Genomic DNA, 57,671 nt, shown 5'->3' with positions numbered 1-57,671 from the left:
ACGGTGGCCTTGGCCATGTACGACCAGTTGTCGTGCGGCAGGCGTACGCCCTTGGGGCGTCCGGTGGTGCCCGAGGTGTAGATCAGGGTGGCCAGCTGGTCGGCCGTGATGGCGGCGACGCGTTCCTTGATCGAGTCGGGGTTCTTCGCCAGGTGCTCGGCGCCGCGGGCCTCCAGATCGGCAAGGGTGAGCACCCAGCCCTCGGGGTCGCCCTCGGCGGGTCCGGCGCCCTCGGGGTCGATGACGACGACGTGGGCGAGGTTCGGCAGCTCGGCGCGGCACTCCCGGGCCTTGGCCAGCTGGCGGGCGTCCTCGGCGATCAGGACCCGGCTCTCGGAGTCGGAGAGGATGAACGCCGACTCCTCGGCGTTGGTCGACGGGTAGATCGTCGTGGTGGCGGCGCCCGCGCACATCACACCGAGGTCGGCGAGGATCCATTCCATTCGCGTGCCGGCGGCGAGCGCGACCCGCTCCTCCGGCTGCACACCCAGACCGATCAGCCCGGCCGCGATGGCGTACACCCGCTCGGCGGCCTGTGCCCAGCTCAGCGACTTCCACTCATCCGGTCCCTCACCGGCGGCCGCAGGGACGGGGTAGCGGTAGGCCTCCCCGTCCGGGGTGGCCGCGACGCGGTCGATGAAGAGGTTCGCCACGGAGGGCGGTCGGTTCTCGATCAAGGTCTGTGTGTCGCTCACGACATCCTCCGGGCCTGCGGCAGTGCTTCACGACCGGCTGTTGATTGCTGCTTGTTCCTACGTGTGTTCCCACGCACCCTGTGCGCTTGGTCCTGCGTTGCTTGGTCCTGCGGTGCTTGCCCTGTTGCTTAACTGGCGAGTAACTAAGAGGTCGTGATCAGGGTAGAGCGCGCGCGTCCGCCGCGTAAGGGGCAAGGGGCCGCCGCTTCATAACAAACGGGCCCCTGTGTCGCACCAAATGCTGCGACACAGGGGCCTGTTGGCCTACCACCGGGCAGGGGCGGACGGAGCCGGGGCGGGAGTTGCTTCTCGGTCTTGCAACGGAAGCTACTTCTTGGCCTTGCCGTCCCCGCCCGACTCGTCCGTCGACAGCACGGCGATGAAGGCCTCCTGCGGCACCTCAACGTTGCCGACCATCTTCATCCGCTTCTTGCCTTCCTTCTGCTTCTCCAGCAGCTTCCGCTTACGGGAGATGTCACCGCCGTAGCACTTGGCGAGGACGTCCTTGCGGATGGCGCGGACGGTCTCACGGGCGATGACACGGGAGCCGATGGCGGCCTGGATCGGCACCTCGAAGTTCTGCCGCGGGATCAGCTCGCGCAGCTTGGCGACAAGCCGCACGCCGTACGCGTACGCCTTGTCCTTGTGCGTGACCGCCGAGAACGCGTCGACCTTGTCGCCGTGCAGCAGGATGTCGACCTTGACGAGCTGGGCGGACTGCTCGCCGGTGGGCTCGTAGTCGAGAGAGGCGTAACCCCGCGTCTTGGACTTCAGCTGGTCGAAGAAGTCGAAGACGATCTCGGCGAGCGGCAGGGTGTAGCGGATCTCGACCCGGTCCTCGGAGAGGTAGTCCATGCCGAGCAGGGTGCCGCGCCGGTTCTGGCAGAGCTCCATGATCGCGCCGATGAACTCGCTGGGAGCGAGGATGGTGGCGCGCACGACGGGCTCGTGCACCTTGTCGATCTTGCCCTCGGGAAATTCGCTCGGGTTGGTGACAATGTGCTCGCTGCCGTCCTCCATGTCCACGCGGTAGACCACGTTGGGGGCGGTGGCGATGAGTTCGAGACCGAACTCACGCTCCAGCCGCTCTCGGATCACATCGAGGTGGAGCAGGCCGAGGAAGCCGACGCGGAAACCGAAGCCGAGCGCGGCGGAGGTCTCCGGCTCGTACACCAGGGCGGCGTCGTTGAGCTGGAGCTTGTCGAGCGCCTCGCGCAGGTCCGGGTAGTCCGAGCCGTCCAGCGGGTACAGGCCCGAGAACACCATCGGCTTGGGGTCCTTGTAGCCGCCCAGTGCCTCGGTCGCGCCCTTGCTCTGGGAGGTGATGGTGTCACCGACCTTGGACTGCCGGACGTCCTTCACACCGGTGATGATGTAGCCCACTTCGCCCACACCGAGCCCGTCGGCCGGGGTCATCTCCGGAGAGGAGACCCCGATCTCCAGCAGCTCGTGAGTGGCGCCGGTGGACATCATCCTGATGCGCTCGCGCTTGTTGAGCTGACCGTCGACGACACGGACATACGTGACGACGCCACGGTACGAGTCGTAGACCGAGTCGAAGATCATCGCGCGGGCGGGGGCGTCGGCCTTGCCGATCGGGGCCGGGACGTCCTTGACCACCCGGTCGAGCAGCGTGTCCACGCCGACACCGGTCTTCGCGGAGACCTTGAGCACGTCCTCCGGCTGGCAGCCGATGAGGTTGGCCAGCTCCTCGGAGAACTTCTCGGGCTGCGCGGCCGGCAGGTCGATCTTGTTGAGCACCGGGACGATGGTGAGGTCGTTCTCCATCGCCAGGTAGAGGTTGGCCAGCGTCTGGGCCTCGATGCCCTGCGCGGCGTCGACCAGAAGGACCGTGCCCTCGCAAGCGGCGAGCGAGCGGGAGACCTCGTAGGTGAAGTCCACGTGGCCCGGGGTGTCGATCATGTTGAGGACGTGGGTGCGCCCCTGGTCCTCGCCCGTGCTGGGCGCCCAGGGCAGACGTACCGCCTGGGACTTGATGGTGATGCCGCGCTCGCGCTCGATGTCCATCCGGTCGAGGTACTGAGCGCGCATCTGCCGCTGGTCGACCACGCCCGTCAGCTGAAGCATCCGGTCGGCAAGGGTCGACTTGCCGTGGTCGATGTGCGCGATGATGCAGAAGTTGCGGATCAGCGCCGGGTCGGTACGGCTCGGCTCGGGCACGTTGGTAGGAGTCGCGGGCACGCAGGGTCCTGATTCTTGAGACGCCGAACGCCGTGTCTCGGGTCGATGTCGGTTCGGTCGGATCGATACGTAGCCTCCATCGTCCCATGGTTGCGGGGCGAGGAGCGGTTTGGGCCGGTCGGAGGGGGACTGGTACCGTTGACAGCTGTGTCTCGCGACTCTCTCGGGCCGCGGGGCGCACATCAAAGATCCAACGAACCTGAAAAGGCTCTTTCGTGGCGAACATCAAGTCCCAGATCAAGCGGAACAAGACGAACGAGAAGGCGCGCCTGCGCAACAAGGCCGTCAAGTCCTCGCTCAAGACCGCTATCCGCAAGGCCCGTGAGGCTGCCGTCGCCGGTGACGTCGAGAAGGCCACCGCGGCCGCTCGCGACGCCTCCCGCGCGCTCGACAAGGCCGTCTCGAAGGGTGTCATCCACAAGAACGCCGCCGCCAACAAGAAGTCGGCGCTGGCGTCCAAGGTTGCCTCCCTCCAGGGCTGAGCTTTCTGATGTAACCGCCGGAACGGACCAGCGGGCCCTCTCTCCCGCCCCTGCCCGGCCCCCGCGCCGCACACCGAACCTGCGTTCGCCACGCGGGTGCGGCGCACCAAGCGTGAACCGAAGGCCCCGACCCCGCTCTCCCCGGAGCGAGACACGGGGCCTTCGGCGTTCCCTGCTCAGCCTGTCTCGGGGATCACCGCATGCCCTTGAGGCCCCCTTGAAGCTATGGGGCAGATTGAGGACCGAGCGATCGCCGGAAGAAACCCGGCACCCTCACGCGCCCGGCTACCGCCCCGACCGCCCTGACCGCGCCGCCCGCGCCACCGCGACCACGGCCTTCTCCAACGCGTACTCCGGATCGTCGCCGCCCCCCTTGACGCCCGCATCCGCATCCGCGACCGCCCGCAGCGCCACGGCCACCCCGTCCGGCGTCCACCCACGCATCTGCTGGCGCACCCGGTCGATCTTCCACGGTGGCATGCCCAGCTCACGGGCGAGGTCCGCGGGCCGCCCCCCACGTGCCGAGGACAGCTTTCCGATCGCCCGTACGCCCTGCGCGAGCGCACTGGTGATCAGCACGGGCGCCACCCCGGTCGACAGCGACCAGCGCAACGCCTCGAGCGCCTCCGCAGCCCGCCCCTCCACCGCGCGGTCGGCGACCGTGAAACTCGATGCCTCTGCACGGCCCGTGTAGTAACGGGCGACGACCGCCTCGTCGATCGTGCCCTCGACATCCGCGACGAGCTGTGAGGCCGCACTCGCCAGCTCCCGCAGATCACTGCCGATGGAGTCGACCAGCGCCTGGCACGCCTCGGGCGTCGCCGAGCGCCCCAGCGCGCGGAACTCCGACCGTACGAACGAGAGCCGCTCGGCCGGCTTGGTCGTCTTCGGACACGTGACCTCCCGCGCCCCGGCCTTGCGCGCCGCGTCCAGCAGCCCCTTGCCCTTGGCGCCGCCCGCATGCAGCAGAACGAGGGTGATCTCCTCGACCGGATCGCCGAGGTACGCCTTGACGTCCTTGATCGTGTCGGCGGAGAGATCCTGCGCATTGCGCACAATCACCACCTTGCGCTCGGCGAAGAGCGACGGGCTCGTCAGTTCGGCGAGAGTGCCGGGCTGGAGCTGGTCGGAGGTGAGGTCGCGGACATCCGTGTCGGGGTCGGAGGCACGGGCCGCCGCCACCACCTGTTGCACGGCGCGGTCGAGGAGCAGGTCCTCCTGGCCCACAGCGAGCGTAAGGGGGGCGAGCGGATCGTCGGTGGAATTCTTTCTGGTGGCCATCGCCGTCCAGCATCCCACGCACCACCGACAACCCCGTCGCCGGAGCAACGGCGCACACCCCGTACACCGTGCGGAAGAATGGGCAGGTGAGCGATGTGAGACATGTACTGGTGCTGCCCGACCGCGACGCCGCCGAGGAGGTGGCCGGAGAGCTCGCCGACCGTTTCGGGGTCACCGAGGAGCCTCAGCTCGTACGCGATGCGCTGGCCGGCGAGGACGATGCCGAGGACGCCCAGTGGCTCGTGGTCGTGGAGGACCCGTCGGGGCGGCTGAACGCCTCCGCGCTGGATGCGTTCGCCTCGGAGTACGAGGGGTGGCTCGAAGCGCCCTGAACGGGCGCCGCCGGCTCAGCTCTTGGGGACGATCTGGATGTCCATGTCGATGGAGATGCTGGAGCCGACGGCCGCGATGCCGCGGGCCAGCATGGTCTGCCAGGTGAGGGTGAAGTCCTGGCGGTGCAGTTCCGTGGTGGCCCGGCAGGCGGCGCGAATCTCGCCCTCCAAGCCATTGCCCAGGCCGAGGTACTGGGTGTCCAGCGTGACCGTACGGCTGACGCCGTGCAGTGTGAGCGCGCCTGTCACACCCCAGCGGGTGCCGCCGCGGTGGACGAAGCGGTCGCTGTAGAACTCCAGCGTCGGATAGCGGCCCACATCGAGGAAGTCGCTGGAGCGCAGGTGGTCGTCGCGCATCTGGACGTTCGTGTCGATCGACGAGGCGTCGATGATCACGTGCATGGCCGAGTTCTCCATGCGGTCGGCGATCCGGACAGCACCGGCGAAGGTGTTGAACCGGCCGTGGATACGCGCCATGCCGATGTGCCGGGCTGTGAAACCGATCTGCGAGTGCATCGGCTCGACCTCCCACTCGCCCGGGTCGGGCAGCAGTGGGAGCGCGGACAGTTGCAGGGTCACATCGCCGAGGCTCGCGTGGCCGCCCTCGACGACTGTGGCCGCACCGTGAAACGGGGTGAACCCCTCAGCCGTGACGGCCAGTCGGTACTCGCCGGCCGGGACCGTGGCGAGGACACTGCCGTACGGGTCCGTCTCACCACCGAGGACCTTGCGGCCCGCGCTGTCCGTCACAACGAACTCGGCCTGCGGCACGATCTCGTTGACGGGGTCGAGCACGCGGCAGCTGAGCACTCCGGCGGTGCGCGGCACCTCAATTCCGGTGAGGGCGTTGCCGCGCGCGGCACCCGTCGTCGCTCCCTTGCTTCGCATACTTCCCAGCCAACGGTCGAACATCCGTACCTATCCCCTGGAGTGCCTTCACCTTGGGGCCTGGCGGCTGGACGTCGTCGTCGGAGCAGCGGCCCACCGACGAGCATGCATTCGATCACTATTGTGACGTTCGAGGCAAACAGAGCAGCTCGCAGCGGCTTGGGCTGAGGTGTTACCGAAGGTCCGAATTGGTCGTCGCTCCATTTGCGCGCGTGCCTGATTCGGCACAGCGGCACCGGTATTCCGCATCATCGGGACGCGGTGTTGCGCGACCTCCGCTTCACTCCGTACGCGGTCAAGGCGTGGCCCGAGAAGAACGAGCCGGCCGGGCGGGAGCTGATGGCCGACGGTGCCTGGCCGGACCGAGGAGCGACGGTTGTACGGCTGCACGGTGGCACGGGCCTGAGTCGACGCGAGGGTGCTCATGACCGGCCCACCGCCCGCAATGCCGGCCCGGCACCCGTGACGGCGATCGCGCCGTCGGTGTCCGTACGCAGCACCTCGGCGCCGCCGGCTCTGAGCTCATCGACGGTGCGCGGGGCGGGGTGACCGTACGGGTTGTCCCTGCCCACGCTCACCAGGGCGAGTCTCGGGTGCGCGCTGCGCAGCAGAGCGGGGTCCTGGTGAGCGGAGCCGTGATGGGCGACCTTGAGAACGTCCACCGGCGGCAGCGCGGGATACCTGCGCAACAGCCCCTGCTGGGCCGGAGGTTCGAGATCGCCCAGGAGCAACAGGGTGGGCCCGCCGGTCCTGACGTACAGGGTGACACTGGCGTCATTCGGCTCCTGCGGTACGGGCCCGGCCGCCGGGACCGCCGATACACCGCCCGCCCCCGTGGCGCCCGCCGGCCAGAGGACCCGCCAGTCGAGCGGCCCGGTCCGGCGACGTTCACCGGGGACGGCCCGCACCAGGGGGACGCCCGACGCGGCGGCCGTTCTCCGTACGAACGCGACCTGGTCCGGCGGTTCGTCCAGGCTCGTCGTCTGGATCGCCCCCACCGCTCTGCCCCGCAGCACACCGGGCAGGCCCCGTACGTGATCCGCGTGGAAGTGCGTAAGGATCAGGAGCGGCACCTCGGTGATACCGAGGTCGCGCAGGCACCGGTCGGCGAGCCGGGGGTCGGGACCGGTGTCGACGACTACGCCCGTGCCGTCCCCCGCGGCCAGCACCAGGGCGTCACCCTGCCCCACGTCGCACATTGCGAACGCCCAGTCCGGCGGCGGCCATCCGGTCAGCACCCGGGTGAGCGGCGCCGGGCGCAGCACCGCGAGGATCAGCAGCAGCGCGGCTGCCGAACAGACCCAGGCGTGACGCACGATGCGACGGGCGAACAGCACCACCAGAGCCGTCAGCGCGGCGAGCAGCAGCGCGCCCTTCCCGCCGTCGGGCCAGTCGATCTCCGCCCCGGGCAGGGCCGCCCCGGCGCGGGCCACCGAGGCGATCCACCCGGTCGGCCAACCCGCGATCCGGGCGAGCAGCTCTGCCACGGGCATGGCCACCGGCGCCAGGGCAAGCGTGGCGAACCCGAGGACCGTGGCCGGCGCCACCGCGAACTCGGCCGCAAGGTTGCACGGGATCGCCACCAGGCTGACCCGGGAGGCGAGCAGCACGACGACCGGCGCGCACACCGCCTGCGCCGCGGCGGCCGCGGCCAGTGCCTCGGCGAGCCGGGGCGGGATCCGGCGCCGTTGCAGCGCGTCGCTCCACTTCGGGGCGATGGTGAGCAGGGCGCCGGTGGCCAGGACGGAGAGGACGAAGCCGTAACTGCGCGCCATCCACGGGTCGTACAGCACCAGCAGCAGAACCGCGGCGGCCAGCGCGGGAATCAGCGATCTGCGGCGACCCGTGCCGATGGCGAGCAGGGTGATCAGTCCGCAGGCCGCGGACCGCAGCACGCTCGGCTCGGGTCGGCAGACGATGACGAAGGCGAGTGTGAGCCCGCCGCCGAGCAATGCCGTCATTCTGAGCGAGATCCCCAACCGGGGCGCCAGACCGCGGCGTTCGACGTGCGACGCTGTGCCCGGCGGTCCGATCAGGAGGACGAGCAGAATCGCCAGGTTGGCACCGGAGACCGCCATCAGGTGGGTGAGGTCGACCGTCTGGAAGGCATCGTGCAGTTCGGGCGTGACCCGTGAGGTGTCGCCGACCACCAGGCCCGGCAGAAGCGCCCGCGCATCGGGGTCCAGCCGCTCGGTCGCCTGCCGCAGACCGCCACGCAGAGCACCCGCCGTGCGCTGGAGAAGGGAAGGTGGCCCGGTGATGCGGGGCGGGCCTTTGCCATCGGGCCGCAGTACGGCGGCATTGCGTTCCCCTTCGCGCAGCGGTGGTGTCAGTCGGCCGCCGATGTGCAGTCGCGTGGAGGGGAGCAAGTGCTGCCACCGAGCCATCGGTCCGCCGGGCGAGACGATCAGCAGCACGGGCGTTCGCAGCCGGGTGACCGCACCGTCGGGCCCGGTCAGCCGCGTGATCTCGGCGTCCATGAGGAGCGAGGTGGGCGTGCTGTGGTTGCCTCGCACCCGGGGCTGGGTCTGCCGGGCGTCGGACGTCACCGTCACCTCCGCCTCGACCCTCGCGAATCGCTGGGCAAGCTCATGGACCGGCCCCTGCCGTACGTCCGCGCTTTGCAACCCGGCCGACGCAGCCCCGGCCGCCGCGCAGAGCAGCGCCGCAGCAGTGGCAGTCGCGGTGGTGTGCGGCCGCGGGTTGCGTACCGCGCTCCCGTCGCCTGCGGCCCCTCTCCCGGCATCGGCCGACAGCCTGCGCATCGCGCGGATCGCCGATACTCCCGGCATCGCCAGGAGCACCATGGCTGCGGCGATGCAGAGCATCACGCCCGTCGTCGTCCACCTTCCCGGCGCACTCAGCGCGAGCGCCGCTCCGGCCCAGGCCGCCATGGCCGGCGGGACCAGTCGGAGGTCGACCGGGCCCTCCTGCCGAGGGTTGGAGGCACCCAGCCGCCGGCCCGACGCCGCATGGACGTCCGGGTGGTTCATGGCCCCACCAGCGGTTGGAGGTCGGCGAACCGGCGGTCACCGATCCCGTTGACCTCGCGGAGCTCATCGACGGAACGGAAACCGCCGTGCTGTGTGCGGTAGTCGACGATGTGCTGGGCGAGAACGGGGCCGACACCGGGCAAGGTGTCGAGCTGTTCCACGGTCGCGCGGTTGAGGCTGACCGGTCCGGTTGTGGGGCTGCCGCTGCCGCCCGTAGCGGCTTCTCCCGTACCGCTGGTGGCAGGAAGACCGGGCGGGGCACCCACCACGATCTGCTCCCCGTCCATGAGCACCCGCGCCCGGTTGAGCCCGGCGAGGTCGACCCCTGGCCGGGCTCCGCCCGCCGCACGCAGCGCATCGGCAACCCTTGCGCCGGACGGCAGCTGGTGGATCCCTGGCCTTCGCACCTTCCCGCTCACATCGACGACGATGCGCCCGCCCGGCCCCGTCGTGGGCGGCGGCCCCGGTGACGGCTCCGGCACTCCGGCGCCATCCGGCGCCGGGGCCGATGTCCGGGCATGCGCAGCCTCGTTGACCGGATCAGGAGCGCGTACGGAGTGGGGGCGCGCGGACCAGAAATGCGCCGCGGCGAAGACCGCCGCCGCGATCAGGACAACGGCCAGCGCGGCGAGGGACTTTGACTCCAGACCACATCTGAGCTGCAGCCACACCGGAATCCGCTCCCGCAACGCTGAAACCGGCCTCTCCCACCGCCCCGGCATCCCCGAGACCGAGACCGGGGCCGGGCCCGGGGGCGGGGGCAGGGTCGGCGCAGGAGCCGGAGACGGACCGGGACTTGGCGTCGGGGGCGGGCTCGGCGTAGTGGGCAGGCTCGGGGCCGAGACCGGAGTGGGAGCCGAGGCCACCCGCAGTACAGGCCGCGTGCCCCGTCCGCCGTACGCACCCCCCATGAGAGCGTCCGCCCGACGGCGCGAAGCCGCCGCTACGACGTCTGCACGCCCACGCGACGGCCGCCGCCATCCGGGGCCGAGGCCGGGACCGCTACGAGTGCGCCCGTCCGAGGCCGGGGCGCGACCGGGGCCGCTGCCGCTTCCGCTGGTTGCACGATGTGATCGGGGAGCCATGCCTCACGACGGTAGGCACATCCGCCCGAACCCGCTGAGCAGGCCCAACTTCTGTGGACGACCAGCCAGTTGTGGATAACTCGACCACCCCGAGAGGTGACACCGGCGAACCGGTTCTCAGCGCGGCGAAACCACTGCCCCGAGCAGACCGGGCCCGGTGTGCGCACCGATCACCGCGCCCACCTCGCTGACATGCAGATCGGCCAGACCCGGCACCCGCTCACGCAGCCGCTCGGCGAGCCGCTCGGCCCGCTCGGGTGCCGCCAGGTGATGCACGGCGATGTCCACCCGGTTGCTGCCCGCCCGTTCCGCGACGATCTCCTCCAGACGTGCGATCGCCTTCGAGGCCGTCCGTACCTTCTCCAGCAGTTCGATACGGCCGCCGTCCAGCTGGAGCAGCGGCTTCACGGCGAGCGCCGATCCCAGCAGAGCCTGCGCGGCACCGATACGACCACCGCGGCGCAGATAGTCCAGCGTGTCGACATAGAAGTACGCAGAGGTGCCCGCTGCCCGCTTCTCCGCGGCTGCGACGGCCTCGTCCAGGCTTCCGCCCGCCTCTGCCGTCTCCGCCGCCGCCAAGGCGCAGAATCCGAGGGCCATGGTGACCATCCCGGTATCCACCACCCGTACCGGAACCTGTGCGTCCTTCGCCGCGAGCAGAGCGGCGTCGTACGTACCCGAGATCTCGGCAGAAAGGTGCAGCGAGACGATGCCGGTGGCTCCGGCCTCGGCCGCCGCCCGGTACGCGGCGGCGAAGACCTCCGGGCCGGGCCGGGAAGTCGTCACGGGGCGGCGCTTCTGGAGCGCCACCGCGAGGGAACGGGTCGAGATCTCGGTGCCGTCCTCCAGAGCCTGATCGCCGAGGACGACGGTAAGCGGCACCGCGGTGATGCCATGCCGCTCCATCGCCTCGGGCGGCAGGTAGGCCGTGGAATCGGTGATGATCGCGACATGGCGGGACATGAGCGGGAGGTTACCTGGCAAGCCCGCAGCTCGGCAGTCCGACCCCGGCCGAATGATCGCTTCCGTTCGCTTCGGACCGCATCCTGTCATTGCCGGTCGTCGAACACGGGTCACCGCCGGTCATCGAACGCCTCAGTTCGTCGTTTCGGGCCGAGCTGCCTTCTGCCACGGGTATTCGGTCTGCAGTCGCGGGTCCGGAGCCGTGATCGCCTGCGCCACATCATCGGCCGGCCCACGCTCCTGCCGACTCCCCTGCCCTTGCACCTGTCCCTGGTCGCGCCCGCCGCCCTGCGGCTCTTCCTGCCGGCGGACCGGCTCCTCCGGCTCCACCGTCCAGTGCCGCAGCGCCCCGGCCTCCACATCGATCTGCGCATTCAGCGCGTCCAGATCGCCGTCGGTGAAGTGCCGCGCCCGGTCGCGCGCGGCCCATCGCAGCGAATCAGCAGAGTCCGTGATCCGCGCCGTACGCTGCTTCAGTCCCGGCAACAGCGAGGCGACCGTCGCCCGGTCGGGCTCGCGCTCCAGCCTCTTCAGCTCGTCGTCCAGCTCGCGCCCGTGCACACTCAGCCGCTGGAAGAGGCCCAGTGACTCCGAGAGCGAGGCGTCCTCGGCGGCTCCCGACTGCAACGCCTCCTGCGTGGCCCGCATGGATGTGCGCAGCGCGAGCCGCAGCTGTGCCAGCTCTCCGCCCACGCCCGCCTGGCCGTAGCTCTTCGCCCGCAGCGTGGTGTCCTCAACGGTGCGGCGCGCCTGGGTGATCGTACGGTCCACACCCCGCTTCGCCGCGCCGATGGCCTTTACGCCCGCGTACACGCCCAAGGCCACGAAGGCGAAAAAGAGCAACCCCAGAATCAGGATCACGGCTTCCATGAGCGCCCCTCGAATGTCGTTTCGGCTGCCGGCTGCCAGCCCCCTCCACCGTAAACGGAAAGGGCAGGCCGAGGGTTCCTTCAAAACCCCCAACCTGCCCGTAGGGGAACGCCCCCACACCGCCGTACAGCGGACAGCAACTACGCGACGACCGCCCCGCGGGAACGATGAGCACCCTCACGCGGGACGATCAGCGGCGTCACGCGGGAACGATGTTTACCAGCTTCGGCGCGCGCACGATCACCTTGCGGATCCCCGCACCGTCCAGCGCCGCGACCACGGCAGGGTCGGCCAGGGCCAGTGCTTCCAGCTCCTCGTCCGCAATCGACGGGGAGATCTCCAGACGCGCCTTGACCTTGCCCTTGACCTGCACGACGCAGGTCACGGTCTCGTCCACGACATACGCCGGGTCGGCGACCGGGAAGTCCTGGTGCACGACCGACTCGGTGTGGCCCAGCCGGCGCCACAGCTCCTCGGCGATGTGCGGCGCCAGCGGCGCCACCAGCAGCACCAGTGACTCGGCGACACTCCGGGACAGCGGGCCGCCCGCCTTGGTCAGGTGGTTGTTCAGCTCGGTGACCTTGGCGATGGCCGTGTTGAAGCGCATCCCGGCCATGTCCTGGCCGACCCCGTCGATCGCCTTGTGCAGCGCCCGCAGAGTCTCCTCCCCCGGCTCCGTGTCGACGACGGTGACCTCACCGGTCTCCTCGTCCACGACGTTGCGCCACAGCCGCTGCAGCAGCCGGTACTGACCGACGACCGCACGCGTGTCCCACGGCCGCGACACGTCCAGAGGCCCCATCGCCATCTCGTACAGGCGCAGCGTGTCCGCTCCGTACTCGGCGCAGATCTCGTCCGGTGTGACGGCGTTCTTCAGGGACTTGCCCATCTTGCCCAGGACGCGGCTGACCTTCTCGCCCTGGTGGTAGAAGTTTCCGTCCCGCTCCTCGACCTCGGCCGCCGGGACCGCGATGCCGCGGCTGTCCCGGTAGACGAACGCCTGGATCATGCCCTGGTTGTACAGCTTGTGGAACGGCTCGGCGGACGAGATGTGCCCCAGGTCGTGCAGCACCTTGGACCAGAAGCGGGCGTACAGCAGGTGCAGTACGGCATGCTCCTGGCCGCCGATGTACAGGTCGACACCCCCGGTCGGCTGCCCCTCGCGCGGGCCCATCCAGTACTGCTCGATCGCGGGGTCGACCAGCTTCTGGTCGTTCCTCGGGTCCAGGTAACGCAGCTCGTACCAGCAGGAGCCCGCCCAGTTGGGCATGGTGTTGGTCTCACGGCGGTACTTCTTCGGGCCGTTGCCGTCGCCCAGGTCCAGGGTGACGTTGACCCAGTCGGCGTTCCGGGACAGCGGGGTCTCGGGCTGGGTGTCGGCGTCCTCGGGGTCGAAGGTGCGCGGCGAGTAGTCGTCGACCTCCGGCAGTTCCAGGGGCAGCATCGACTCGGGCAGCGCGTGGGCGACGCCGTCCTCGTCGTAGACGATCGGGAAGGGCTCGCCCCAGTAACGCTGGCGGCTGAACAGCCAGTCGCGCAGCCGGAAGTTGACGGTGCCCTCGCCGACGCCGTGCGCCTTCAGCCACTCGGTGATCCTCGCCTTGGCGTCGACGACGCCCAGACCGTTCAGCGCGATCTCGTCATTGGCGGAGTTGACCAGCTTCGCTTCGTACGAATCGAAGGCGTCGTCCCACGTCGAGGGATCCGTGCCGCGGTCGTCCGACGGCTCGACGACACAGCGCATCGGCAGCTCGAAGGCGCGCGCGAAGGCGAAGTCGCGCGCGTCGTGCGCCGGTACGGCCATGATCGCGCCGGTCCCGTACCCCATCAGGACGTAGTCGGCGATGAAGACGGGGACCTTCTCGCCGCTGACCGGGTTGGTCGCATACGCACCGGTGAAGACGCCGGTCTTGTCCTTGGCCTCGGCCTGCCGCTCCACATCGGACTTCGCGGCGGCCAGCTTGCGGTACGCGGCAACGGCCTCGGCCGGGGTGGCGTGTCCGCCGGTCCACACCGGGTGGGTGCCCTCCGGCCAGGCAGCCGGAACGATCCGCTCCACCAGCTCGTGCTCGGGCGCCAGCACCATGTAGGTGGCCCCGAACAGGGTGTCCTGGCGGGTGGTGAAGACGGTGATGTCGCCCGCGCCGTCGACCGGGAAGTCGACGCGCGCGCCTTCGGAACGCCCGATCCAGTTGCGCTGCTGCAGCTTGATCGCCTCGGGCCAGTCCAGGCCGTCCAGGTCGTTGAGCAGCCGATCGGCGTAGGCGGTGATGCGCATGTTCCACTGGCGCAGCTTGGCCTTGAAGACGGGGAAGTTGCCGCGCTCGGAGCGGCCGTCGGCCGTCACCTCTTCATTGGCCAGTACGGTGCCCAGGCCCGGCGACCAGTTGACCGGCGCGTCGGAGGCGTATGCCAGGCGGTACTCGCCCAGGACGTCCGCGCGCTCGACTGCGCTCAGCGCACTCCAGTCACGGCCGTCCGGGGTGGGACGCGAGCCGCTCTCGAACTGTGCGACCAGCTCGGCGATCGGGCGGGCCCGGTCGGCCTCGGTGTCGTACCAGGAGTTGAAGATCTGCAGGAAGATCCACTGCGTCCACTTGTAGTACTCCGACTCGATCGTGGCGAACGAGCGGCGCTTGTCATGGCCCAGGCCCAGCCGGCGCAGCTGGGCGGTCATGTTCTCGATGTTGGCCTCGGTGGAGACCCGCGGGTGTGTGCCGGTCTGCACGGCGTACTGCTCCGCGGGCAGGCCGAAGGCGTCGAAGCCCAGGGTGTGCAGCACGTTGTGCCCGGTCATCCGCTGGTGGCGGGCGAAGACATCGGTGGCGATGTAGCCCAGCGGGTGTCCGACGTGCAGGCCCGCACCCGAGGGGTACGGGAACATGTCCATGATGAACTTCTTCGGCTTGGCGGCCAGTTCCGGACTGCCCGCCAGATCACCGGTCGGATTCGGCGCCTCGTACGTGCCCTCGGCGTCCCAGAAGTCCTGCCAGCGTGCCTCGATGTCGGCGGCCATCGCCGCCGTATAGCGGTGCGGCGCAGCCGTCTCGGCTGCGGAATTCGTCTCGCTCATGATCCTCAAAGCTCCATCGATCGTCATCTGCCGGCGCCCACGTCTACGGACACGCGTCTACGGAAACGAAAAATCCCCTCGCACAGGAGGGGACGCCGCGCCGATTCCGACCAGGCATTCTCACCGGTCGGGACTGATCAGCGCGGCTCGCTAAGCAGAAGGCGTACGGCACGCATGGCGTCAGGGTACCGCACGGGCCCGGCGCCGGCCCGGCCCCGTGCGGTCCGAGGGTGAAGCGGCGGGAGCGACCGCACGACGGAAACGTCCGGGAAACGAAGGTCACTCTGCGTACCGGCCCCCCACCGGGCCGACCGATCAACGCCCGTACTGGCCGGTATGGGGCGACTCGACATGCCGTGCCGGGCCATGCGCACCTACGTATATGAGAAGCGGGTCACCCTGTGAGGATGACCCGCTTCTCATTTCTTCACTGTGGAGCTAAGGAGAATTGAACTCCTGACCTCCTGCATGCCATGCAGGCGCTCTACCAACTGAGCTATAGCCCCGTGCGGTGCGCCGCCCGGTTCCCCGTGGCGACATCGAGAACATTACCGGTGACCCCGCCGCTCCACCAAATCGTTTCCAATCCGCGCGGATTTGACCGATTTTGCGGCATCCAGTGCCGCGACGGGGTTGGACCTTGCCGGTCGCGGCACCAGGTCAAGTGACGGTGGGGTTCACGCAGTGGCGAAGGAGTAGAAGCGCTTCAGCGTGCAGTGCTCCTCCAGCAGCCGCCCGTAGATCGGTTCCCCCTCCAGCTCCCGATAGGTCTCGATCGGGTCGCCCTTTATGATCAGCGCCCGCGCGCACTCCTCGCACCAGTACTGGTACTCGGGATTGATCGGATCCATGTCCCTGACGATGGGCGTACCACTGCCGCACCAGTCGCACTTCCGCCTGTGTGCACCCATGCGTCAGCTCCGGCTTTGACCGCGGGTGGTGCACACGCAGGAGACTCCGCCGCTCCCGCCGAGCACTCGGACCGCATGGAACGGATCAGCGGCAGGACGACCGGCGCGGGCGCGGCGTTCGGGGACAAGGAGCAGGCCCGGGACCTCGTGGCGGCTCGCAGGCATCGCGCGCTCCCTCCCGTTCGGTCCGTCGCCCCCTCCGGCGGTCCGATTCTGCCATGACCCCGCAAGGGGGTCAGCTCGCCGGACATCCGGCCGGTCACCGACGCCACAAAAGACCCGCCGACGCACCTGCGATCGCGGCCACCGCCAGTGCGAGAGCGCATGCCCACAGGGCATGCGCCGATGCCTGCACCCCTGGCGTATCAAGGCGGTTGAGATAAAGCGTGCCGAATGTCGCGACGCCGGTCAGCTGTCCGAGTTGGGTGACGGTCACCAACACACCGCTCGCATCAGCCGCATTCTCCGGACGTACGTTCGCCAACACCCCTGTAAGAGTGGGACTGAAGCCCAGCGCCAATGGCGAACCCGCCCGGAACCAAAGCCCCTTGGAGCCTCGCGTGCCACCGGCGCCAGGTCAGCCCGATCGCACCGAACGCCAGCGCGGTCGGTGCGAACATCAGCCCCGCGCGCAGCGCCGAGTAGCCCAGACCGCCCTGGACGTGCAGCGTCATCGCGAAGAGGAAGCCCGCGTTGACCGCCTGCAATCCGGCTCCGGAGGCACCGAGTTCGCTCCGGATCGTCGGGGCGGCGACGTTGACGATGAAGATGTCGAGCAGCGCCGGCGTCCCCGAAGAAGCACGAACGGGTATACGCAATGCGCTGTGGATGCTGCGGCGACGCCGGGAAGCCTGACCGGACGCACGGTCAGGGCGGTCGGGCAGCCAGAAGCAACCGAGGGCCAGGCAATCCGGAAGAACGCGAAGATCCCGCCCCCTGGTGGGGACGGGATCTTGATTGTGGAGCTAAGGAGAATTGAACTCCTGACCTCCTGCATGCCATGCAGGCGCTCTACCAACTGAGCTATAGCCCCGCTGTTCGCTGTGTTTCCCTGCGTTTCTGCGCTGCGAACAAGAAGAACTTTAGCCTGTGACCAGCCAGAAAGTGAAATCCGGCCGACGCCGCCCGGAGGTGGCCTCCGAGCGCCGTCCGGCCCGCCCCACAGGCAGGCCCTGGCACTCCTTGGCCCTGGCGCTTCTACGTGTCGTCGCCGAGCACCGGCTCCGGCAGCGTGCCGGCATTGTGCTCCAGCAGGCGCCAGCCCCGCGCGCCCTCGCCCAGCACCGACCAGCAGCAGTTGGAGAGCCCGCCGAGTCCTTCCCAGTGGTGCGCCTCCAGGCCCAGCAGCCGACCGATGGTGGTGCGGATGGTGCCGCCGTGGCTGACCACGACGAGCGTGCCGCTGTCGGGCAGTTTGTCGGCGTGTCCGAGTACGACCGGGGCGGCCCGGTCGGCAACCTCGGTCTCCAGTTCACCGCCGCCGCGGCGCACGGGCTCGCCGCGCTTCCATGCGGCGTACTGCTCGCCGTACAGCCCGACGATCTCCTCGTGGGTGAGGCCCTGCCAGGCGCCCGCGTAGGTTTCACGCAGTCCCGCGTCGTGCGCCACTTCGAGGCCGGTGATCGCGGCGAGCTCGGCGGCCGTGGCCGCCGCCCGCTGCAGATCGGAGGCGACGATCGCATCCGGCTTCAGCGGGGCGAGCAGCCGGGCGGCCCGCTGGGCCTGCCCGACGCCGGCCTCGGTGAGCGCGATGTCCGTGGAGCCCTGGAAACGGCGCTCCAGATTCCATGCCGTCTGGCCGTGTCGCCAGAGGACGATCCTGCGGCCCCTGCCGCTTCCGCTGCTGTTCAGCTCTGCTCACCTTCCGTACTGCCGGTGAGCTGAGCGTGCTCCGCGGCCTTGCCTCGGGTCTTGACGGCGTCCTCGGGGAGCGCGATCTCGGGGCAGTCCTTCCAGAGGCGCTCCAGCGCGTAGAAGACCCGCTCCTCGCTGTGCTGGACGTGGATGACGATGTCGACGTAGTCGAGGAGGATCCAGCGCGCGTCGCGGTCGCCCTCACGGCGTACCGGCTTGGCGCCGAGCTCCTTCTGGAGCCGCTCCTCGATCTCGTCGACGATCGACTTGACCTGGCGGTCGTTGGGGGCTGAAGCCAGCAGGAAGGCGTCTGTGATCGACAGCACGTCGCTGACGTCGTACGCAATGATGTCGTGCGCGAGCCGGTCGGCGGCCGCCTGAGCGGCGGCGTTGATGAGCTCGATGGAGCGGTCCGTGGCGGTCACAAGCAGGCTTTCGTCGGCGGTCAGATCAACCCCTAGGGTCTCACGGACCGCCGACAGCCCACACAGCGAACGATCGCAGATCGAATCGACATCATCCTGGCGGTGCGGTCCCGGTCATTTGATCTCGTAGTCCTGGCCGAGCACGACGGACACATCCGCGTTCGCGGCGGGCTTGCCCTGCTTCAGCGCGCTCGTCGGCAGGCCAAGGGTCTTGGCGACCTGCGTCGCCTTGTCCTTGTCCGCCGCGGTCTTGTAGACGACCTCCGACAGGGCCGCGGTCTCGGCCGTTCCGCCGCCGACGAAGGCATAGCCGCCGTTGTGCAGCTTGATCCGGGCGGACTCCGTGCCGTCCTCGTCGCCGGTGGCGTTCTTGATCCCGACCCGCACCGCCGCACCGGCGTCCGGAGCCTTCGCCGTGCCGCCCAGGATGTCCTTGACAAAGCTCTCGGTGGCCGCGTCGGTGAGGGTACCGTCGGCCTGCACCGGCAGCAGTGCCGTCTTGTAGTCGCCGACCTTGGCGTGCTCGGCGAGCTTCGCCAGCGAGGCACCGAGGTCCTTCTCGGGGAGCGACGGGTCGAGGATCTGCCCCAACGTCTGCACGGTGACCGTGGCGGCCTTCGGGTCGTTCGAGATCTTCCGCAGAACGCCCCGCATGACCTCCCCGAACCGCATGAGCTGCTTCGCCTCTGCCTCACCGGGTGCCCGGTAGGTGGCGTACGCGACGGCCGTCCGGCCGCTGAGGGTCTGCGCCTCGCCCTTCTTCACCAGAGGGGAAGCGCCCTTCTTCGTGTCGGGCACTTCGGTGTCGGTATCGACCTCGATGTTGCCGACCAGGTCGACGAGAGTCTCCAGATAGGGGGTGTCGATCCGCCACGTGCCGCTGATCTTGGTGCCGAGCAGTGCGTCGATGGAATCCCGGGTGCCGGTGGTGCCGTCGTCCTCGACGGACTTGCCGAGGGTGGTCGTGCCGCCCTCGTCGTCGGAGAGCGCGAGCGAGTTGGGGAGCAGGACCGTGGTCCCCTGTTTGGCCGTCACATTGTCGACGAGCAGCGCCGTGGAGGTGCCGCCCTTCTTGGTGTCGTGCAGATGGACCACGATGACGTCACGCCGCTGCGGACCCGTCGATGCAGCGCTGTCCTTCTCCGAGCCGGAGAGGCCGGGGAACTTATCAGCGGACCAGAGGTAGCCGACACCGCCGACCACGACCAGGACCACCACAACTATCAGCGCGACCGTACGGTTGCGGCCGCGACGCCGTGCCTCTTCGCGCCGCTCGCTACGGCTCTCGGTGAACTTCAGCCAGTCGATGACGTCTTCGGAGTCGTCGTCGGGCTCCTCGATGAAGGAGAACTGCTCGGTCCGGTAGTCGTGGTCGGCTCGGCGCTGCCCGGGGACGGCCGGTTCCGGACCGTCCCCGAAGCCGGGCTCGGGTTCGGGCTCGGGTTCCTGCCGGGGCGGCGCGGGTGCGGGCGGCGACGGCTGCGCGGAAGCCTGCTGCGGGATGTTCCATTGCTGGGTGGTGTCGACCGCGGCGGGCTGTTGGGTGGTGTCGTAGCCATAGCTGTCATAGCCACCGTATGCCTGTTGCTGGGGCTGCTGGCCACCGTATGCCTCTTGCTGCGGGTGCTGCTGGGAGGCGTACGGGTCGTACGGCTGCTGCACGGACTGCGGTTGCTGAGGCTGGGCGTACGGGTCGTATCCGTACGCCTGGTCGGCCTGATACGACTGCTGCTGAGGTGCATACGGGTCGTACGCCTGCTGCCCGGCCTGCTGATACACCGGCTGCCCGTACTCGTCGTAGCCGATGATCTGCGGCTGCTGGTAGTACGGGTCGTACGGGTTTTGTCGGTCGTTCACCGGTGCCCCTCTGCGTGGCTCATTCGCCGCGGTACAGCTGGCGCTTGTCGATGTAGCGGACCACACCGTCCGGCACCAAGTACCAGACCGGCTCGCCCTTCGCGACCCTCTCACGGCAGTCCGTGGACGAGATCGCGAGCGCGGGCACCTCCACGAGGGAGACCCCGCCCTCCGGCAGCCCGGGGTCCGTGAGCAGATGCCCCGGCCGCGTCACACCGATGAAGTGGGAGAGCGAGAACAGTTCGTCGGCATCCCGCCAGGTGAGGATCTGGGAGAGTGCGTCGGCGCCGGTGATGAAGAAAAGGTCCGCGTCGCCATGGATCGCGCGCAGGTCCCGCAGCGTATCGATGGTGTATGTCGGCCCGCTGCGGTCGATGTCGCTCCGGCTGACCGAGAACTGCGGGTTGGACGCCGTCGCGATGACCGTCATCAGATAGCGGTCCTCGGCCGGGGAGACGTGCTTGTGACTCTTCTGCCACGGCTGCCCGGTCGGAACGAAGATCACCTCGTCGAGGTGGAACTGGGCGGCCACTTCGCTGGCCGCCACCAGGTGTCCATGATGAATCGGGTCAAACGTCCCGCCCATCACGCCGATTCGGCGCTTTCCGCGGCCGGTAGGCACTTCCTGCTCTCCCATGCGTGCAGAGCCTACTGGCACAGCTGTACGCCTCCGCCTCAGCGGTCGCGGTTGAAGCGAGTGGTGATCCACAGCAGGAGCAGCAGCCCGACGAGGGCACCGCCCCCGGTGACAAACGGGCTGAGGCTTTCGTGGTTGCCACCGTGCTCGCCGCCCTCGGCGGCGAGAGTGACCAGCTGGTGTGCAGTGCTCGTGAGGCTCATCTTCGGCAGGACCTATCGATCGGGAGTCGGAAGGAAGACGTCGCGCACATCGTATGCGGGCGCCCCGGGCACGCTCACGCCGACTCAGTCGTTGTTGTCGTCGTTGCGGTATCCGCGCAGCAGGAACCAGCCGAGCAGGACAGCTCCGACGAGGGAGGCGAGCAGCACGAGGCGGAGTGTGTTGCCAGGCCCCTGATCCTCGGATGCAGTGGCGAGCAGAGCAACGGTATGCGGCATGTCGGGCGTCTCCTCAGTTGTCCACAGCCCCCCGCACACCGTAGCCCCAGCACCTACGCTGGGATTTGTCAGGGGGCGAGCGACGTCTCGTACGAACAGGGGGCCCATTCATGACCGAACGCAGCCACGAGAGCCACGAGAGCGTGCCGAGCAGGCAGCGCAGGCGTTTCGCAGGGATCTCGTCACGGGCCTATGAACACCCGGCGGACCGCTCGGCCCTGGTGGCCCTGCGCAAGCTGAGCGGTTTCGACACCGTGTTCAGGACACTGAGCGGTCTGCTGCCCGAGCGCAGCCTGCGACTGCTCTTCCTCTCCGACTCCGTCCGGGTCAGTGACGCACAGTTCGCGCATCTCAACGCCATGCTGAGGGATGCCTGTTACATCCTGGACCTGGAGAAGGTCCCGCCGATGTACATCAACCAGGACCCGCAGCCCAATGCCATGTGCATCGGTCTCGACGAGCCGATCATCGTGGTGACGACGGGGCTGGTGGAGCTGCTCGACGAGGAGGAGATGCGGGCCGTCATCGGCCACGAGGTGGGACACGCCCTCTCCGGCCACGCCGTGTACCGCACGATTCTGCTGTTCCTCACCAATATCGCGTTGAAGGTCGCCTGGATCCCGCTCGGCAATGTCGCGATCATGGCGATCGTGACGGCACTGCGCGAGTGGTTCCGCAAGTCGGAGCTGTCGGCAGACCGGGCGGGGTTGTTGGTCGGGCAGGATCTGCAGGCATCGATGCGCGGCCTGATGAAGATCGCGGGCGGCAATCATCTGCACGAGATGAATGTGGACGCCTTCCTCGCCCAGGCCGACGAGTACGAGAAGGGCGGCGATCTGCGCGACTCGGTGCTCAAGATCCTCAATCTGCTGCCCCGCTCGCACCCCTTCACCACGGTGCGCGCGGCCGAGCTGAAGAAGTGGTCCGAGACCCGCGACTACCAGCGGATCATGGACGGCCACTACCCGCGGCGCGACGAGGACAAGGACACCTCGGTGACGGACTCCTTCCGGGAGTCCGCGGCGCACTACGCGGACACGGTGCGCACCAGCAAGGATCCGCTGATGAAGCTGGTCGGCGACATAGCGGGGGGAGCTGGGGACCTGGGCGGCAAGCTCCGCGACAAGTTCACCGGTCAAGGCGGCGGGGGCTCAGCCGGCAAGGGCGGCGCTACGGACGGCCCTGCGGGGCGCCAGGAGTCTCGGAACTCTGATGAGTCGGGGACTGCCGGGAGCTGACCGTCAGTGTCCCGCAGACCGCCGCCGTGGGCCGGTCCGTCGCGTACGGGTCGGTGCCCGCGGGGCTGCGGGAGACGGCGTGCTGCCCGGCGAGCAGCGGTCGCAGCGCACCCGCGGTGTCTGCCGGGCACACCTGCGGCCCCGCCTGTACATAGCTGGTGCGCAGCTCCAGCCGGTGCAGCCGCAGGTCTTCCCGGTCGAAGCGGAAGTGCAGCTCGCGCCGTACGGTGAAGAGCGAGGCTCCGCCTGCCCGTTGGGGCCCTGGGGCCGCCGGGCGGAGCGTGTATGTGAAGGTGTGGTCCGACACCACCTCCAGGGTGTCGGACCCCGCCTCCGTGTAACTCAGGGTGCCCCGGACCCGTATGTCCGGAGCAGCCAGTGCCACCTTCGTCGGGTCGAAGCGCACCAGCCAGCCGGTCGCGGCATGCTGTCCGTCGTCGTCCGGCCGGCTCATGCTGCGGTCGAACTGGGCCATCTGGTCAGGGGCGAGCAGTTGTTGCACCGGCCGCACCGCGTCTCCGGTGAGGACGTCGGGGTCGAGCGAAGACGCCACCAGGTAGTCCCTGACCGTTGTCAGGGCCGTCGCCACCTGGCTGTCCGAGAAGTTGTCCGTCCCTCGGATCGCAGGCAGGTCGATGCCTGCGGCGCCTGATTCGAAGTGTGCTGCGGGGCTCTTCGCGAGGAGGTCGGCGGCGGTTCCGCCGGGTACCGCACCCTGAGGGGCCAGGGGTACGACGATCGATCTCAGAGGTTCGGCCCTTCTGCCGACGGGCGCCTGGTAGGGGTGACGGAAACCCATGTACACGGCTGCTCCGAAGGCCAGGGCGATCAGGAGCACCAGGGCGATGGCGGCTTTGGAGCCGGCACGGAAGCCCCGGGCCGGGAGGCTGCGTACGGCACGGGCGTGGTCCCCCATGCGTTCCTGGGCAGAGAATTCCTTCAGCCGGGCAGCACGCACGAACGACTCGTCGAAGACGAGTGAGCGGTATTCGTCCTCACCGCCGCCCGGCGCGCTCTCGGGCGGACCTTCTGGTGGTTCTCCGCGGTCTGCCATGACTTCTCCCGACTCCACGTCACCGACCGGGGCCGAAACGCTTCGCTCTGCTTCGGCCGAATGGCTTCGGACACGGCCGACCCGTCATTCGCATCACGTCGCATGACTGCGCATGTACGGACGAGTGAGAAGCCCCCTCGGAGAGAGGGGTCACATCTTCAGGGTAGGTCGATTACGACCGGGGTAAACGCCCAGCCGCGAGAGAGCCGTCCAAGAGTTGCCCCGGACCCCGGCCGGCCTCAGCTCGGGCGCGGCCCCACTGAGACCGTGGGGCGGGTATAGCCGGCCGAGGCCGACGGGATGGCGCTGGGGACGGGGCCGGGGGAGCTGTCCACGCCGGTGGTGGCGGGCGGCGGGGCGGGGTCCTGGCGGTTGCCCGAGGTGTTGCGGTAGACGGCGCTGAAGGCCAGCGCGACCATCCCGATACCCATCAGCACGGCGAGCAGCCAGGCCACAGGCCGGTGCCAGCGCGCAGCACCCCGATAGGGGCGCAGGACACCGCCGTGGCGACCGTAGGGGCCGCTGCCGTACGCGTCGTCCTCGGGGTCCAGCGGGTCGCTGCAGGCGCTCCCCCGGCCGTATGCGCCGCGCGGTCCGCGCCCCTCGTCATGGAGCTCGTCGTCCGGCGGACCGCCGCCCGACCGCGCCCGGGACGCCTCGGCCTCGGCGCGCGCCTCCGCAGCCGCCAGAAGTCGCTCCACGGCGGTGGGTTCATGGATCTCGGCGGCCCGTACGAAATCCTCGTCGAATACCGCGGAGGCGAAGTCCTCGTCCGCGCCCCCGCGGTCGTCGTCGGGCTCCCAGCCCTCCGGGAACGGCCTGCCCCCCACGTCGTCCGGCACAGCTCCAGACTAGCCCCGCCGGGTGGTTCTGGGCAGGGAGCCCGCAACATTCACCGACCGGACAGTCACCGCACGTGGCCGTCGCCCGTGACGATGTACTTCGTCGAGGTCAGCTCCGGCAGGCCCATCGGGCCCCTGGCGTGCAGCTTCTGCGTGGAGATGCCGATCTCGGCGCCAAAGCCGAACTGACCGCCGTCGGTGAAACGCGTCGACGCGTTCACGGCCACCGTCGTGGAGTCGACCAACTGGGTGAAGCGGCGGGCCGCGGCCTGGGAGGTGGTCACGATCGCCTCGGTGTGGCCGGAGGACCAGAGACGGATGTGAGCGACGGCAGCGTCCAGCGACTCCACGACGGCCGCGGCGATGTCGTACGAGAGGTACTCGGTCTCCCAGTCCTCCGGCGTCGCCGCCACCACGGTGGCCCTGGACCCCTCGGCGTATCGGAGGGCCCGCTCGTCGGCGTGCACGGTCACCCCGGCGTCGGCCAGCGCGTCCAGTGCCCGTGGCAGGAAGTCCGCGGCGATGTCCTTGTGGACCAGGAGCGTCTCGGCCGCGTTGCAGACGCTCGGGCGCTGCGCCTTGGAGTTGATCAGGATGTCGACGGCCATGTCGAGGTCGGTCTGCGCGTCCACGTACACATGGCAGTTGCCGGTGCCGGTCTCGATGACCGGAACGGTGGACTCCTCGACCACTGTGCGGATCAGCGAGGCGCCGCCGCGCGGGATGAGGACGTCGACGAGGCCGCGGGCCCGCATCAGTTCCCGTACCGAGTCGCGGCTCTCGCCCGGCACCAGCTGCACCGCGTCGGCCGGAAGGCCGGAGCCGCCGATCGCGTCGCGCAGCACCCGTACGAGCGCGACATTGGAGGCGTACGCGGAGGACGAGCCGCGCAGCAGGACGGCGTTCCCCGACTTCAGGCAGAGGGCCGCGGCGTCGACCGTCACATTGGGCCGGGCCTCGTAGATGATCCCGACCACTCCGAGCGGCACCCGTACCTGTCGCAGGTCGATGCCGTTGGGCAGGGTCGAGCCGCGGACGACCTCGCCCACCGGGTCGGGCAGCGCCGCGACGTCCCGCACATCGGCGGCGATGGCGCGGATCCGGTCCGGGGTGAGGGTGAGCCGGTCGACGATCGACTCGCTGGTCCCGGCCTCGCGGGCGCGGGCGACGTCCTCGGCATTGGCCGCGACGATCTCGCCCGTTCGCACTTCCAGCGCGTCCGCGATCGCCAGCAGCGCGTCGTCCTTCGCTGCGCGCGGCAGCGGTGCGATGTCGGAGGCGGCAGAGCGTGCTCGGTAGGCGGCCTGGGCGACCGGGGACATGTTGTCGTACGGCGAGAGCGTGGTCATGCCCGCAGAGTAGTGCGCACACTGCGGGCATTCGTCACGTATCCCGTGATGCGAGACAACTGGCCCGGGGCCGCCGCCGCGCTCAGTACGGGTGCACGCCGACCGGGGCGGCCGGGGGCGGCCCGTATCCCTCGGCGACGCGCTGGTGGTACGTCTCGCGGTCGATGACTTCCAGGCCGACGATCTCCCAGGGCGGAAGCCCGGCGGTGGAGCGGTGTTCCCCCCACAGCCGCAGTGCGACGGCCGCCGCATCGTGCAGATCGCGGGCCTCTTCCCAGTAGCGGATCTCCGCGTGGTCGTTGGCGTACCGGCTGGTCAGCAGGAAGGGATGGTCGTGTGCGAGCTGTTCGAGACCGCGTCTGACCTCCTTCAGTGGAATCGCGACACCCGAGACACTGAGCGTGATGTGCCAGAGTCTCGACGGGGTGCGCTCCTCCTTCGCCACCGTCGGCTCGGGCCCGGTGGTCCGGTCGTCCCTGCGGTCCATGGACCGGCTCCCGTCGAAGCCGACACCTGCTCCGACGCTGGTCAGGGCCCGGCCACCCGTTCCTCGGGGCGGCGCCCCCGGGCGCGCTCGTCTCACCGGCGGCCTCCTGTGAATGCGATTGCTGTGCTGTACCCCGCTGTGTCCCCGCTACAAAGTTGACCAGTCCTCGGCCGACGATGGGGCGGTTTTCCTGAAGGTCTCTGCCGCGAGGCTGGACTTTCAGCCGTTTCAGGGGGTCTGTCAGGGGTTCAGGACGACGAGATCGTCCCTGTGTACGACCTCGCGTTCATATGCAGGACCGAGTTCCCGTGCCAGGTCGCGGGTGGATCGGCCGAGCAGTTGCGGGATCTCCTTGGAGTCGAAGTTGACGAGTCCGCGGGCCACGGGTTGGCCTTCGAGGTCGCGCAGTTCCACCGGGTCGCCCGCGGTGAACTCCCCCTCGATCGCCGCGATTCCGGCGGGCAACAGCGAGCTGTGCCGCTCGACGACCGCCTGTACGGCCCCGTCGTCGAGGGTCAGCGAGCCCTGCGGGGTGGAGGCGTGGGCGAGCCAGAGCAGCCGGTCCGCCGAGCGGCGTCCGGTGCGGTGGAAGTACGTACCGGTGTCGCGTCCGGCCAGGGCGTCGGCGGCCCGGCTCGCCGAGGTGAGGACGACCGGGACTCCGGCGGCCGTGGCGATCCGGGCGGCCTCGACCTTGGTGACCATGCCACCGGTGCCGACGCCCGCCTTCCCCGCGCTGCCGATGGTGACACCCGCGAGATCCTCGGGGCCGGCCACTTCGGCGACCCGTGAGGTGCCCGGGGTGCTGGGGTCGCCGTCGTAGAGGCCGTCCACGTCCGAGAGGAGGACCAGCAGATCGGCACGGACAAGATGGGCGACGAGCGCGGCGAGCCGGTCGTTGTCACCGAACCGGATCTCGTCGGTGGCGACGGTGTCGTTCTCGTTGACGATCGGGAGCGCACCCATGTCCAGGAGCTGGTCGAGGGTGCGGTAGGCGTTGCGGTAGTGGGCGCGGCGGCTGGTGTCGTTGCTGGTGAGCAGCACCTGGCCGACGCGTACGCCGTAACGCGCGAAGGAGGCGGTGTAGCGGGCGACGAGCAGTCCCTGCCCGACGCTGGCCGCGGCCTGCTGTCTGGCCAGGTCCTTGGGCCGGCGGTGCAGCCCGAGCGGGGCGAGCCCGGCCGCGATGGCGCCGCTGGAGACGAGGACGATCTCGCGCTCCCCGCCGCTCCTCACCCTGGCGAGTACATCGACGAGCGCGTCCACACGGTCGGCGTCGAGGCCGCCCGCCGCGGTGGTGAGGGATGAGGAACCGACCTTGACGACGATTCTGCGGGCCTCTGTGACGCCCTGCCTGGCTCTTGCCACGTGCTGTTCCCGTTCCGAGGCGGCGGAGTCTTCAGCCAGTCAGGCTACGCGAGCGGCCGGTCGGGACGCCCTTCTGTTTCGAAGCGTGGGATACGCGGACCGCCGCGCATCCCACGCCCCGTTCAGCGTGCTCGCAGCTGCTCCCGGAAGGAAACGCAGTCCTCGTAGCGGGGCAGGAGCCCCTGCTGCTCGGCCTCGGCGAGGGTCGGCGCCTGATCGTCCTTGGGGGAAAGCAGCGGTGCGACGTCCTCGGGCCAGGCGATGGCCAGATCGGGATCGAGCGGATTGAGACCGTGCTCCCGCTCGGGCGCGTACCCCTCGGAACAGAGGTAGACCACGGTCGCGTCGTCGGTCAGGGCGAAGAAGCCGTGGCCAAGGCCCTCCGAGAGATAGACCGCATGATGGTTCCGGTCGTCGAGACGGACGATCTCCCACCGCTTGTAGGTCGGGGAGCCGACCCTGACGTCGACGACGACGTCCAGGACGGCACCGCGTACGCACTTGACGTACTTGGCCTGGCTGGGCGGCACATCCGCGAAGTGGAGGCCGCGCAGGGTCCCTCGACGGGAAACGGAGCAGTTCGCCTGGACCAGGCTGAGGTCATGGCCGGTGGCCTCACGGAAATCCCCGTCACGGAACCACTCGTGGAAGCTGCCGCGGTCGTCGGGGAAGACCTTCGGTTCGTGGACCCAGGCGCCTTCGATGGACAGAGGTCGCATGCTGTTCTGCTTTCTCACTGCAAGGCGATGCCGGTTGTTGTGGAGTGGCTGCGGGGCGGTGGGACTACTTGACCAAGGCCCGCTTGATACGGCCCGCCACGCGCCGCGCCCAAGACCTCTTCGGTGCGGGACCGGCGGACCTCTTGGATGCCCCGGCTGCCTTGACCGCCGTGGTCATGGACACCGTTCCTTCGGCGGCGACGCCGAGGGCAACCGGAAGCTCGGCCCAACGGGGCTTGCCCCGTTTGGCGGACGGCAGGCCGAGCTCGATGCTCCAGGACCGCCCGGTGCTCAGACCTTCCGGAAGCTGTGCGGAGAGCGTGGCTCCGGCGGGGCCCGGTGCGAGAGTCGCGACGGTTTCGGCCTGACCGCCACCGGACACGGCCTTGAAGCGGAGTGCAGCGCTCTCGGTACCGGCATCGCGGTTCGTCGCGATGGGTACGGGCAGCTCGATCTTGCCATCCTCCAGGACCGCGTCCTGCGGGGTGAGGCTCTTGAGGTCACGGTCGAACCGGCTGGTGGCAAGGTCCACGTCGAGAGAGAGGTTGCCGTGCGGCTCGGTCCAGTACGGCAGGACCAGCCGCCTGGGCTCACCGCTCAGGGCACCGCGTCGGCCGCTCTCGATTTCCTCGGCACGGGCCGATCCGAGGCGCGCCTCCTTGGTCCATCCGCACGAGCTGATCCGGATCAGTACGTCCCAGATGCCGTCGCCCAGCGGTGCACCGTTGGCTGCGGTCTCCGGGTCGATCGTCGCCTCGGCCCGAAGTACCAGCCGGAACGTGGTCCCGTCGTCGGAGGGGATCCGCTCCCGGGTGAAGTCGACCGGCTGGAAGAACGCCGCGGCGGTGGTTCGTTCCCGTACGACCAGATCGACCTTGGAGCCGTCGACGGTCGCGAGAGTGCTGACGCCGAGCCCCGCAATGGCGTCCAGGGTGTCCTGTGCCAGGGGCGGGTTCAGCAGGGCCTTGTCGCCCTCGGTCCGGAAAGTCATCGGTTCGCCGTCAGCCTGGTACTCGGCGGTGAAGGCCGCCCTGAGCGCCCCGCCGTCCCATTTCAGGGATTCCAGGAAGCCCGTGGGCTTGATCCCGGATTCCCAGCGGGCCAGTTCTTCGATCTCGGCAAGGCGGTCGTCCACGACGAGCGCGGCGACGATCTGCTGGGTGGGCTGCATCTTCTCCGCGACACCGGGACCGAATCGCTCGGTGACGACACCCCGGATCTCGGTGAACAACTCCTGACGGTAATCCTCCGGCAGCTGCAACAGACGCTTGCCACGAAGGCGCTCGACCATCTCGTTGCGTAGCCAGCGACGGTACATGCTGTCACGGAGCGGGCCCGGATCCGTGTGCTTTTCAACGATGTCGAGGGCTTCCCGGAGGTTCTTGTAATAGCCGACCGGGTCGAAGCGCTGGAAACCGGCGTTCGAGGCGTCCTCACGTTTGATGTGGTAGTAGCACAGGTAGTCGCTGAGGACCGAGATATTGGAGGCGAGCAGGTAGGTCTCGACTACGAAGACATGGTCCTCCAGGCGCCGACGACCCTCTCGGAAGCGGATGCCGTTGCTCTCCAGGAATTCCTTGCGGAACATCTTGTGCGGCGTGAGGCTGTCCATGAGCGGGGCATTGGAGACGCGGGCGCGCGGACGGTTCGTCCGGAAGAGTTCCACCGGTACCGGACGGCCTTTTCCGGCCATTTTGCCGATGATGACGTCGGCATCGTTCTCGACGCCGTAGTTGTACATGCGCTCCAGCGCCTCGTCGCCCAGCCAGTCGTCGTTGTCGACGTACATGATGAACTCGCCCCGGGCTGCGGCAGTGCCGACGTTACGGGGCTTCCCCGACCAGCCCGAGGATTCCTGGTGGATGACATGCATGTGGGGGTACGCGGCGGCAATCTCGTCCAGCCGCGCCGGGGTGGCATCGGTGGAGCCGTCGTCGACGAAGATGGCCTCGTACTCGTCGTCCGGCAGGCTCTGCCGCAGCAAAGAGGAGATGCAGTCCTCGATGTACTCGCCCGGGTTGTACACCGGAATGACGACACTGACCTTGACGGACATGCAGTTAGCCCCAAAAAGAGAGGAAAGGCCCCGGCGTCTCATCACCCTGGGAACATGTGCGCATCAGGCTATCCCGAAGCGCCATCGGAACGGCCCGACATGATCTCGGGTCGTTCCTCCCTGCCCGGCGCCCGCGGCTCATCCGGTCAGCGACTCGATCCGGCGGCGCAGCGGCGCGTAGGCCGAGCGCGGACGGCGCAGGTTACGGGCACGGACCAGCGAGGGCCAGAAAGCGGCTCCGAGCAGCGCCTCGGGCTGTACGGCGTTCTTGCGTACCAGCACCTCGTCGGGGACGGCCTGCGGGTCGGGCAGGACGTATTCCTCGATGATCTCGTCGTACGCGTTCTTCAGCACCGCGCTGTCCGGGTCGGCGCCGAAGACCAGGACGATGCCCGTGGGCTGGGTGTCGACCTCAACCACGGTCAGGTCGGGGCGGAAGCGCCGCAGCACGGTCGCCACCTTGTAGACGTCTCCCGTCCAGGCGTCGGTGTGCCGGTCGCGGGCCGCCTCGTCGACATCGCGCGGCAGCATGTCGTCCAGCACGATCACGCTCGACCAGCGGGCGTGCTTCTCGACGTTCATGAAGTCGCGCAGGGCGTACTCGAAGAGGTGCATGCCGTCGATGAAGGCGAGCTCCAGCTTCGGGTCCCCGCCGAGCACATTGAGCGGATCGCGGCGGGCGAGGGCGCGGAACGGGTTGCGGCCGTTGCGCAGGTGCAGCAGCGGGTCCTTGCGGGCGAAGAAGCCGTCGCTCGTCGCCTTGACCAGGTGGACGTCGCAGCTGATGTCCGTCACCACCCGGAAGGCGGGATCGACGGCGACGGAGGGCACCCGCGAGAGTGCCAGGCTCCTGCCGTCGTTGACTCCGATTTCCAAATAGTTCCGAGGACGGTAGACGCGGTGCAAATGACGCAGAAAGTCATGGCGGTTCACGTGGAGCAGCCCTTCGGAGGAAACCAACTGGTCTGGTGCCCGGCGAAGTTACCGCATGACCGCCCTGCGATGTAAGCGTTCCCCCCTATATAAACCCTCCTTGTTCACATCTTTGGAATTCGACGGGATTTGACTATCAGTACGATCATTCGATGATCATGACCGCTCTACTGCAAGGAGTGCCGGAATTGCCTCTTCCAGCGCCGCCCGCCAGTCCCGGATCGGTTCGATCCCTGCCGCCGCCCAGCGGTCGTGTCCCAGCACGCTGAAAGCAGGCCGGGGCGCCGGCCGCACGAAGGCCTCGCTGGTCGTGGGGCGGACGCGCGCCGGGTCGGTGCCGAGCAGCCGGAAGATCTCCCGGGTGAAGCCGAACCAGGTCGTCCCGCCGCCGCTGGTGCCGTGATAGACGCCCGCGGGTGCGGTTCCCGCCAGGGCGGCCTGTCCGAGCCGGACCAGCCGGTCGGCCAGATCGACGGTCCAGGTGGGCTGTCCGCGCTGGTCGTCCACCACGTCGAGGGTGTCCTTGACGCCTTCCAGCTTGATCATCGTACGGACGAAGTTGCCGCCGCCCGCGCCGTACAGCCAGGCGGTACGGACCACGTAACCGGTGTCCGGCAGGATGTCCAGCACGGCCTGCTCGCCGGCCAGTTTGGTGCGGCCGTAGGCGCTGCGCGGCCCGGTGGGGTCGTCCTCGGCGTACGGCTTCCCGCCGTCCCCGGCGAAGACGTAGTCGGTCGAGACCTGGAGGAGGACGGCTCCGTGTTCGCGGCAGGCCGCGGCGAGGACCTCGGGGCCCGTGCCGTTGACCCGCAGTGCGGCGTCCTCCTGGGACTCGGCGTCATCGACGGCGGTCCAGGCGGCGCAGTTCACCACGACGGCGGGACGGTACTTCTCGAAGCCGGCACGCACCGACCCGGGGTTGGCGATGTCCATGGCCGCGCGGTCCGCGGCGACCGCGGTGACGTCCTCACCGGCGAGCCGGGCCAGGACGTCCTGGCCCAGCATCCCGGCGGCCCCGGTGACCAGCCAGACGGCGCTCACAGCGCGGCCCGGCCCTTCAGCGGCTCCCACCAGGCGCGGTTGTCGCGATACCACTGCACGGTCTCGGCGAGGCCGGTGCGGAAGTCCTTGCGGGGCTCGTAGCCGAGCTCCTCACGGATCTTGGTGCAGTCGACCGAGTAGCGGCGGTCGTGGCCCTTGCGGTCCTCGACATAGGTGACGCTGGTGTCCCAGTCGGCGCCGCAGGCGTCCAGCAGCAGGCCGGTGAGCTCCTTGTTGGAGAGTTCGGTGCCACCGCCGATGTTGTAGATCTCGCCGGCCCGGCCCTTCGTACGGACCAGTTCGATGCCCTGGACGTGGTCGTCGATGTGCAGCCAGTCGCGGACGTTGGCGCCGTCGCCGTACAGCGGAACCTTCCTGCCGTCCAGCAGGTTGGTGACGAAGAGCGGGATGACCTTCTCGGGGAAGTGGTGGTGCCCGTAGTTGTTGGAGCAGCGGGTCACCCTCACGTCGAGGCCGTGGGTGCGGTGGTACGAGAGCGCGATCAGGTCGCTGGACGCCTTGGCCGCGGAGTACGGCGAGTTGGGCGCGAGCGGGTCGGCCTCGGGCCAGGAACCCTTGTCGATCGAGCCGTAGACCTCGTCGGTCGAGATGTGCACAAAGGTCTTGATCCCGGCCTGGTGCGCGGCGTGGATCAGGGTGTGGGTGCCCACGACGTTCGTACGGACGAATTCGGCGCCGCCGTCGATGGAGCGGTCCACGTGGGACTCGGCGGCGAAGTGCACCACCTGGTCGTGCTCGGCCATCAGCTCGGAGACCAGCTCGGGGTCGCAGATGTCGCCCTGCACGAAGCTGAAACCGGGGTGGTCGCGCACCTCGTCGAGGTTGGCCGGGTTGCCCGCGTAAGTGAGCTTGTCAAGCACGGTGACGGCGATGTCGCCGGGGCCCTCGGGGCCGAGCACCGTGCGGACATAGTGCGAGCCGATGAAGCCGGCGCCGCCGGTCACCAGAATGTTGGTGGTCATGAAGAGATCTGCACCTTGCTGTGGTCGCCGAGTACGAGTCGGTGGGCGGACGGGGAACGGGGCGCGGGGGTCACTTCGACGTCACGGCCGATGAGCGAGGCCTCCACGCGGCGTACACCGGCGATGGATGCGCCCCGCAGAACGATGGAGTATTCGATCTCGCTGTCCTCGATCCGGCAGTCCTCCGAGACCGATGTGAACGGACCGACGTACGCGCCGCTGATCACCGACCGGGCGCCGATGATCGCGGGCCCGACGATGCGGCTGCCGCTGACCTTGGCGCCCGCCTCGATCCGCACCCGGCCGATGATCTCGCTCGCCTCGTCGACCTCGGCCTCGTCGCAGGACGGCTCGACGGTCTCCAGGACGGTCCGGTTGACCTCCAGCATGTCGGTGACATTGCCGGTGTCCTTCCAGTACCCGCGGATCGTGGTGGAACGGACGTCGCGCTTCTGGTCGATCAGCCACTGGATGGCGTGCGTGATCTCCAGCTCGCCGCGCCAGGAGGGCTCGATCGAGCGGACGGCCTCGTGGATGGCGGGGGTGAAGAGGTAGACGCCGACGAGCGCCAGATCGCTCTTGGGCTCCTTCGGCTTCTCCTCCAGGGCCGCCACCCGGCCTTCGGCGTCGAGCTCCGCGACACCGAAGGCGGTCGGATCGGGCACCTGGGTCAGCAGGATCTGCGCATCGGGCCTGTCCGTGCGGAACTCCTCCACCAGACCGGTGATCCCGCCGACGATGAAGTTGTCACCGAGGTACATGACGAAATCGTCGTCCCCCAGGAAGTCACGGGCGATCAGCACCGCATGGGCGAGGCCGAGCGGCTCGTCCTGCGGGATGTACGTGACGTCGATGCCGAGCCGGGAACCGTCGCCGACCGCCTCGCGGATCTCCTGAGCGGTGTCGCCCACGATGATGCCGACTTCGGTGATGCCCGCTTCCGCGATGGCTTCGAGGCCGTAGAACAGCACGGGCTTGTTCGCCACGGGCACCAGTTGCTTGGCCGAGGTGTGTGTGATGGGACGCAGGCGGGTGCCGGCCCCTCCGGACAGTACGAGAGCCTTCACGTGACCAGTCCTCATGGTTGAGATATCGGTCTTGTCGCGGCTGCGACCTGCGGTGCGACTTTACTGAGAATTGCTGTGCAATTCGTAGTGCGTCGCGCGATCGAGATGCGAACTCACGTACGGACTTCGGCCGGGGTGGACCTGCTCAGGCCGCTTTGATCCTCGACTTCCAGCGTCGTACGTCCCGCCGTATACGCCGGACGACGCGCCGTGACAGTGACGGATTACGGGCTATGACCTCGGGCTTCTCGATGCGCTTGCTGTCATGCCAGTCGGGCACGGTGACCTCGAAATCGGATTCCGAAAGACCACTCGAACGGTCCCGGAAGTACGGGTACGCGAGGAAGCGCTTGTCTCCCTTTCGCGAGTCGACCACATCCGGAACCGTCTTCGCCTGCTGATACTTCAGCGTGGCCATCAGCACGTCGGCCCGGCCTGCCGCGACAGCGGCGAGCCGCAGCCTCTCGGCGACCTTGATCAGGCGCGCCACCCTGTCGTTCCAGTACATGTCCATGAGCGGCGCCGCAAGCTCCATCTTGTGGCGTCGCACCTCCTCCGAGTCCCGGAGGAAGTTGGGACCGAACTGCTGCAGCGTCCCGACCGTGAAGGGCCTGATCATCAGGAAGTCCCGCTTCGGTCCGGCCGGTTCGAGCCGGTGAATGAGCGCCATCATGGCCCGCATGGAATCGAAGCGCCATACGTAGGTACCGCTCTTGGTCACATGCTTTCCGTCGTCCCGGCCGACCAGGTAATAGCAGGTGTAATTGGAGATGACGGAGACTCCGGCACCCCGGAGATACGCCTCCATGGTGAAGAGCGCATCCTCACCGGTCTTGAGTTCCTCATCGAATCTCAGACCAAGTCGCTCCAGCATTTCACGCCGGAAAAGTTTCTGTGCGCTCAGCGTGTAAATGACCTTGGAATTGTATACGTTGACCCGTTCCTTGGTGCCTGTCCACATCGACTTGGGCGCTCCGCGATTGACCCCGACCACCTTGCCGAGCACCACATCGGTGTGCGCCCGGTCGGCCATGGCCACCATCCGCTCCAGGGCCTCGTCACCGAAGTAGTCGTCCGCATCGAGGAAGAACACATAGCGTCCCCTCGCCATACCGAGACCCACATTGCGCGGCCCGCTGGGACCGCCGGAATTCTTCTGCCTGACCACCCTCGTCGGAACCGCGGATCGGGCCGCGAACTCCTCCAGGTATTCACCGGTGCCATCGGTCGAACCGTCATCGACCGCAACGATTTCGATCCGGTCGGCACCGATGGTCTGCTTCTCCACCGATTCGAGACAGCGGATGAGATAGGGCATCGCCTCATATGCGCCGATGACCACGGTTACGTCAGGAGTTGGCATCTCGTTCACATCAACAGAAGACAGTCACCCCAGAGCGTTGGTTGCCCAACACCGCGCACCCGAGGAGTGACCATCATCACAAAGGCCCGGCACAACCCTTTCAGGGCTATGCCGGGCCGGATGAATCGTGTAAGCGAGCCAGGCCGACTCTCAGCCGCTCACGGGCTCGCCCAGGGACTTCGCCACTCCGGCGTTCCTTGCCTCGGACTTGGCCGCGAGCGCCTTCACCGCCGCGTCGAACTGCATGAGGGATGTGGGCTCGTCCGGGCCGAGAAGGTACTGCTTCAGCTCTCGCCTGGCCTCGGCAAGCGTGTCCGCACCGGGATCATTCACCGCGTCGAGCAGTGCGTCCAGCTCGGTCGCCGCGTTGGAGAGGATCACCGCGGCGCGTACCGCGGTGTTCTGCCGTCGGAACTCGTCCACGCCCAGAGCGGCCGAGTCGGTGACCGCGTACGGCTTGCCGCTCGCGATGAAGTCGGACACCACACTGGAGATGTCCGAGACCATGGCGTCCGACTCGTTGAAGCAGTCGTACAGCCGCATCTGGGAACCGGTGACAACCCTGTGCTCCCACCAGCCCTGTGCACGCCAGGCGGCAGCGTTCCACTCGTCCTTGAGCTTCGCGGTCTCGGCCTCGCGCGCCGGGTCGGCCAGCGAGTCCCGGGACAGTTCCGCCTCGTCCCGGGCAGTGCGGCCGCCGCCGGCGAGTTCGGCCAGGCGTGCCTCGATACGGGCCAGCTCCGCCCGGGCCTCGGCCTGCTGGCCCCGCAGAGCAGCCGATTCCTTGGCCCAGCGGGGGTCGGTGGCGCGCTGGGCGGCGGCCTGCTCGATCAACGCGGTGATGCGCAGGTGCACGGCCTTGGCCGCGGCGCTGCGGGTGCCGGTGAAGGGGTGCGGCTTGTAGAGCAGCCGGACCGGCTTCTCCGAGTCCAGCAGTCGCTTGACGATGTTCTCGCCGGCCAGCAGCAGCGAAGTGTTGCCCGGGTTGTCGTCCCAGCCCTCCCAGGTGGGGGCGTAGAGGATTGTCGGGATCGGGTTCTTCGGCGCACCGGACCACGGCTGGATGGCGGCCAGCTGCGGGCGGCCGACCTCGACGATGTCCTCGTCGCGCACACCGACATCGGCCAGCGCGTAACGGTCGCGCCCGGCCCGGCCCGCGGTCCACACCTCGTCGTAGACCTTGCTGTACGGGTTGACGCTGGCGAGCTTGTCGCTGTCGCCGTGGCCGATGAAGACATGCTTCATCGTCGGAACCCTGAGCAAATGGATGTTCTTGCCGACATTGGCCGCATAGAACGCGACCCGTACCGAGGAGAGGTCCAGATTCATCAGGTGCACGCCGCCGGGCACACAGAGCACGGGCACCGACGTCGTGGCGAGCTGCGGGACGATGTTCCGCTCACGCAGGACGATCAGCGGCCGCCCGCCGAGCTGGGCCATCGTCTCCAGCCACATGTTCACCTGGTAGGCCGAGTCCTTGGAGCCGGAGAAGTACAGCATCACGGTCGGCCGGTACTCGGCGAGCCACTCGCCCACCGCATTGAGGACCTTGGTATCCGGCGGTACGAGCCGGCTCGGCCGGACGTACGGCAGAAGTGCTGCCAGGTAGCCGACCGCGAGGACGAGCGTGAGACCGAGGCCGGCGTAGGCGATGACGTTCTTACCGGTCTGGACCGCAACCAGCACACCCACCATCGAGAAGATGTCCAGGTGCAGCATCTTCTCCGCGGGCCGGCTCATCAGGATGTGCGGCGGGGCATTTCCGATCCGCACCGACCTGAGGTCGATGTTGCGGGTGACCACCGGAAGCTTGCGGCGCAGCCGGATGAGGGTGACCATCGCGCTCTGCGGCGCCTGGAGTCCGTAGAAGGCCAGCAGACAGGCGACCGTCACGTAGAAGAGCGTCTGCTCGCCGTATCCCATACGGGAGAGCAGCAGGATGAGCAGCAGCTGGCGGACCAGGAATCGGATCGACAGCCCGGCACGGACGGCGGCGAGCCGGTTGATCAGGTAGCTGCCACAGTGGTGCAGATACCGGTCCGCGAGATAAGTGGCCGCGGTGGCCGCGGCGAAGAACCAGAGATTGGGGATTGCCGCCGCGAGCATGATGCACGGGAACCCCACAGCCACCAGGAGCGCCGCGGCCAGCTCCGAAGCACTGCCCACCCGAGCCAAACGAATGGCTTTCGAAATCACGAAGTACCGCTCCCGAGGGTGCCGACTGTCTGCCTTACAAGGAAAGTGTGAAGGCTGAGCTTCACGAATTCGGACCCCTGCAGTTTGCGCTTGGCGCCTGCAGGGGTCCGATTAAGTCGATTGTCAAGCAGTATTACACATCGGCCTGTCGGTCCAGGACAGCGGCCAGCGCCTGTTCGAAGCCCGATGCCTCTGAGGCGCTACGGGTCGGGTCCTGCTGGCGCACGTCGATGACATGGCCGGTCATCTCGGAGAGCAGGACGTCGAGGGAGGTCCGGGCGACCGCCTCGGAGGAGAGCAGCGTGCCGGCGGGCTCGTCACCGAACGCCTTGGTACGCATCGGGGTGGCGGTGCGCTCGGGGTTCACGCAGTTCACCCGTACTCCGTCGCCCGCCCACTCGTCCGAGAGCGCCTGAGTGAGGTTCACCATGGCGGCCTTGGTCGACGAGTAGAGGCTGTACTCCGCGCGGCCCCGGGTGTAGCTGCTGGAGGTGTAGAGCAGCAGCTGGCCCTTGGTCTCGGCGAGGTACTTGTACGAGGCCCGGGCGATCTGCACGGGCGCCAGGTAGTTGACGTTCAGCGCTTCCTGGATGGTCGTGTTGTCCGTCTCGGCCAGCTTGCCGATGCGGAGCACACCCGCGGTGTTGATCACGTAGTCGACGCGGCCGGTTTCCGCGTACGCCTTGGAGAGCGCTTCGTCGACGTGCTCCGGGTTCTCCACGTGCGTACCGGTGGTGGAACGGCCCAGGGCGTAGACGGTTGCGCCGTAGGACTCGGCGAGCGTGGCGATGTCCGCGCCGATGCCGTACGAGCCGCCGAAGACGACGAGGGTCTTGCCGGTGAGCAGCTCGCGGTAGGCGGCGTCGTCGGTCGGCTGCGGCACGGCCGTGGAGGCCAGCTGGAAGAGCTTGTCCGCGATGAAGACGTCGACCGGCTGGGTGACCTTCATGTTGTACTCGTCGCCCGCGACGACGTAGATCGGCACGTCGGGGAGGTACTTCAGGACGACCGAGCAGTCGTCGGTGGCCTGGAAGTTCGGGTCGCCCGCGGCAACCTCGTAGGCCCGGCGGATCGTGGAGAGCTTGAAGGCCTGCGGCGTCTGGCCGCGGCGCAGCCGGGAGCGGTCGGGCACGTCGGTGATGAACTCGCCGTCGCCGCCGTGGGTGCGGGTCACGATGATCGTGTCCGCGGACGGGATGGCTACGTCGACCGCCTGGTAGCGGTCCAGGGCGTCGACGCAGTCCTTGATGACACGCTGTGAGAGCAGAGGGCGCACGGCGTCATGGAAGAGGACGTTGCGGTCCTCGCCCTCGGCCAGGCCCTCGCCGAGGGCCGCGATGGCGCGTTCGGTGGTCTCGTTACGGGTGGAACCGCCCTCGATCACCTTGGTGACCTTGGTGAGTCCGGCCTTGGCGACGATCTTCTCCACGTCGGGCACGTAGCCCGGAGCCATCAGCACAATGACGTCGTCGATGCAGTCGGCCTGCTGGAAGATCGACAGCGTGTGCTCGATGACTGCCTTGCCCGCGATCTTCAGCAGTTGCTTAGGAATGGACAGACCCACGCGCTGGCCGGTGCCGCCGGCGAGTACGACTGCTGTGGTTCGGGCTTTGGCTATGTGCTGAGCAGACACAGACGACCTACCTTGAGGGCTGGGAGACAGAGCGATGGTTGCACTCTCCGTTACCGTCTCGCAAGGTGGACGTCGGCACCTGCATGCCGTACGGAAACCCTGTGTTGCCTTGCGATCAGGGCGAATACCGGAATTGACACGTCCCGGCCGGGTGACCGACGCCACACGGTTGAGCGGTATGAATCACCCTTGAGCGGGTTCGGCTCCGCCGGTTGCACGACGCGGAGGGCATGGCCGACCGCCGGAACGGGCTTGCGGACCAAGCCCGTCCGGCGGCCGGTGCGGGGTCTAGAACGGGTTGAAATCGTCGAACTCGCGCTGCGCCTCGTCGCGTTCCGCCTCACGGTCGCGACGGCGCTGTGCTGCCGGGCGCGGCGCTTCGAAACGGTGGTCCTCGCCACGCCGGCCGAGCATCTCCGCACCCGCCGCCATGGTCGGCTCCCAGTCGAAGACGACCGCGTTGTCCTCGGCACCGATGGCCACGCCGTCACCCGCACGGGCACCGGCCTTCACCAGCTCGTCCTCGACACCGAGACGGTTGAGACGGTCCGCCAGGTAGCCGACGGCCTCGTCGTTGTTGAAGTCGGTCTGCCGGATCCAGCGCTCCGGCTTCTCACCGCGCACCCGGTAGAGCCCGTCCTCCTCCTTCTGGACGGTGAAGCCCGCGTCGTCGACGGCCTTCGGGCGGATGACGATACGGGTCGCCACCTCCACGGGCTTGGCCGCACGCGCCTCGGCGATGACGCCCGCGAGCGCGAAGGAGAGCTCCTTCAGTCCGGTATGAGCGACGGCGGACACCTCGAAGACGCGGTAGCCGCGCGCCTCCAGGTCCGGGCGGATCATGTCGGCGAGGTCCTGGCCGTCCGGGATGTCGATCTTGTTGAGGACGACAATGCGGGGCCGGTCCTCCAGGCCGCCGTACTGCTTCAGCTCCTCCTCGATCATGTCGAGGTCGGAGACGGGGTCGCGGTCGGACTCCAGCGTCGCGGTGTCCAGTACGTGCACGAGCACCGAGCAGCGCTCCACGTGCCGCAGGAACTCCAGGCCGAGGCCCCGGCCCTGGCTGGCGCCCGGGATCAGGCCCGGGACGTCGGCGATGGTGTAGACGGTGCTGCCTGCGGTGACCACGCCGAGGTTCGGGACGAGGGTCGTGAAGGGGTAGTCGGCAATCTTCGGCTTGGCTGCCGACAGGACGGAGATCAGCGAGGACTTGCCGGCGCTCGGGTAGCCCACCAGCGCGACATCGGCGACGGTCTTGAGCTCCAGGACGACGTCCCGGGCCTCACCCGGCTCGCCGAGCAGCGCGAAGCCGGGGGCCTTGCGCCGGGCGGAGGCCAGCGCGGCGTTGCCGAGGCCGCCGCGGCCACCCTGTCCGGCGACGAACGTGGTGCCCTGGCCGACCAGGTCGGCCAGTACGTTGCCGTCCCTGTCGAGCACGACCGTGCCGTCGGGCACCGGCAGGACCAGGTCCTGCCCGTCCTTGCCGGACCGGTTGTCGCCCGCGCCGGGCTGCCCGTTGGTGGCCTTGCGGTGGGGGCTGTGGTGGTAGTCGAGGAGCGTGGTGATGTCCTGGTCGACGACCAGGGTCACATCGCCGCCACGGCCGCCGTTGCCGCCGTCGGGACCGCCGAGCGGTTTGAACTTCTCACGGTGTACGGAGGCGCAGCCGTGGCCTCCGTTACCCGCGGCGACATGCAGCTCGACGCGGTCCACGAAGGTGGTCATGGTGGGAACCTCCAGTTACATACATGCAGAAATATCTCACTCGTGCTGTCCCGCATAGGAGAAAGCCGTCTCTCATGGGAGAAACACGCGAGAGGCGGACCCGCTTCCCGTACGGGAAGTGAGGTCCGCCTCCGCAGAAACCGCTCGACGAGCGCCGAAAATCAGCCGGCGATCGGAACGATGTTCACGACCTTGCGGCCACGGTGCGTGCCGAACTCGACCGCACCGGCGGCGAGAGCGAACAGCGTGTCGTCGCCGCCACGGCCGACGCCCGTGCCCGGGTGGAAGTGGGTGCCGCGCTGGCGGACCAGGATCTCACCGGCGTTGACGGCCTGACCGCCGAAGCGCTTCACGCCGAGCCGCTGAGCATTGGAATCGCGCCCGTTCCGGGTGGACGATGCGCCCTTCTTGTGTGCCATGTCTCCTCAGTCCCTTACTTCGCAGCCGCGGGGATACCGGTGACCTTGATCGCCGTGTACTGCTGGCGGTGACCCTGGCGACGGCGGTAGCCGGTCTTGTTCTTGTAGCGAAGGATGTCGATCTTCGCGCCCTTGTGGTGGTCCACGACCTCGGCCTGGACCTTGATCCCGGCCAGCACCCACGGGTCGCTGGTCACGGCGTCGCCGTCGACCACGAGCAGGGTCGAGAGCTCGACCGTGTCGCCAACCTGGGCAGTGGAAATCTTGTCAACCTCAACGATGTCACCGACAGCAACCTTGTGCTGGCGGCCACCGCTGCGCACGATGGCGTACACGCGGATCTCTCTCTCGCTCGGACGAAGCCCCTGATGCCAGCCGCTCACACGGGCCGGAGCCCGAGATGATCCGAATGGACGAGCGGCCTCTCACCAATGAAGGGAGGGGGTTGCTCAGGGACAGGCGCATACGGAAACACGCCGAAGGGCAAGATTACGGGCCCCCGTCCGGAGGGTCAAACCGGACCCTCTCTCCTTGCCCTCCGCTCCCCGCGCCCTTCCCGGGCCCGGCGACGGCTCCGGCCGGCTTCCTGACGTATGGGTACGGTGTGGACCCGCACAAGCGCCGTGCAGTGCGCACGGGCCGTGGAGCGGGCGATGCGGACGGCATCCCCAGCCGCTACCGGGGCGATCCGCGACGGCCGGTGGGCCACACCCATGTCAGGTGTGGCCCACCGGCCGTCGTGCGGTGCCGGACGGCCACGGAGGAGTCCTCCGCCGACCGTGGACGAGGTCGTTACACCTCGGTGCCGGCCGAGACCGAGGGCTGCGGCGACTGCTCCGCGGCGGCCGTCTTCTTCGCCGCCGCCTTCTTGACCGTCGTCTTCTTCGCGGCGGTCTTCTTGGCAGCCGTCTTCTTGGCAGCCGTCTTCTTGGTGGCTGCCTTCTTGGCGGTCGCCTTCTTCGCGGTCTTGCGGACCGCCTTCTTGGCCGGGGCCTCCGCTTCCGCGGCTTCCGGGGTTTCCGCGGCTTCCGGGGCTTCCGGGGCTTCAGCAGGCTCGGTGGCGGGCTTCGGCTCCGGGGAGCCGGTCACCACGACGACCTCTGCCGCATCCGCACCTGCGGGCGAGCCCGCGGGGGCGGTGACCTTGCGGGTCACCCGACGACGGGCACGCGGCGGTGCAGCCTCGGGTACCACCTCTTCGGGCGCTGCCTCGGGCTGCGGAGCCTCGACGACCGGGGCCTCCTCGGCGACCGGGGCCGCCACCGATACCAGCACCTCGACCGGCTCGACCTGCTCGGCAGGGGCAGGCGGGCCCGCCGGGGCGGTCGCCTTCCGGGTGGCCCGACGGCGCGTACGACCCTGAGGGGCCTCGGCCGCAGGGGCCTCGACGACCACCGGGATCTCGGCGGCCGGCTCGGCCTCCACGACCGGCTCGGGCTCCACGACCACAACCGGCTCCCCGACCACAACCGGCTCCACGACCACGACCGGCTCCGGCTCCGGCTCGACGACCGGGGCCGGTGCTGCTGCGGCCTTCGGGGCGCCGGCCGGGGCCGTTGCCTTACGAGTCGCGCGGCGCCGGCCTCGGCCGCGCGAGGCGGCTGCTTCGGCCTCGGCGGCGCTGCTGTACAGCTCCTCGTCCGGGACGAACTCCGGCTCGGGCAGCGCCACCGGTGCGGCCACCTCGGCAGCCACCTCGGCCTCGGTCTCGATCTCGGCCACGTGTTCGTGGTCCACGCCGCCCCGGCCGCGCTTCTTGGAACGCTTGCCGTTACCGCCGCCACCGACCGAGGTCGGCTGCTCCATGTGCACGATCACGCCGCGCCCGTTGCAGTGGACACAGGTCTCGGAGAAGGACTCCAGCAGGCCCTGGCCCACCCGCTTACGGGTCATCTGGACCAGGCCCAGCGAGGTGACCTCGGCGACCTGGTGCTTCGTACGGTCGCGCCCCAGGCACTCCAGCAGGCGCCGCAGCACCAGGTCCCGGTTGGACTCCAGCACCATGTCGATGAAGTCGACGACGACGATGCCACCGAGGTCGCGCAGCCGCAGCTGGCGCACGATCTCCTCGGCCGCCTCCAGGTTGTTCTTGGTGACGGTCTCTTCGAGGTTGCCGCCCTGACCGGTGAACTTGCCGGTGTTGACGTCGACGACGACCATCGCCTCGGTCTTGTCGATCACCAGCGAGCCGCCGCTCGGCAGATAGACCTTCCGGTCCAGCGCCTTCATCAGCTGCTCGTCGATCCGGTACGTCGCGAAGATGTCGACCTCGGAGGTCCACCGCGACAGGCGGTCCGTCAGGTCCGGCGCCACCTGCGAGACGTAACCGTGGATGGTCTCCCACGCGTCGTTTCCGCTGACGATGACCTTGGAGAAGTCCTCGTTGAAGATGTCGCGGACGACCCGGACGGTCATGTCCGGCTCACCGTAGAGCAGCGTCGGCGCGTTGGAGCTGCCGCTGCTCTTCGACTTCTTCCGGATGTCCTCCCACTGCTGCTGCAGCCGCTCGACATCGCGCCGCAGCTCGTCCTCGCTCGCGCCCTCCGCCGCGGTACGGACGATGACGCCCGCGTCCTCGGGAACGATCTTCTTGAGGATGGTCTTCAGCCGGGCCCGCTCGGTGTCGGGCAGCTTGCGGCTGATGCCGGTCATCGAGCCCTCGGGCACATAGACCAGGTAGCGGCCGGGCAGCGAGACCTGGCTGGTCAGGCGGGCGCCCTTGTGGCCGATCGGGTCCTTGGTCACCTGGACGAGGACGGACTGGCCGGACTTGAGCGCGGTCTCGATACGGCGCGGCCCGTGGGCCATGCCGAGCGCCTCGAAGTTCACCTCACCGGCGTACAGGACGGCGTTGCGGCCCTTGCCGATGTCGACGAAGGCGGCCTCCATGGACGGCAGTACGTTCTGCACCTTGCCCAGGTAGACGTTGCCGACGTAGCTGGTGGCCTGCTCCTTGTTGACGTAGTGCTCGACGAGCACGTTGTCCTCGAGGACGCCGATCTGGGTGCGCTCGCCGTTCTGGCGGACGACCATCACGCGCTCGACAGCCTCGCGGCGCGCCAGGAACTCGGCCTCGGTGATGATCGGGACGCGACGGCGGCCCTGCTCACGGCCCTCGCGGCGACGCTGCTTCTTCGCCTCCATACGGGTCGAGCCCTTGATGGACTGGACCTCGTCGAAGCCGGTGCCGGGCTCCCGCTCTTCCTTCCTGCGGGGCTCGCGGACCTTGACGACCGTACGCTCCGGGTCGTCCGTGACGATGTCGGCTTCGGACAGGACGTCACCGCTGCGACGGCGACGACGGCGACGACGTCGGCTGCTGCTGCTGGGTCCGGTGACGGACGCCTCGTGGTCCTCGGCCTCCTCGGATTCCTCGGACTCCTGGGCGCTTTCCTGCTCCTCCTCGGCGTGCCCGGCGGCGGCCTCGTCGCCGAGCTGCTCCGCGGCCTCGTCACCCTCGGCGGTCTCGCCACGACGGCGGCGACGGCCTCCGCGACGGCGACGGCGCGAGGGCCGGTCCCCGTACTCGTCCGTCTCCTCGCCCTCGCCCTCGTGCTCGGCCTCGGCCTCGCTCTGCGGCTCGGACTCCTCCTCGGCGTACTCCTCCACCGCGGCAGCCGCAGCCGGCTCGGGCTCGGCTGCCTCACCGCGACGGCGGCGACGGCGGCGTGAACCGGCCTGCGGCGCGGCCTCGGTGGCGGCGGTCGGTTCCTCGACCGTCTCGGTCTCTTCCTCGACCTCTTCGTGACGCGATGCGGCAGCGGCGGCCGCCGCGGTCTCCGGGGTCTGGAACATCGGCTCGGCGAAGACCGGCGCCTGGAACACGGCCACGGCAGGGCGCGTCTCGCGCCGGCTCTTGCGGACGGGCTCCTCGACCCTGCCGGTGAACTCGGGCCGGCCCGCGGCGGCGGTGGCCCGGCGGCGCTGACGGCCACGCGGTGCGGCGTCCTCGGCCTCGGCGGGCTCGGCGGCCGGCTCCCCGGCAGCGGCCTCGGGCAGGCTCTCGCCGGTTTCGGCGGTGTCCTCGGTGGCCTTCGGCGCACCCGCCGGAGCGGTCGCCTTACGGACCGCACGACGACGCGGACGCGCCGACGGCGCCTCCACGACCTCGGCGGTCTCGGTGACGGCCTCTTCTGCTTCGTCTGCTTCTGCGGGCGCGGCCGGGGCCTCGGTGGACTGCGGTGCACCGGCCGGAGCCGATGCCCTGCGCCGGGTGCGGCCGCGCGGCGCGGCAGCGGGCTCGGTGGCTGCGGCGGCCGGCTCGGGCTCGGCACTCGCCACGGGCGTCGCTTCCTCGACGATCTCGACGGCCTCGGCGGCCTTCGGCGCACCCGCCGGGGCAGTCGCCTTACGGACCGCACGACGACGCGGACGCGCCGACGGCGCCTCCACGACCTCGGCCTCGGGCTCGACCGCGGCCTCGACGATCTCGACGGCCTCGGCGGCCTTCGGCGCACCCGCCGGAGCGGTCGCCTTACGGACCGCACGACGACGCGGACGCGCCGACGGCGCCTCCACGACCTCGGCGGTCTCGACGACCTCGGCGCTCGCGGCAGGCTCCACGACCTCTACTGCCTCGGCAGCCTTCGGCGCACCCGCTGGAGCGGTCGCCTTGCGCACCGCACGACGACGCGGACGCGCGGGCGGCACGGCTTCCGCCGCCGGAGCGCTCTCGGCGTCGGTGGTGGTGGTGTCGGACACTGCGGCGTCAACGGCCGGTATGGCCTGAGCGTCCGCCACCGGCGGGCCGGCCGGGCGGGACGCGGCGCGGCGCCTGCGGCGCGGCGGCAGCTTGTCTCCGGGTGCGTTGTTCTCTTCGGCGTTCCCGGTCGTGCCGGGTTCGATGGACTGGGGCATGCGGGCGGTTCTCCCGTCAGGCTCCCGGGCGCCGCGTCTGATTCCGGTTCGGCACGGTCCGCGCGATGTACGCGAGACCGCCGTCCGGGGCGCGGGCGCCGCACGGGAACTCAATGTCTGGCTCGCCGGTTCCGTACGCGATGTGCGTACGGCCTGGCGAAAGTCTTATTGGGTCATCGCGCGGCCCGACCCAGGTGGCTCCCGAGTCTCAGGACTGCGCTGCAACGACCGCCTTACGCGGAACCTGCACCTTCAGGCGCCGTCGCGACGGCGGTCCCGGTGGCTGCGAGTGGAGCGGCCGGGGCTGCCTCGCGGTCAGGCGCGAGCGGGTCGGTCACCGTGCCGGACTCCTCGTCGAAGAGCCCCTGCGCCAGCCTGGTCACCGCTGCGGGGACCGGCGGCGCCAGGTCGGCCACAACGCGGAGACCGGACAGGACGTCGTCAGGTCGCACGGCAGGTGTCACGTGCCGAACAACCAGCCGCAGTATCGCACAGGGCTTGTCCTCGGTCCTATCAAGCTGTGGATCAAGAGCCTGCAGGTCGACCACGGCGGCGCGGGCATCGAAGGTACGCATGCCGTTCTTCGCCCGGCGCTGGACCTCGACGGTCTGCGCCGAGTTGAAGGCGGATACGGCCTCGGCGGCCTCCTCGACGGGAACTCCGTCGAGACGCAGCTCCCAGACAGAGGCGGTCAGTCGCTCGGCGAGACCCGAGGTGCGGGCCTCCACGGCGTCGGTGATGTCGAGACCGTCCGGCAACGAGGCGTCGAGCAGCTCGCGCAGGACGGCCGGATCCCGGGCCTCGGTGAGGGCGATCTCCAGGAACTCGGCCTCACTGCCCGTGCCGGTGGGGGCGGCATTGGCGTACGACACCTTCGGGTGCGGGGTAAAGCCCGCCGAGTAGGCCATGGGGACCTCGGAGCGGCGCAGTGCCCGCTCGAAGGCGCGCTGGAAGTCGCGGTGGCTGGTGAACCGGAGGCGGCCGCGCTTGGTGTAGCGCAGTCGGATGCGCTGCACCGCCGGTGCGGGCGGCGGGCCTTCGGGCTGTCGCTTGCCCAGTGGTTCTTCTCCTCGGTGCGGGGCGGACGCGGTGGCGCGCCGCCCTCGAAATGCGGGTGGCCCGGGGTGCCCGGTCCGGCTCACCCCCGCTCGGCGTATTTTTCTCCGAGCGAGGAGATCTCTGGTCCGGGCGCCGCGCTGGGCACAGTCGATGTACTACCCAGAGTACGCGCAAGGGGGCTCCCCGGTTCCCGGGGCTCGGGCACCCTCGGCCCGCCGACCAGTGCCCGCCATGCGTCACGGCGCGCCCGGACACGGCGCACTCCTCGCGTCCAGCCCTCGGTCCACTCCTGCATCGAGTCGCTCCGCAACCCGAGCGTCAGTCAAATCCTGTGGAACGGATTTGCTTCAGCGCTCAAGGGCGGCCTTCTCCAGCTGGGCGGCGATGCCCTGCCGGTCGATCTGGATCCAGTACTCGACGATCAGGCCGTCCTCGATGCGATAGACCGCGCTGGTAACCGCCGTGACCTCCGCTCCGGTTGGCGCGTGGTGGTCGATGGGTCCGACGTGGCGTCCGATTTGGGTCCAGCGAGCGTAGACCCGGTCCCCTTCGGCGATGAGCTCGTCCACGGTCAGCTCGAAGGTGCCGTAGGCGTCGAGCATCTCCTGAACGTGTTCGGCGTACTGCTGCGGGGTGCGCTCCACAACCATCGGCGTCTCCGAGACGACCTGGTGAGCCAGGACATGGCCGGCCATGAAACGGTCGGCCCAGTCGGGTCGCCTGCCCGATCGCACCTGCAGAAGGAACTGGCGGACTGTGTCTTTGGCGCTGGTCACCGGCCTATTCTGGCATTGCCCTCATACCGCGCGAGCTTCGGGTGGTTCGACTGGGTGGCCGCGTTCGAAGCGTGCTCCGGCTCGGAACCCGGATGGCACCGCCGCTGGTCACGACTACTTCTTGACCGTGAGCGGGAGGAGCTTCTTGCCGGTCGGGCCGATCTGGATGCTGGTGTCCATCTGCGGGCAGACGCCACAGTCGAAGCACGGGGTCCAGCGGCAGTCCTCGACCTCGGTCTCGTCGAGCGCGTCCTGCCAGTCCTCCCAGAGCCAGTCCTTGTCGAGACCGGAGTCCAGGTGGTCCCAGGGCAGGACTTCTTCGTAGCTGCGCTCACGGGTGGTGTACCAGTCGACGTCCACGCCGTACTCGGGCAGCGTCTTCTCGGCGGCGGTCATCCAGCGGTCGTAGCTGAAGTGCTCGCGCCAGCCGTCGAAGCGCCCGCCGGACTCGTAGACCGCGCGGATGACGGAGCCGACGCGGCGGTCACCGCGCGAGAGGAGGCCCTCGACGATGCCGGGCTTGCCGTCGTGGTAGCGGAAGCCGATCGAGCGGCCGTACTTCTTGTCGCCGCGGATCTTGTCGCGGAGCTTGGCCAGCCGGGCGTCGGTCTCCTCGGCGCTGAGCTGCGGGGCCCACTGGAACGGCGTGTGCGGCTTGGGCACGAAGCCGCCGATGGAGACGGTGCAGCGGATGTCGTTCTGGCCGGAGACCTCGCGGCCCTTGGCGATCACATTGACCGCCATGTCACCGATCTGGAGAACGTCCTCGTCGGTCTCGGTGGGCAGACCGCACATGAAGTACAGCTTCACCTGGCGCCAGCCGTTGCCATACGCGGTGGCGACGGTACGGATGAGGTCCTCTTCCGAGACCATCTTGTTGATGACCTTGCGCATGCGCTCGGAGCCGCCCTCGGGGGCGAAGGTGAGTCCGGAGCGACGGCCGTTGCGGGTCAGCTCGTTGGCCAGGTCCACGTTGAACGCGTCGACGCGGGTCGAAGGCAGCGAGAGACCGATCTTGTCCTCGGTGTACCGGTCGGCGAGGCCCTTGGCGATCTCGCCGATCTCGGTGTGGTCCGCGGAGGAGAGCGAGAGCAGGCCGACCTCTTCGAAGCCGGTCGCCTTCAGACCCTTCTCGACCATTTCGCCGATGCCGGTGATGCTTCGCTCCCGCACGGGGCGCGTGATCATGCCGGCCTGACAGAAACGGCAGCCGCGGGTGCAGCCGCGGAAGATCTCGACGGACATCCGCTCGTGGACGGTCTCGGCGAGGGGCACGAGGGGCTGCTTCGGGTACGGCCACTCGTCGAGGTCCATCACGGTGTGCTTGGACACCCGCCACGGCACACCCGACTTGTTGGGTACGACACGGCCGATGCGCCCGTCCGGGAGGTACTCGACGTCGTAGAAGCCCGGGACGTAGACGCCACCGGTCTTCGCGAGGCGGAACAGCACCTCCTCGCGACCGCCGGGGCGCCCCGCGGCCTTCCAGGAGCGGATGATCTCGGTGATCTCCAGGACCGCCTGCTCGCCGTCGCCGACGACCGCACAGTCGATGAACTCCGCGATCGGCTCGGGGTTGAACGCGGCATGACCGCCGGCCAGCACGATCGGGTCGTCGACGGTGCGGTCCCTGGCGTCCAGCGGGATGCCCGCGAGATCCAGGGCAGTGAGCATGTTGGTGTAGCCGAGCTCGGTGGAGAAGCTCAGCCCGAAGACGTCGAACGCCTTGACCGGGCGGTGGCTGTCCACGGTGAACTGCGGGACCTTGTGCTCGCGCATCAGCTCTTCGAGGTCCGGCCACACGCTGTACGTGCGCTCGGCGAGGACGCCCTGGCGCTCGTTGAGCACCTCGTAAAGAATCATGACGCCCTGGTTGGGGAGTCCGACCTCGTATGCATCGGGGTACATCAGCGCCCAGCGGACGTCGCATTCGTCCCACGGCTTGACGGTGGAGTTCAGCTCACCGCCGACGTACTGGATGGGCTTCTGCACATGCGGGAGCAGAGCTTCGAGCTGTGGGAAGACCGAATCGACAGACATCGCGAACTTTCGAGAGCCGGCAGGGGTGACCATCAAGCGTACCCCGGTGCCCAGCCTTCCAGCGCCGCCCGCAACCGTGGCCGGGACGCCCGCTTCCACACCTCTGGCAGCTCCCGTTCCTCGGCCGCGGCACTCGCCTCCTCCCGCCCGTACAGCAGTCCCCAGGTGAACGCCGGCTCCCCCGCCGCGTGTGCCTGGACGGCCAGGGTGCGCAGGGCGTCGCGGGCCACCACGCTGTCCTGGTGGTCGCCGAGGAGGGTCTGGAGGTCCTTCATCCGTTTGGCGAACCGCATGGCCGGCTTCCCGATCGCGGGCCGGGCCGCCTCCGCCGCGTAACGGGCGCGCTTGGCGGCCTTGCGGGCGTCGTGCAGCGCGAGGTCCCGGTCGTGGCCGGGCGGGAGCTCCAAGGCATGGCCGACGCGGGTCGTCAGGCGCTCGTACTCCCTCAGCACGGCTCGGGGCAGCGCCTGCTCGGGGGCGCGGGACGCGGCGGGCAGCAGCGGCGGGGCGGCGAGCAGGGCGTCCAGGCTCTCCAGGAGCGCCAGATACCGCTTCCCGTCGAGTACGCCGACGGTCCGGCGCCGTGAGCCGCCCCGGCGGGCCGCCGACCAGATCCGGAGCCGGCCTCGGACGGGGCCGAGGATCAGGGTGCCGGGCAGGGCGTCGAGGCGGGCGCGCAGACGGGCGTCGAGGACCTCCTGGTCGCGGTCGACACCGAGCTCGGCGGCCAGCCACTTCAGCTCTGCGCCGAGCGGGTCGGTGACGCCGCGGTCGAGGATCTTCCGGTACGTCCGCATCGCGCTGCGCAGTCTGCGGGTGGCGACCCGCATCTGGTGCACGGAGTCGGGGAGGTCGCGGCGTACGGCGGGGTCGAGTGTGACGATCGCCTCGGTCTGGTGGCGGATGTATGCGAGGACGTGATCGCCCGCGGTGGGCTGCCCGGTCCTTCCGCCTGCACCCTTGTCCGGCTTCCGCTCCGGCGCGGTCTCGGCGAGCGCCCTGGCCAGCTTGGAAGGCGATGCGGACGGGCGGACATCGGCCTTGCGCAGCCGGCGTTCGACGGCGTCCAGGAAGGCGGGGTCGCCGTCGTCGGCGAGTTCGACCTCGATCTCGGTCCAGGCGGCCGTGGCGCTGCCACCCGTCAGCCGTTCGGCCCGCACGGTGTCGATGCTGACCTCGGCGAGCAGCGCGCCCTCGGCATCGAGCAGGTGGTGGACATCGCGGGCGGTGCGCAGCTGTACGACGGGGACCAGTTCGCGCTTCCGGACCCGGGAGCGCAGCAGACCGGCGAGGGAGCTCGGCAGGGTGCCGGAGAGCGGTTCCCGGAGCTCGTCCCGGATACCGGATGCGACCGGGAATTTGAGGTGCCAGCCGGCGTCGCTCCCGCCGGTGCGGCGGCGCAGGGTGAGGGAGCCCGCCGCGAGCCGGAGGTCCTCGGTGTCGTAATAGACGGCGTCCAGTTCGCTGACGCCCCGGTGGGCGACGGCCGAGACCCCGGCCACCCGGCTCAGGTCGGGGAGCCGGGTTTCCGCGGTGGCTTCGTACTTCCGCTCGATCTCACGCTTCGAGTCCGCCATGACCCGAATCTAGACGTATTGCTCGCGAATGGGCAGTGCTCCCGTTCCGGCTCAGGCACCTATCGGCCGCTGCACCCTGATCGACTGGAGCAGTCCGACGGCCACCCAGACGGCGAACATCGAGGTCCCTCCGTACGAGACGAACGGCAGCGGAAGCCCTGCGACCGGCATGATGCCGAGCGTCATCCCGATGTTCTCGAACGACTGGAAGGCGAACCAGGCGATGATTCCGGCGGCGACGATCGTGCCGTACAGCTCGGTCGTCTCGCGGGCGATCCGGCAGGCGCGCCACAGGACGACGCCGAGCAGGACGAGGATCAGCCCGGCACCCAGGAAGCCGAGCTCCTCGCCCGCGACGGTGAAGACGAAGTCGGTCTGCTGCTCGGGAACGAACTGGCCGGTGGTCTGGCTGCCCTGGAAGAGGCCGGTTCCGGTGAGGCCGCCGGAACCGATCGCGATGCGCGCCTGGTTCGTGTTGTAGCCGACACCCGCCGGGTCGAGCGCGGGGTTGGCGAACGCGGCGAAGCGGGCGATCTGGTAGTCGTCGAGCAGGCCGAGCTGCCAGACGGCGACGGCGCCGGCCGCGCCCGCGCCGAGGAGGCCGAAGACCCAGCGGTTCGAAGCGCCGGAGGCGAGGAGCACACCGAGCACGATGACGGCCATGACCATCACGGAGCCGAGGTCCGGCATCCCCATGACGATGATCATCGGAATGGCCGCGAGGCCGAGTGCCTTGGCGACGGTCCAGTGGTCGGGGTGGAGCTGGTCGCCCGCGTCGACGCGCTCGGCGAGCAGCCTCGCCATGATCAGGATGATGGTGATCTTGGTGAACTCGGACGGCTGGAGGGAGAACCCGCCGCCGATGATGATCCAGGCGTGCGCGCCGTTGACGGTGGCGCCGAGTGGGGTGAGGACCGCCAGTACGAGGATCACCGAGAGGCCGTAGAGGATCGGGACGGCGCCGCGCAGGGTGCGGTGGCCGAGCCAGATCGTGCCGACCATCAGGGCGAAGCCGATGCCGGTGTTGAGGACGTGCCGGAGGAGGAAGTAGTACGGGTCGCCGTGGGTGAGCGAGTCACGGCCCCGGGTCGCCGAGTAGACCAGAAGCGAGCCGATGAAGGAGAGCGCGATCGCGGACCCGAGCAGCGGCCAGTCGAGTTTGCGTACGACGGAGTCGCGGGCGATGAGTTTGCCCCAGGCGGAGCGCTCTGGGGTGTACCGCGAGACGGAGAAGTCGGCCATCAGTCGCGCCTCCCGAGCACTGCCGCGAGGGTCTGCTCCTCCGGGGTCTTCTGCGAGTTCGGGTCGTACGGCTTGATCTGCGGGGCGTCGATCGAGCCGTCGTGCTGGATCTTCGGCAGGGACTTCTGCGGGGTGGGCAGCAGAGCCTTCTTGAGGTCCTGCTTGCCGGAGTCGTCGAGTCCGTAGAGCGCGTCGTAGATGTTGCGGACGGCGGGCCCGGAGGCGCCGGAGCCCGTACCACCCTGGGAGATCGTCATGACGATCGAGTAGTCCTTGGTGTACGTGGCGAACCACGAGGTCGTCTGCTTGCCGTAGACCTCGGCCGTACCCGTCTTGGCGTGCATCGGGATCTTGTCCTGCGGCCAGCCGCCGAATCGCCAGGCGGCCGAACCGCGGGTCGCGACTCCCGCGAGGGCCTGGTCGATCTCGTTGCGGGTCTTGCGCGTGAAGGGCAGCTTGCCGTGCGACTTGGGCTTGATCTCCTCGACGCTCTTGCCATCGCCGCTGACGATCGCCTTGCCGACGGTGGGGTTGTAGAGCGTGCCGCCGTTGGAGATCGCGGCGTAGATGGTCGCCATCTGGATCGGGGTGACGAGGGTGTCGCCCTGGCCGATCGAGTAGTTGACGGAGTCACCGGCGCGCATCCTGTCGCCTTCGAGGCAGTTCTCGTACGCGATCTGCTCGACGTATGTGCCGTCCTTCTTGCCCTGCTTGCACCAGGCATCCTTGTTCGCTTTGTAGAAGTCCTGCTTCCACTTGCGGTCGGGGACGCGGCCGGTGACCTCGTTGGGGAGGTCGATGCCGGTCTCCTTGCCGAGGCCGAACTGGTGGGCGGTCTTGTAGAACCAGTCCTTGGGGTGCTTCTTCGGCTTGATGCCGCCGTCCTTCAGCCACTCCTTGTGTGCGATGCCGTAGTAGACGGTGTCGCAGGAGACTTCGAGGGCCCGGCCGATGGTGATGGAGCCGTAGCCCTGGGACTCGAAGTTCTTGAAGGTCTGCCCGCCGACGTTGTACGAGCTGGGGCAGGGGTAGTTGCCGTCGAAGGGATAGCCGGCGTTGACCGCGGCGGTCGAGGAGATGACCTTGAAGATCGAGCCGGGGGCGGCCTGGCCCTGGATGGCCCGGTTCAGCAGCGGGAAGTTGGACTTCTTGCCGGTGAGCTCGGCGTAGTCCTTGGCCGAGATGCCGCCGACCCAGGCGTTGGGGTCGTAGTTCGGCAGGGAGGCCATCGCGACGACCCGGCCGGTCTTGGCCTCCATGACGACGACGGCACCGGAGTCGGCCTTGTAGTTCTCACCGGTGTTCTTGTCGAACGACTGACGGGCCGTCTTCATTGCCTCGTTGAGCTCGTACTCGGCGACGGCCTGGACCCTGGCGTCTATGGAGGTGACGACACTGGCCCCGGGCTTCGCCTCGTCGTTCTTCGCCTGGCCGATGACCCGGCCGAGGTTGTCGACCTCGTAGCGGGTGACACCGGCCTTGCCGCGCAGTTCCTTGTCGTACGTGCGCTCCAGGCCGGAGCGGCCGACCTGGTCGGAACGCAGGTACGGCGAGTCGGTGTCCTGGGCCTTGGTGATCTCTTCGTCGGTGACGGGCGAGAGATAGCCGAGAACCTGGGCGGTGTTGGCCTTGCCGGGCGCGGGGTAGCGACGTACGGCGGTCGGCTCGGCGGTGACGCCGGGAAAGTCCTCGGCGCGTTCGCGGATCTGGAGGGCCTGCTGGGTGGTGGCCTCGTCGGTGACCGGGATCGGCTGGTACGGCGAGCCGTTCCAGCAGGGCTGCGGGGTCTTCGCGTCGCAGAGCCGGACCTTGTCGAAAACCTCCTTGGGCTTCATGTCGAGGACATCGGCGAGCCGGGTCAGGACGCCCTTGCCGTCGTTCTCCATCTTCATCAGCTCGGTGCGGCTGACGGAGACGACCAGGCGGGTCTCGTTGTCGGCGAGAGGCACGCCGCGCGCGTCGAGGATCGAGCCGCGGGCCGCGGGCTGGACGACCTGCTGGACGTGGTTGTTCTTCGCCTTCTCGCTGTACTCCTGGCCGTTGCGGATCTGGAGGTACCAGAGGCGCCCGCCGAGGGTGAGCAGCAGGGAGAAGACGAGGACCTGAATAACGACGAGGCGGATCTGGACCCGTTGGGTCCGGCCGGTCTCGGGGATATTGCTCACGGGGCGCCCCCGGGGGTGATCGGGCCGGAGGTACGGGGGGTTTCCCCGCTGCGGTGCGGCCTCACAGTCGCTTGACTCCCTTGGTCCGTCCGACGCGTGCCGCCCGGCTGCGGGCGGCCCTGACGCGCAGTCCGCCGCGCTGGTCGGCGATCCGCAGTCCGGTGCCGGATGCCAGCCAGCCCGCGGCGACGTCGCCGCCGGAGGAGGAGTCGGCGAACGGATCGTTCACCGTGCGTCTGGCGATGGCCATGATCAGGGGCACGACGAACGGCGCGAGGAGCAGGTCGTAGACGGCGGCGGTGAACAGCAGGCTGCCGAGGCCCACATGACGGGCCGCCGTGTCCCCGACCAGCGCGCCGACGAGCGCGTACAGCAACGTCGAGCCGATCGCCGCGGCGACAACCGCGGCCATCGGGACGAAGGCCGACTTGAGCTGCCCGTTCTCCGGCTTGACCAGTCCGGCGAGGTAGCCGATGACGCAGAGGACCAGTGCGTAGCGTCCGGCGGCGTGGTCGGCCGGCGGTGCCAGGTCCGCGAGGAGTCCCGCGCCGAAGCCGATGAGGGCGCCGCTGACATGCCCGTACACGAAGGCGAGTCCGAGGACGACCAGGAGCAGCAGGTCGGGCACGGCGCCGGGGAGCTGGAGGCGGGCGAGCACGGAGACCTGGACGACGAGGGCGACCACGACCAGGACGATGGAGAGCAGAGTCCGGTTCAAGCGCATGGGGATCAGCTCTGCCTCTACTCGTCTACCGCGTTGCCGGCATTCGGTGCGGCGCCCGGACTGCCGCTCGGGTTCGGGCTTCCGCTGGGGTCCGGGCTCTCGTGGATGTTCCCGACGACGTTGCCGTCCGCGTCGACGATGTCGCCGTTGGGCGAGATCGTGACGGTGACGGTCGGGGTGGGCTTGGGCTTGGCGGGCTTGGCGGGCGCCTTCGGCAGGACCATGTCGCGGGGGTCCTCGCGCGGGGCCTGGACGACGATGCCGACGATGTCGAGCTTGGTGAACCCGACGTACGGGCGGACATAGACGGTACGGGTCAGCCCGCCGCCGGACGGATCGACACGGACGACCTCGCCGACCGGGACGCCGGGCACGAACGGCTTGTTCTTGCTGGAGCCGAAGGTGACAAGACGGTCGCCCTTCTTCACCCGAGCCTTGCCGTTGAGGAACTGGACGGACAGGGGCTGGGAGCCCTGGCCGGTGGCAAAGCCCAGTTCGTCGGTCTTCTCCATACGGGTGCCGACGGTGAACTTGGGGTCGTTGGCCAGGAGCACCGTGGCGGTGTCCGGGGCGACGGTGGTGACCCGGCCTACGAGACCGTCGCCGTTGATGACGGTCATGTCGCGCTTGATGCCGTCGTTGGAGCCCGCGTCGATCGTGACCGTCCAGGAGAAGCCCTGGGCCGCTCCTATGGCAATGACCTCGGCGGCCTTGATGCCGTACTGTCCGGTGGCCGACTTCTTCAGCATCTTGTCGAGCTCGCGGACCCGGTTGCGGTTCTGGTCGTCGCTGCCGAGCTTCGTCTTGAGCGCGGCGTTCTGCTGTTCCAGTTCAGCGATCCGGTTGTGCCGTGTGCCGGAGTCGCGTACTGCTCCTATGGCGTTGCCCACCGGCTCGACGGCCGCCGCGACGCCGTTCTCGACCGGTCCGAAGACCGTGGCGGCGGCCCGCCTGGCGCCGTCCACCGGCGACTCCTCGCCGCCGCGGATGTCCACCGTGATCAGTGCGAACGCGATGGCGATCAGCAGCACCAGGAGCAGCCGGCTCTCTCGTGTGTCCCTCACGTGCGGCGGCCGTGCCTTCCTCGTCGGAATGTTCGTGCCTGTATATCAACGATCGGCCGTACGGAGTGGCAGTGGTCCGCACAGCAGGCTGATGTGTTGTCCATCTGCGGGCCGGGCGGCGCCGGCTATCTGCGGGGCTGGGCGTCCAGCACCTGCTGGAGCGCCTCGAACTCCTCGACGCACTTGCCGGACCCGAGCGCCACCGAGTCCAGCGGGTCCTCGGCGATGTGGATGGGCATGCCGGTCTCGCGGCGCAGCCGCTCGTCCAGTCCGCGCAGCAGCGCGCCGCCGCCGGTGAGTACGATGCCGCGGTCCATGACGTCGCCGGAGAGCTCCGGCGGGCACTTGTCGAGCGTGGTCTTCACCGCGTCGACGATCGAGTTGACCGGCTCCTCGATGGCCTTGCGGACCTCGGCGGCCGAGACGACCACGGTCTTGGGCAGCCCGGAGACCAGGTCGCGGCCACGGATCTCGGTGTGCTCGTCCTTGTCCATGTCGTACGCCGAACCGATCGTGATCTTGATCTGTTCGGCGGTCCGCTCACCGAGGAGGAGCGAGTACTCCTTCTTGATGTGCTGGATGATCGCGTTGTCCAGTTCGTCGCCGGCAGTCCGGATCGACTGAGCAGTGACGATTCCGCCGAGCGAGATGACCGCGACCTCGGTGGTGCCGCCGCCGATGTCGACCACCATGTTGCCGGTGGCCT

Annotated in this window: 46 protein-coding genes, 2 tRNA genes and 1 pseudogene (2 of these 49 only partly in view); 3 read left to right on the top strand and 46 right to left on the bottom strand. The window is 69.0% G+C overall.

The genetic code is table 11. The features are described 5' to 3' along the window. Positions 1-695 carry the 5' end (the start) of an AMP-dependent synthetase/ligase gene (locus ACH4EW_RS03980; protein WP_398250930.1) on the bottom strand. It extends 1,195 nt beyond the left edge of the window, so only the first 695 of its 1,890 coding nucleotides appear in the window; it begins with the start codon at positions 693-695; its stop codon lies beyond the left edge, outside the window. A gap of 327 nt (positions 696-1,022) precedes the next feature. Further along, positions 1,023-2,897 (bottom strand): translation elongation factor 4, encoded by a 1,875-nt coding sequence (gene lepA / locus ACH4EW_RS03975; protein WP_398250927.1) that lies wholly within the window; start codon positions 2,895-2,897, stop codon positions 1,023-1,025. 215 nt (positions 2,898-3,112) lie between these two features. Here lepA and rpsT point away from each other — a divergent pair, with 215 nt between their 5' ends. Continuing rightward, the gene (gene rpsT, locus ACH4EW_RS03970; protein WP_398250924.1) at positions 3,113-3,379 is read left to right on the top strand and encodes a 30S ribosomal protein S20; all 267 of its coding nucleotides are present in this window, start codon (positions 3,113-3,115) and stop codon (positions 3,377-3,379) included. Between the two features lie 285 nt (positions 3,380-3,664). Here rpsT and holA read toward each other — a convergent pair whose 3' ends face one another. Then, the gene (holA, locus tag ACH4EW_RS03965; RefSeq protein ID WP_398250921.1) at positions 3,665-4,660 is read right to left on the bottom strand and encodes a DNA polymerase III subunit delta; all 996 of its coding nucleotides are present in this window, start codon (positions 4,658-4,660) and stop codon (positions 3,665-3,667) included. An 86-nt stretch (positions 4,661-4,746) separates the two neighbouring features. Between holA and ACH4EW_RS03960 the strand changes: the two genes are divergently transcribed. Then, positions 4,747-4,992 carry a hypothetical protein gene (locus ACH4EW_RS03960; RefSeq protein ID WP_398250918.1) on the top strand — a complete coding sequence of 82 codons (246 nt, stop codon included), beginning with the start codon at positions 4,747-4,749 and terminating at the stop codon, positions 4,990-4,992. 15 nt (positions 4,993-5,007) lie between these two features. Here the strand turns inward: ACH4EW_RS03960 and ACH4EW_RS03955 are convergent, their stop codons facing one another. From ACH4EW_RS03955 to ACH4EW_RS03880, 16 genes and pseudogenes are all read right to left on the bottom strand, one after another. Next, a complete protein-coding gene (locus tag ACH4EW_RS03955) occupies positions 5,008-5,904 on the bottom strand; it encodes a YceI family protein (protein WP_398250915.1) in 897 nt (298 codons plus the stop codon). A 398-nt stretch (positions 5,905-6,302) separates the two neighbouring features. Then, positions 6,303-8,873, bottom strand: coding sequence for a ComEC/Rec2 family competence protein (locus ACH4EW_RS03950; protein ID WP_398250912.1), 2,571 nt, complete (start codon positions 8,871-8,873; stop codon positions 6,303-6,305). Then, positions 8,870-9,544 carry a helix-hairpin-helix domain-containing protein gene (locus ACH4EW_RS03945; RefSeq protein WP_398250909.1) on the bottom strand — a complete coding sequence of 225 codons (675 nt, stop codon included), beginning with the start codon at positions 9,542-9,544 and terminating at the stop codon, positions 8,870-8,872. The genes ACH4EW_RS03950 and ACH4EW_RS03945 overlap by 4 nt, the downstream gene beginning before the upstream one ends. A 531-nt stretch (positions 9,545-10,075) precedes the next feature. Continuing rightward, entirely contained in the window at positions 10,076-10,921 is an 846-nt protein-coding gene (locus ACH4EW_RS03940; RefSeq protein ID WP_398250907.1) for a DegV family protein, read from the bottom strand. A gap of 132 nt (positions 10,922-11,053) precedes the next feature. Further along, complete coding sequence (locus ACH4EW_RS03935) at positions 11,054-11,791, bottom strand: hypothetical protein (protein ID WP_398250904.1); 738 nt, start codon at positions 11,789-11,791, stop codon at positions 11,054-11,056. A 199-nt stretch (positions 11,792-11,990) separates the two neighbouring features. After that, the gene (gene leuS / locus ACH4EW_RS03930) at positions 11,991-14,864 is read right to left on the bottom strand and encodes a leucine--tRNA ligase (protein ID WP_398250901.1); all 2,874 of its coding nucleotides are present in this window, start codon (positions 14,862-14,864) and stop codon (positions 11,991-11,993) included. Positions 14,865-15,297: 433 nt separating this feature from the next. Then, a tRNA-Ala gene (locus ACH4EW_RS03925) sits at positions 15,298-15,370 on the bottom strand. A gap of 171 nt (positions 15,371-15,541) precedes the next feature. Further along, on the bottom strand, positions 15,542-15,775 hold the full coding sequence (locus ACH4EW_RS03920; RefSeq protein ID WP_015608461.1) for a hypothetical protein: 234 nt from the start codon (positions 15,773-15,775) through the stop codon (positions 15,542-15,544). 259 nt (positions 15,776-16,034) lie between these two features. Then, positions 16,035-16,482, bottom strand: a pseudogene (locus ACH4EW_RS03915) (MFS transporter); the annotation flags it as partial. 253 nt (positions 16,483-16,735) lie between these two features. Further along, a tRNA-Ala gene (locus ACH4EW_RS03910) sits at positions 16,736-16,808 on the bottom strand. Between the two features lie 164 nt (positions 16,809-16,972). Then, entirely contained in the window at positions 16,973-17,626 is a 654-nt protein-coding gene (locus ACH4EW_RS03905) for a histidine phosphatase family protein (protein ID WP_398251275.1), read from the bottom strand. Next, positions 17,623-18,054, bottom strand: a complete 432-nt coding sequence (gene rsfS / locus ACH4EW_RS03900) for a ribosome silencing factor (RefSeq protein ID WP_266361561.1) — start codon at positions 18,052-18,054, stop codon at positions 17,623-17,625. Before rsfS ends, ACH4EW_RS03905 begins: the two co-directional genes overlap by 4 nt. Before the next feature lie 114 nt (positions 18,055-18,168). After that, positions 18,169-19,911, bottom strand: coding sequence for a LytR C-terminal domain-containing protein (locus tag ACH4EW_RS03895; protein WP_398250897.1), 1,743 nt, complete (start codon positions 19,909-19,911; stop codon positions 18,169-18,171). A gap of 19 nt (positions 19,912-19,930) precedes the next feature. Further along, positions 19,931-20,548, bottom strand: a complete 618-nt coding sequence (nadD, locus tag ACH4EW_RS03890; RefSeq protein WP_398250894.1) for a nicotinate-nucleotide adenylyltransferase — start codon at positions 20,546-20,548, stop codon at positions 19,931-19,933. Positions 20,549-20,586: 38 nt separating this feature from the next. Then, on the bottom strand, positions 20,587-20,751 hold the full coding sequence (locus ACH4EW_RS03885; RefSeq protein ID WP_398250891.1) for a hypothetical protein: 165 nt from the start codon (positions 20,749-20,751) through the stop codon (positions 20,587-20,589). A gap of 84 nt (positions 20,752-20,835) precedes the next feature. After that, positions 20,836-20,988 (bottom strand): hypothetical protein, encoded by a 153-nt coding sequence (locus ACH4EW_RS03880; protein ID WP_398250888.1) that lies wholly within the window; start codon positions 20,986-20,988, stop codon positions 20,836-20,838. A 110-nt stretch (positions 20,989-21,098) separates the two neighbouring features. Here ACH4EW_RS03880 and ACH4EW_RS03875 point away from each other — a divergent pair, with 110 nt between their 5' ends. After that, complete coding sequence (locus ACH4EW_RS03875; protein WP_398250885.1) at positions 21,099-22,226, top strand: M48 family metallopeptidase; 1,128 nt, start codon at positions 21,099-21,101, stop codon at positions 22,224-22,226. Here ACH4EW_RS03875 and ACH4EW_RS03870 read toward each other — a convergent pair. From ACH4EW_RS03870 to ACH4EW_RS03740, 27 genes are all read right to left on the bottom strand, one after another. Then, on the bottom strand, positions 22,159-23,280 hold the full coding sequence (locus ACH4EW_RS03870; protein WP_398250882.1) for a hypothetical protein: 1,122 nt from the start codon (positions 23,278-23,280) through the stop codon (positions 22,159-22,161). The genes ACH4EW_RS03875 and ACH4EW_RS03870 overlap by 68 nt on opposite strands. Before the next feature lie 239 nt (positions 23,281-23,519). Continuing rightward, entirely contained in the window at positions 23,520-24,122 is a 603-nt protein-coding gene (locus ACH4EW_RS03865) for a hypothetical protein (protein WP_398250879.1), read from the bottom strand. 65 nt (positions 24,123-24,187) lie between these two features. Then, the gene (locus ACH4EW_RS03860; protein WP_398250876.1) at positions 24,188-25,471 is read right to left on the bottom strand and encodes a glutamate-5-semialdehyde dehydrogenase; all 1,284 of its coding nucleotides are present in this window, start codon (positions 25,469-25,471) and stop codon (positions 24,188-24,190) included. Between the two features lie 82 nt (positions 25,472-25,553). Continuing rightward, entirely contained in the window at positions 25,554-26,054 is a 501-nt protein-coding gene (locus tag ACH4EW_RS03855; protein WP_398250873.1) for a hypothetical protein, read from the bottom strand. A 144-nt stretch (positions 26,055-26,198) separates the two neighbouring features. Beyond that, a complete protein-coding gene (proB, locus tag ACH4EW_RS03850) occupies positions 26,199-27,326 on the bottom strand; it encodes a glutamate 5-kinase (RefSeq protein ID WP_398250870.1) in 1,128 nt (375 codons plus the stop codon). A gap of 122 nt (positions 27,327-27,448) precedes the next feature. Then, a complete protein-coding gene (gene rfbC, locus ACH4EW_RS03845; RefSeq protein WP_398250867.1) occupies positions 27,449-28,045 on the bottom strand; it encodes a dTDP-4-dehydrorhamnose 3,5-epimerase in 597 nt (198 codons plus the stop codon). A gap of 64 nt (positions 28,046-28,109) precedes the next feature. Then, positions 28,110-30,101 carry a glycosyltransferase family 2 protein gene (locus ACH4EW_RS03840; RefSeq protein WP_398250864.1) on the bottom strand — a complete coding sequence of 664 codons (1,992 nt, stop codon included), beginning with the start codon at positions 30,099-30,101 and terminating at the stop codon, positions 28,110-28,112. Positions 30,102-30,239: 138 nt separating this feature from the next. Then, entirely contained in the window at positions 30,240-31,034 is a 795-nt protein-coding gene (locus ACH4EW_RS03835) for a class I SAM-dependent methyltransferase (protein WP_398250862.1), read from the bottom strand. 156 nt (positions 31,035-31,190) lie between these two features. After that, positions 31,191-32,075, bottom strand: coding sequence for a dTDP-4-dehydrorhamnose reductase (gene rfbD, locus ACH4EW_RS03830; RefSeq protein ID WP_398250859.1), 885 nt, complete (start codon positions 32,073-32,075; stop codon positions 31,191-31,193). Continuing rightward, positions 32,072-33,058 (bottom strand): dTDP-glucose 4,6-dehydratase, encoded by a 987-nt coding sequence (gene rfbB / locus ACH4EW_RS03825; RefSeq protein WP_398250857.1) that lies wholly within the window; start codon positions 33,056-33,058, stop codon positions 32,072-32,074. Before rfbB ends, rfbD begins: the two co-directional genes overlap by 4 nt. Further along, a complete protein-coding gene (locus ACH4EW_RS03820) occupies positions 33,055-34,125 on the bottom strand; it encodes a glucose-1-phosphate thymidylyltransferase (protein WP_398250854.1) in 1,071 nt (356 codons plus the stop codon). Before ACH4EW_RS03820 ends, rfbB begins: the two co-directional genes overlap by 4 nt. A 145-nt stretch (positions 34,126-34,270) precedes the next feature. Continuing rightward, entirely contained in the window at positions 34,271-35,488 is a 1,218-nt protein-coding gene (locus tag ACH4EW_RS03815; protein ID WP_398250851.1) for a glycosyltransferase family 2 protein, read from the bottom strand. Between the two features lie 150 nt (positions 35,489-35,638). Then, a complete protein-coding gene (locus ACH4EW_RS03810; protein ID WP_398250848.1) occupies positions 35,639-37,684 on the bottom strand; it encodes a hypothetical protein in 2,046 nt (681 codons plus the stop codon). Between the two features lie 133 nt (positions 37,685-37,817). Further along, positions 37,818-39,317, bottom strand: coding sequence for an SDR family NAD(P)-dependent oxidoreductase (locus ACH4EW_RS03805; protein ID WP_398250845.1), 1,500 nt, complete (start codon positions 39,315-39,317; stop codon positions 37,818-37,820). Between the two features lie 288 nt (positions 39,318-39,605). Beyond that, positions 39,606-41,042 (bottom strand): GTPase ObgE, encoded by a 1,437-nt coding sequence (gene obgE / locus ACH4EW_RS03800; RefSeq protein ID WP_398250842.1) that lies wholly within the window; start codon positions 41,040-41,042, stop codon positions 39,606-39,608. A 161-nt stretch (positions 41,043-41,203) separates the two neighbouring features. Further along, positions 41,204-41,461 carry a 50S ribosomal protein L27 gene (gene rpmA, locus ACH4EW_RS03795; protein WP_018103204.1) on the bottom strand — a complete coding sequence of 86 codons (258 nt, stop codon included), beginning with the start codon at positions 41,459-41,461 and terminating at the stop codon, positions 41,204-41,206. 14 nt (positions 41,462-41,475) lie between these two features. Continuing rightward, positions 41,476-41,796 (bottom strand): 50S ribosomal protein L21, encoded by a 321-nt coding sequence (rplU, locus tag ACH4EW_RS03790; RefSeq protein WP_030921216.1) that lies wholly within the window; start codon positions 41,794-41,796, stop codon positions 41,476-41,478. Between the two features lie 457 nt (positions 41,797-42,253). Then, positions 42,254-46,318 carry an Rne/Rng family ribonuclease gene (locus ACH4EW_RS03785; RefSeq protein WP_398250837.1) on the bottom strand — a complete coding sequence of 1,355 codons (4,065 nt, stop codon included), beginning with the start codon at positions 46,316-46,318 and terminating at the stop codon, positions 42,254-42,256. Positions 46,319-46,551: 233 nt separating this feature from the next. After that, entirely contained in the window at positions 46,552-47,334 is a 783-nt protein-coding gene (locus ACH4EW_RS03780) for a TIGR03936 family radical SAM-associated protein (RefSeq protein ID WP_398250834.1), read from the bottom strand. Positions 47,335-47,724: 390 nt separating this feature from the next. Beyond that, a complete protein-coding gene (locus ACH4EW_RS03775; protein WP_398250832.1) occupies positions 47,725-48,153 on the bottom strand; it encodes an ester cyclase in 429 nt (142 codons plus the stop codon). A gap of 114 nt (positions 48,154-48,267) precedes the next feature. Then, entirely contained in the window at positions 48,268-50,193 is a 1,926-nt protein-coding gene (locus tag ACH4EW_RS03770; protein WP_398250830.1) for a TIGR03960 family B12-binding radical SAM protein, read from the bottom strand. A gap of 32 nt (positions 50,194-50,225) precedes the next feature. Beyond that, on the bottom strand, positions 50,226-51,770 hold the full coding sequence (locus ACH4EW_RS03765; protein ID WP_398250828.1) for a CHAD domain-containing protein: 1,545 nt from the start codon (positions 51,768-51,770) through the stop codon (positions 50,226-50,228). Positions 51,771-51,821: 51 nt separating this feature from the next. Then, on the bottom strand, positions 51,822-53,012 hold the full coding sequence (rodA, locus tag ACH4EW_RS03760) for a rod shape-determining protein RodA (protein ID WP_398250826.1): 1,191 nt from the start codon (positions 53,010-53,012) through the stop codon (positions 51,822-51,824). Next, positions 53,012-55,177, bottom strand: coding sequence for a penicillin-binding protein 2 (gene mrdA / locus ACH4EW_RS03755; protein WP_398250824.1), 2,166 nt, complete (start codon positions 55,175-55,177; stop codon positions 53,012-53,014). Before mrdA ends, rodA begins: the two co-directional genes overlap by 1 nt. 61 nt (positions 55,178-55,238) lie before the next feature. Then, positions 55,239-55,901, bottom strand: coding sequence for a rod shape-determining protein MreD (mreD, locus tag ACH4EW_RS03750; protein ID WP_398250821.1), 663 nt, complete (start codon positions 55,899-55,901; stop codon positions 55,239-55,241). A 17-nt stretch (positions 55,902-55,918) separates the two neighbouring features. Next, positions 55,919-56,965, bottom strand: coding sequence for a rod shape-determining protein MreC (gene mreC / locus ACH4EW_RS03745; protein ID WP_398250818.1), 1,047 nt, complete (start codon positions 56,963-56,965; stop codon positions 55,919-55,921). Positions 56,966-57,090: 125 nt separating this feature from the next. Continuing rightward, positions 57,091-57,671, bottom strand: the 3' portion of a protein-coding gene (locus ACH4EW_RS03740; protein WP_398250815.1) for a rod shape-determining protein. The gene runs 439 nt beyond the window's last position; the window shows 581 of its 1,020 coding nt (coding positions 440-1,020); its start codon lies off the right edge, out of view — the gene reads right to left on this strand; its stop codon occupies positions 57,091-57,093.

The sequence above is a fragment of the Streptomyces sp. NPDC018000 genome, from assembly GCF_044328025.1.
Classification (GTDB): domain Bacteria; phylum Actinomycetota; class Actinomycetes; order Streptomycetales; family Streptomycetaceae; genus Streptomyces.
The sequence above is the reverse complement of the archived record's forward strand: the minus strand, read 5'-3'. Positions and strand labels throughout refer to the sequence as shown.

Coding starts and splice junctions, on each gene's coding strand:
- ACH4EW_RS03885 (WP_398250891.1), bottom strand. CDS start 20,751: ATGAGCCTCACGAGCACTGCACACCAGCTGGTCACTCTCGCCGCCGAG.
- nadD (WP_398250894.1), bottom strand. CDS start 20,548: ATGGGAGAGCAGGAAGTGCCTACCGGCCGCGGAAAGCGCCGAATCGGC.
- ACH4EW_RS03880 (WP_398250888.1), bottom strand. CDS start 20,988: ATGCCGCATACCGTTGCTCTGCTCGCCACTGCATCCGAGGATCAGGGG.
- ACH4EW_RS03950 (WP_398250912.1), bottom strand. CDS start 8,873: ATGAACCACCCGGACGTCCATGCGGCGTCGGGCCGGCGGCTGGGTGCC.
- obgE (WP_398250842.1), bottom strand. CDS start 41,042: ATGACCACCTTCGTGGACCGCGTCGAGCTGCATGTCGCCGCGGGTAAC.
- ACH4EW_RS03920 (WP_015608461.1), bottom strand. CDS start 15,775: ATGGGTGCACACAGGCGGAAGTGCGACTGGTGCGGCAGTGGTACGCCC.
- ACH4EW_RS03860 (WP_398250876.1), bottom strand. CDS start 25,471: ATGACCACGCTCTCGCCGTACGACAACATGTCCCCGGTCGCCCAGGCC.
- ACH4EW_RS03840 (WP_398250864.1), bottom strand. CDS start 30,101: ATGTCCGTCAAGGTCAGTGTCGTCATTCCGGTGTACAACCCGGGCGAG.
- ACH4EW_RS03875 (WP_398250885.1), top strand. CDS start 21,099: ATGACCGAACGCAGCCACGAGAGCCACGAGAGCGTGCCGAGCAGGCAG.
- rfbB (WP_398250857.1), bottom strand. CDS start 33,058: ATGACCACCAACATTCTGGTGACCGGCGGCGCCGGCTTCATCGGCTCG.
- ACH4EW_RS03955 (WP_398250915.1), bottom strand. CDS start 5,904: ATGTTCGACCGTTGGCTGGGAAGTATGCGAAGCAAGGGAGCGACGACG.
- rpmA (WP_018103204.1), bottom strand. CDS start 41,461: ATGGCACACAAGAAGGGCGCATCGTCCACCCGGAACGGGCGCGATTCC.
- ACH4EW_RS03870 (WP_398250882.1), bottom strand. CDS start 23,280: ATGGCAGACCGCGGAGAACCACCAGAAGGTCCGCCCGAGAGCGCGCCG.
- mreD (WP_398250821.1), bottom strand. CDS start 55,901: ATGCGCTTGAACCGGACTCTGCTCTCCATCGTCCTGGTCGTGGTCGCC.
- ACH4EW_RS03765 (WP_398250828.1), bottom strand. CDS start 51,770: ATGGCGGACTCGAAGCGTGAGATCGAGCGGAAGTACGAAGCCACCGCG.
- ACH4EW_RS03770 (WP_398250830.1), bottom strand. CDS start 50,193: ATGTCTGTCGATTCGGTCTTCCCACAGCTCGAAGCTCTGCTCCCGCAT.
- ACH4EW_RS03940 (WP_398250907.1), bottom strand. CDS start 10,921: ATGTCCCGCCATGTCGCGATCATCACCGATTCCACGGCCTACCTGCCG.
- holA (WP_398250921.1), bottom strand. CDS start 4,660: ATGGCCACCAGAAAGAATTCCACCGACGATCCGCTCGCCCCCCTTACG.
- rodA (WP_398250826.1), bottom strand. CDS start 53,012: ATGGCCGACTTCTCCGTCTCGCGGTACACCCCAGAGCGCTCCGCCTGG.
- ACH4EW_RS03815 (WP_398250851.1), bottom strand. CDS start 35,488: ATGCCAACTCCTGACGTAACCGTGGTCATCGGCGCATATGAGGCGATG.
- rfbC (WP_398250867.1), bottom strand. CDS start 28,045: ATGCGACCTCTGTCCATCGAAGGCGCCTGGGTCCACGAACCGAAGGTC.
- leuS (WP_398250901.1), bottom strand. CDS start 14,864: ATGAGCGAGACGAATTCCGCAGCCGAGACGGCTGCGCCGCACCGCTAT.
- ACH4EW_RS03935 (WP_398250904.1), bottom strand. CDS start 11,791: ATGGAAGCCGTGATCCTGATTCTGGGGTTGCTCTTTTTCGCCTTCGTG.
- ACH4EW_RS03785 (WP_398250837.1), bottom strand. CDS start 46,318: ATGCCCCAGTCCATCGAACCCGGCACGACCGGGAACGCCGAAGAGAAC.